This window comes from Streptomyces sp. NPDC030165, assembly GCF_055573595.1.
Map to the genome: position 1 here is coordinate 269,916 of NZ_JBVIBD010000003.1, position 56,584 is coordinate 326,499.

Below are 56,584 nucleotides of genomic sequence, written 5' to 3' on the forward strand. Positions count from 1 at the left end.
GTGAGCCACGACCTTCCCCTGCGCGGACGCACCGCCGTGGTCACCGGCGCCGCGCGCGGACTGGGCGCGCACCTGGCACGTTCACTCGTACGGCGGGGAGCCGACGTGGCCCTGCTCGGGCTGGAGGAGGACGAGCTGGAGCGGGTCGCGGCCGGCCTGCCGGGGCACGCTGCACACTGGCCGGTGGACGTCACCGACGAGGACGCGATGGACCGGGCCGCCGCGCTCGTGGAACGCCGCTTCGGCCCGCCGTCCGTCGTCGTCGCCAACGCCGGGGTGGTGGCGGGCGGCCCCTTCCTCGACACCGCCCCGGCCGTCTGGCGCCGCGTCGTCGAGGTCAACCTGATCGGCAGCGCGGTGACCGCCCGCGCCTTCCTGCCCGCCCTCCTGCGCACCCGGGGCTACTTCCTCCAGGTCGCCTCCCTCGCGGCCATCGGCCCGGCACCGATGCTGTCCGCGTACTGCGCCTCGAAGTCGGGGGCGGAGACCTTCGCGCAGGTGCTGCGCGCCGAGCTGGCCCACCGCGGGGTGGGCGTCGGCACCGCGTACCTCAGCTGGGCGGACACCGAGATGGTCCGGGCCTCCGACCGCCGTGCGGCCATGCGCGAGCTGCGGGCCCACCTGCCGTGGCCCATGTCGAAGACGTATGACGCCGGGCCGGTGGCCGACCGTATGGTCCGGGGCATCGAACGGCGGGCCGCCACGGTCTACGCGCAGCCGTGGCTGCGCGCGGGCCAGGCGGTGCGCGCCGTCCTGCCGGGCATCGTGACCGAGGGCTCCCGCCGCGCGTTCCTGCGCCTGGCGGGCCGCGCCGACCTTCCGGCGACCGGCCTGCTCGGGGCGGGCGGCCGGGCGGCCGAGACCGGCGGCGGCTTCCGGGGCTGACCGTCCGGCGCACGGGGGAGGGGACGGCCGTTCGGCGCAACCGGCGCGGCGGGTCCGCCGCACCCGGGACAAGCTCGGGGCATGGACCAAGCATCGGCTCCCCGGGCGCGGCTCGGGCTCGTGTTCCTGCTGACGGCGGCCGGCGTCGCCGCCACCCTGACTCCCGGCGCCGCGGCCCAGGACCGTACGGCCGCGGCCCGGGACCGTACGAGCGTCGCGGACCGTACGGCCTCCGCCTGGCTGCCCTACTGGGGCGACACCAAGGGTGCCTACCGCGATGCCCTCCAGCACGCGGCGCAACTGCACACCGTCAGCCCGTTCTGGTACCGGGCCACCTCCGCCACCACCATCAAGAGCCAGCACGGCGCGGGGGACAAGCGGATCATCGCGGGCCTGCACCAGGCCGGCATCAAGGTCGTGCCGACCGTCAACGAGTCCATGGACGCCACCGCGATGGCCGCGCTGCTGCACGACCGGTCCCGCCGCGCCGCGCACATCGCCGCGCTGCTGCGGCTGGTGGCCTCCCGCGCGTACGACGGCATCGACCTCGATTACGAGACGATGGCGACCACCGGGACCGCCCGCATGCGGGAGCGGGTGCGCACCGGTTACGCGCTGTTCGCCGACGAGCTGTGCGCCAAGCTGCACGCCAAGGGCAAGAGCTGCGTCATCACGGTCATGGCCCGCACCGGCGGCTCCGGCAAGGCGTACGACTACGCGCGCCTCGGCAAGGCCGCCGACCGCGTCCGGATCATGGGCTACGACCTGCACTGGGCGGAGGGCTCACCGGGCCCGCTGTCCTCGCTCGCCTGGTACGAGGAGTTCCTGCGGTACGCCACCCGCACCGTGCCGCGCGACAAGCTCGAAGTGGCCTTCCCCGGTTACGGCTGGGACTGGACCCAGGGCGTCAAGGCCCGCGCCAAGCACCTGACCTGGAAGGAGGCGGAGGCGCTGCGCCGCCGCAAGGGCGCCGCCTACCGCTTCGACGCCAAGTCCGGCACACCCCACTTCACGTACCGGCAGGGCCGGGCCGTGCACCACGTCTGGTACCAGGACGCACGCGGTGTCGCCGCGCACCTGCCGCTGCTGCAGAAGTACGGCGTACGCAACGCCGGGCTATGGGCGCTCGGGTTCGAGGACCCGGGGTTCTGGAAGGCACTGCGCGGCGAGTAGCCGCAGCGCCGCCTCGGACGGGCTGCCGGCCCGCGCGGTGAACATCAACAGGCCCTGCCCGGAGCTGTCCGGCGTGTGCAGCATCTCGAAGTCCAGCTCCATGGCGCCCACCAGCGGATGGTGGAAGCTTTTGACGCCGAAGCTGCAGTTGCTGACCCCGTGCCGCGACCACAGCGCGCTGAACTCGGCGCTCTTCATGGACAGTTCGCCGATCAGCTCGGCCAGCTGCTGGTCGTCCGGGTACTGCCCGGCCGCCATGCGCAGCGCGGCGACGGCCCGCCGGGTCTCCGCCTCGCGGTCCGGATACAGCTCGCGGGTGTGCGGGTCGAGGAAGAGCAGTCGCTGGGTGTTGGGGCGGTCCAGCGGCCGGCCGGGGCTGTCGATGTCCAGGTGCCCGGCCAGCAGTGCGTGCCCCGGCCGGTTCCAGGCCAGCACCTCGAAGCGCCGGCCGAGCGCCACGGCGGGTACCTCGCCGAGAGCGGCGAGCAGCTGGAGCGTTCCGGGCCGCGCCTTGTCGGGCCGTACGGCCGGGCGGCGCCGGGCCCGGGCGGGGCGGGCGAGGTCGCGCAGGTGGGCGCGTTCGTCGGGGGACAGCCGCAGGGCGCGGGCGAGGGCGTCGAGGACACCGTCCGAGGCGTTGTGGCTCTGGCCCTGTTCGAGCCGTGTGTAGTACGCGACGCTCACGCCGGCCAGCTGCGCCAGCTCCTCGCGGCGCAGGCCCGGTACGCGGCGCCGGGCACCGTAGGAGACCAGGCCGACGTCCTCGGGCTGGAGGCGGGCGCGGCGGGTCTTGAGGAAGTTGCCCAGCTCGGCGGGTGTGTCCATACCGGCCAGTGTCGTCCACCGGGCCGCGCCGTGCCTGACCCTGCCAGTACCAGGCTGCGGTCCCGGGAGGGGCCCGTTCCGGGCTCCGGGCGATGTCCGTGCCAGGCCGCGGACGATCGGCTGTTCCCTCCGGGATACCGACCGCTTAGTATGCCGAGGGTCGCGGGGTCCGGCACCCCGCGCTCCCCGCGTACCCGAGGTCTGTGGAGGCACCTGTGAAGGCATGGCGCGTACACGAGAACGGCGAGCCTCGTGAGGTGATGCGGCTGGAAGAAGTGCCGGATCCGCAGCCGGGAGCGGGGCAACTGCTCCTGCGCGTCCGCGCCGCGAACGTCAACTTTCCCGACGCGCTACTGTGCCGCGGCGAATACCAGGTACGCCCGCCGTTCCCCTTCACACCGGGCGTGGAGATCTGCGGCGAGGTGCTCGCCGCGGGAGAGGGAGCGTCCGCGGAGGTCGGCGCCAGGGTGCTGGCCCAGCCCCCGCTGCCGGACGGCGGTTTCGCCGAACTGGCCGTCGTGGACGCGGCGACGGTCCGTCCCGCGCCCGACGCCCTGGACGACGCGGAGGCCGCCGCCCTGCACATCGGCTACCAGACCGGCTGGTTCGGCCTGCACCGCCGGGCCCGCCTCCAGCCCGGCGAGACGCTGCTCGTGCACGCCGCGGCGGGCGGCGTCGGCAGTGCCGCCGTACAGCTCGGCAAGGCCGCGGGGGCGCGGGTCATCGGGGTGGTGGGCGGCTCCGGCAAGGCGGCCGTCGCCCGCGAACTCGGCTGCGACGTGGTGCTGGACCGGCGCACCGACGACCTGGTGGCCGCCGTCAAGGAGGCGACCGGCGGCCGGGGCGCGGACGTGGTCTACGACCCGGTGGGCGGCGACGCGTACGCCAAGTCCGTCAAGTGTGTCGCCTTCGAGGGCCGCATCGTGGTCGTCGGCTTCGCCGGCGGCACCGTACCGACCCCCGGCCTCAACCACGCCCTCGTGAAGAACTACACGATCCTGGGCCTCCATTGGGGCCTGTACAACACCAAGGACCCGGCCGCGGTCGACGCCTGCCACGAGGAACTCGCCAAGCTGGCCGCTCAGGGTGTCGTCAGGCCGCTGATCGGCGGCCGGGTGCCGCTGTCCGGCGCGGCCGAGGCGGTCCAGCGGGTCTTCGACGGCACCACCACCGGCCGCCTCGTCGTCGTGCCCGGTCCGGAGGACGCGTCATGACCGAGGTGACCACGCAGGCCGGGAGCATCGACGCCGACGAGTTGCGCCGCCGCACCGCCGGCCTGCTCGCGGCCCACCCGCCGGCCGGCACCGGCCGGCTCGAATTCCTGCGGGCCCGCTTCGACGCCGGACTGGCGTGGGTGCACTTCCCCCGGGGTCTCGGCGGGCTCGACGCGCCGCGCGCCCTCCAGGCCGTCGTGGACGCCGAGTTGGAGGCGGCGGGCGCGCCCGGCAACGACCCGCGCCGCATCGGCATCGGCCTGGGCATGGCAGCCCCCACCATCCTCCGCTTCGGCACGGACGAGCAGAAGAAGCGTTTCCTGCGTCCCCTGTGGACCGGCGAAGAGGTGTGGTGCCAGCTGTTCAGCGAGCCCGGCGCCGGGTCGGACCTGGCCGCGCTCGCCACCCGTGCCGTACGGGACGAGGACGGCACCGGCTGGGTGGTGGACGGCCAGAAGGTCTGGACGTCCGGCGCCCACCGGGCCCGCTGGGCGATCCTCATCGCCCGTACGGACCCGGAACTGCCCAAGCACCGCGGCATCACCTACTTCGTGTGCGACATGAGCGACCCCGGCGTCGAGGTGCGGCCGCTGCGGCAGATCACCGGCGAGGCCGAGTTCAACGAGGTCTTCCTGACCGGCGTACGGATTCCCGACGCGCACCGCCTCGGCGAGGTGGGGGAGGGCTGGAAGGTCGCGCAGACCACGCTGATGAACGAGCGGGTGGCGATCGGCGGGTCCCGCCTGCCGCGCGAGGGCGGCATGATCGGCGTCGCGGCCGACGCCTGGCGCGCACGCCCGCAGCAGCGCACCCACGACCTCCACCAGCGGCTGCTCGGCCTGTGGGTGGACGCCGAGGTCGCCCGTCTCACGGGCGAGCGGCTGCGCCAGCAGCTCGCCAAGGGACAGCCGGGGCCGGAAGGCAGCGGCCTGAAGCTGGCGTTCGCCCGGTTGGCCCAGCAGATCAGCGGCTGGGAGGTGGAGTTCCTGGCCGAGGACGGGCTGGCGTACGACGACTGGACGCTGCGCCGCCCCGAGGGCGTGGACTTCACCGGACGCGAAGCCGGTTACCGCTACCTGCGGGCCAAGGGCAACTCCATCGAGGGCGGCACCTCCGAGGTGCTGCTGAACATCGTCGCCGAACGCGTCCTGGGGCTGCCGCCCGAGCCGCGCACCGACAAGGACGTCGCCTGGAAGGACCTTCCCCGATGACCGCTCCGAGCGGGGCCCCGGGCCCCACCGAACCCGCCCCCGCGCAGCCCGACGAGGCCCCCGGCCTCCTCTACTCGGAGCCGGAGGACGACCTGCGGGCCGCCGTCCGCTCGCTGCTCACCGACCGCGGCGGCCCGGCCGCCGTCCTCGCGGACCTGGAGAGCGGCCGGACGCACGACGCCGGGCTGTGGCGCGCGCTGGCCGCGGACATGGGCACGGCCGGGCTGCTGGTCCCGGAGAAGCTCGGCGGGCAGGGTGCGAGCGCCCGTGAGGCCGCTGTCGTCCTGGAGGAACTGGGCCGTTCGGTGGCCCCCGTGCCGTACCTGACCAGCGCGGTGGTGGCCGTGACGGCGCTGCTCGGCTGCGAGACGGGCCGGCAGGAAGTGGCCGCGCCGCTCGCGGCGCTCGCCGAAGGACGCGGCGTCGGCGTGCTCGCCGTGTCCCTGCCGACGGCTCCGGGTGCCCTGCCGGAAGCGGCCGTACGGGCCGACGCGGACGGCACGCTGAGCGGCGAGGTGACCGGTGTCGCGGACGCCGCCGCCGCGGACGTGCTGCTCGTCCCGGCCGACGGCCCGTACGGATACGCGCTGTACGCCGTGGACGCGACGGCCGACGGCGTGCGGACCGGGCCGGGTGTCCCGCTCGACCTGACCCGGGTCCCGGCCCGGGTCACGCTCGACCGCGCCGCCGGGCGGCTGCTGGCCGGGCAGGACGCGGCCCGGGCGGCGGTGACCGGGGCGCTGCTGGCCGGCGCGGGGCTGCTCGCCTCCGAACAGCTCGGCATCGCCGAATGGTGCCTGGCCGAAACGGTCCGGCACACCGCCCAGCGCACCCAGTTCGGCCGCCCGGTCGGCTCCTTCCAGGCGCTCAAGCACCGGATGGCCGCACTCTGGCTGGATGTCGCCTCGGCCCGCGCGGCGGCCCGCAATGCCGCTGACGCGCTGGCCACCGGCAGCCCGGACGCACGGGTGGCGGTGGCCGTCGCGCAGGCGTACTGCGCGCCCGTCGCGGTGCGCGCGGCCGAGGAGTGCATCCAGCTGCACGGCGGCATCGGCATGACCTGGGAGCACCCGGCGCACCTGTTCCTCAAGCGCGCCAAGGCGGACGAGATCGCGCTGGGCACGCCGGGCCGGCACCGTGAGGCGCTCGCGGAGCTGGTGGACCTTCCGGCTCCGTAGCCGCTCCTTACGCTCGCACTCCCGCCCCGTACGGGCCGGTTCGTACCGGTCTGTACGGGGCGTTGCCGTGCGCCCGGCCGCTGAATGGCTAACCGGTCGGTCAGTTGCCTGACCGATCGGTTAGTCTGCTGCCGACACGCCGCGACACGCGGCGGACGACGCGAAGGGGGCAGGACATGGGACAGGGCTCACAGCGCACGACATGCTGTGTGGTGGGCGGCGGACCGGCGGGGATGATGCTCGGGCTGCTGCTGGCCCGTGCCGGAGTGCGGGTGACCGTCCTGGAGAAACATCCGGACTTCCTGCGCGACTTCCGCGGCGACACCGTGCACCCGTCGACCCTGCGCCTGCTCGACGAACTCGGCCTCGGTGAACGGTTCGCGCGGCTGCCCGCGGGCCGGCTCGAAGAGGTACGGATGCGCATCGGCGACCGCACCCTCGTGGCCGCCGACCTGCGCCGCCTGCCCGGCCGCCACAAGTACATCGCCATGGTCCCGCAGTGGGACTTCCTCGACCTCCTGGCGAGCGCCGCCGCCGCGGAACCCTCCTTCACCCTGCGCATGAGCACCGCCTGCACGGGGCTGCGTACGGAAGGCGGGCGGGTGACCGGGGTGCGCTACCGGGACGAACACGGCGCGGAGGGCGAGTTGGCGGCCGACCTCACCGTGGCGTGCGACGGCCGCGACTCACGGGTGCGCGACCTCGCGGGGCTCCGGCAGCGCACGTTCGACGTACCGATGGACGTGTGGAACGTCCGCGTGCCCCGCCCGGGGGACGGCCGGGTCTTCATGCGCGCGGCCGACGGGCAGTTCGCGGTCACCATGGACCGCGGCGACCACTGCCAGACCTCCTACCTGATCAAGAAGGGCACGGACGCGGCGCTGCGGGCCCGCGGCATCGCCTGGTTCCGCGACCGGCTCGGCGCGCTCTTCGGCTGGGACGCCGGGGTGACGGACACCATCGGCTCGTGGGACGACGTCAAGCTGCTCGAAGTGACGATGGGCCGGCTGCCCCGCTGGTACCGGCCCGGCCTGCTCTGCCTCGGCGACGCCGCCCACACCATGTCGCCGACCGGTGGCGTCGGCGTCAACCTCGCGGTGCAGGACGCCGTCGCGGCGGCCCGCCTCCTCGCCGGTCCGCTGCGCCGCGGCACGGCCGGCGTACGCGATCTGGCCCGCGTCCAGAGGCGGCGGCAGTTCCCCGCGGCCGTCGTGCAGAAGTCCCAACTGGCCGAGCACGAGACGCTGTTGCGTCCGGCTCTGGAGGGAACGCTCGACCCGGACCGGCTGCCGGTGCCGCTCGAACTGCTGCAACGGCTGCCGTTCCTGCGCAGCGTGACGGGATACGTCGGCGGGATCGGGATACGGCCCGAGAGGGCGCCCGGGTTCGCCCGCGCCTGAGCGTGCCGGTCCTCCTGCGGACGGGTGTCGTTCATTCCCGGGGAGGATGAGCAACGGGTGGTTGTTCACTGCCGGTCGGAAAGTTCCCGGCCCGGTGGAGGATTCGGGCGGCGGTCCGGTCCGGGCAGGATCGGCTCTGCCCGGCAACCGAACGGAAGGACCGGCACATGCCCACCACCCGCAGCCCGAGGCCGCGCGCGGCGCGCACCCGGCGCCGGCTCGCCCCGCTGACCGGGGCGAGCCTCGCCCTCCCCCTCGTTCTCGCCGCACCGGCCACCGCCGTCCCCTTACCGGCCGATCCTCCGGCCGGGTACACCTCCCGGCGCCTCGACTGGCGCGCCTGTGAGCCCGGCATTCCCGACGGCATCCCGCCCGGCCCGCGTCCGCCCGTCGAGTGCGCGACCGTCAAGGTGCCACTGGACTACCGCGCGCCCGGCGGCCGGAAGATCGACATAGCGATATCCCGGATCAAGGCGGAGGGCCCCGCGCGGCAACGCCGGGGCGCGCTGCTGTTCAACCCGGGTGGCCCCGGCGGCCGAGGGCTGAACCACCCCCTCGCGCTCACCCGGCTCGGCCTGCCCCAAGCCGTACGGGACGGTTTCGACCTCATCGGGTTCGACCCGCGCGGCGCCGGCGACAGCACCCGCGCCCACTGTCGCCTCACCCCAAAGGAACACACGTGGCCCCGCCCGGTGCGCTTCCACGAAGCCAACGTCGCCTGGGCGCGTACCGTCGCCGCGAAGTGCCGCGCGAACGCCGGTGACCTGCTGCCTCACATCACCACCCGCAACACCGCCCGCGACATGGACGTCATCCGCGCCGCCCTCGGCGAGCGCAAGATCTCATACCTCGGCGCCTCCTACGGGACCGCGCTCGGCGCGGTCTACACGCAGATGTTCCCCGGACGCGCCGACCGCGTCGTGCTCGACAGCGCGGTCGACCCCGCGCTGATGTGGCGCGAGCAGCTCCGCACCTGGGGACCCGAGGCGGAACCCGCCTTCGCGCGCTGGGCCGCGTGGACCGCCCGGCACCACGCTACGTACGGGCTCGGCGCCACCCCCGCCGCGGTCAAGAAGACGTTCCGGGACCTCGTGGCCCGGGCCGACCGCACGCCCGTCGTCCTCGGCCGGACCCCGTTCACGGGCTGGGAACTGCGCGACCTGCTCCGCCGCGCACTCTTCTCCGTCCGGGGCGGCGCCGAGGCGGTGGCCCGGGTCAGGGACGCCGCGGGCGGCAAGCCCGTACCCGCCCCGGAACTGCCCGCGTCGACCGACCAGGAGATCTCCACCTTCTGGAGCATCATGTGCAACGACGCCGCCTGGCCCCGCGATCCGGAGGTCTACCGCCGGGACTCCCTCCGCGACGCCGCCCGCAATCCGCTCTACGGCGACTTCGCCTCCGGGATCACCCCCTGCGCCTTCTGGGGCGAGCCCGCCGAACGCACCGGCCCCGTGAAGACCTCCGTACCCCTGCTCATCCTCCAGAACGAGTGGGACTCCCAGACGCCCCTCACCACGGCCCGCGGCCTCCATCGCGCCGCCGTACGCTCCCGCATGGTGACCGTCGACGAGGGCGAGGGCCACGGCGTCTACGTCTTCACCCGGAACGCCTGCGCCGAGGCCGCCGCGACCTCCTACCTCGTCACCGGCCGGCTGCCCGCCCGGGACCGCACATGTGCCGCCGATCCGGCGCGCCCCGCCGTCACCGGCCGCGGCGCGTGATCGCGTCGAGGGTGAAGGTCTCCAGCTCGTCGGCCGCGGCGTCGAGGTCGTACTCGGGGTGGGCCAGCCAGTGCGAGACGACGCCGTCGATGGCGCCGCCGATCGCCAGCGCCACCGTGCTCGGGTCGAACTCCCGCAGGCGGCCTGCCCGCTGACCTGCCGCCAGGAGGTCGGCCAGCTCCTGCCGGCGGTTGTTGGTCTCGTGCCGGCCCGGTGTCTTCAGACGGGTGCCGCCGTGGTCGTCGAGCAGCATTTCGGTGATGACGCGGACGTGCCGCCGGTTGGCCCGCTGGTAGCCGATCATCGCGCGGACGTAGGCGACGACGGCGGCCAGCGGGTCGGACTCGCGGTCCACCCGCTCCCGTACGTACGCGGTGAACTCCTCCAGCACGTGCGCCAGGGCGGCCTGGGTCAGGTTGTCCTTGGAGGAGAAGTGGTACAGCACGGCGGCCTTGGAGATGCCGGCCCGCTCGGCGATCGCGGCCAGCGAGGCCGCCGGGAAACCCCGGGTGGAGATCAGCTCGATGGTGCAGTCCACGAGCTGCCGGCGCCGCGCCTGCTCCGTGAAGGTCGGGGTGCCCGCAGCGCCGCCTGCCCGTGGAGCCATCGTGCCGCCACCCCTGTCTGTACTCGCCCGCCGGTCGGCTTCAGACCGTACACGGGCGGTGCCTATCCGATGAGGCTCAGGGGGCCGCTGACGTCGCTCTCCGCGCCGTCCTGGGTCGTCACCTCGATGGTGTAGGAGGTGCCGGGCGGCACGGTGGGCAGCGTCGCCAGGGCCTCACCGGCCTTCTTGCTGCCCGCCTTGGGCGCCACCAGCGACAGCCGGTCGTGCTCTCCGGACGGCGTACGGGCGCTCAGCCAGACGTCCACCTCCTTCCCGGTCGTGTTCGACCACTGGACCAGGAGACTGCCGTCCACCTTCGCGCTGGAGCCGGCGGCCGGCGTCGTGACCCTCACGGCCGGATCGGCGGCGGACGGGACGGCGGCCGGTCCGACCGCGAGGGCGGCCGCCATGGCGGTGGTGGCGGCCCCGGCGGCTATGCCCTTGGCCTTCGCGGTACGCATGATGACCTCCGTTTCGTCGGGGGCGGTCGGGCGGAGCTTCCCCGCGCGCCGAGATCATCACCGGTGCCGGGGCGACGGCCACCGCAACGGGGGTCTCCGGGCGGACGAGGGGCCGCGGGTGTAGGACACTGTGTCCGCGCGGGGGCGCGTGCCCGTACACGGCGGCATGGAGCACGAATCCGCCCGTTACGCAACCGTTATGTCTAAAAAGTGTGGTTCGGGTAGCGTCGTACCCATGAAGATCGCAATCCGCCGCCCCGCGGCCTCCGGGACGGCACTCCGCCGGCACCCGCAGACCGGACCGGCGCTCCTGCTGACCGCCGTCCTCCTGGCGGTGCTCACCGCCGTGGCACCCGGCGCGCGGGCCGCCGGCGGGCTCGACGAGGCGGCGGACGCCCTCAAGAAGGGCCCGGTGTACGTGGACCCGCGGGCCTCCGGCGCGCTGTCGTCCGCCGACGCGGGCGCCCTCGCCAAGAAGATCAAGGACTCCGGGAAGCCGGTCTTCGTCGCGGTACTGCCCGAGGCCGCCGAGTACCGGCCCAGCACCCTTTTCCGGGACCTGCGCACCAAGACCGGCATCAGCGGTGTCTACGCCGTCCAGCTCGGCGACCGGTTCAACGCCGCCGCCGACGCCCGTGTGATGTCGCGCAACTCCGTACGCAACCTCGTCGGCGCGGTCCAGCGCTCCGACTACGGCACCACGAAGGACCGCCTGAACAGCTTCGTGGACACCGCGACCCAGCAGGCGTCCGGCCACGAGCCCGCCTCCTGGGGCGGCGACGGCGCCGGTGTCAGCACCGGCGCGCTCGTCGGCCTCGGCGCGCTGGTGGTGGTCGGCGGCGGTGGCGCCCTGGCGCTGCACCGCCGCAGCAAGAAGCGGCGGGCCGAGGAGGAGCGGGCCGCGCTGGAACAGCTGCGCGTCGTGGTGGACGAGGACATCACCGCCTTCGGTGAGGAACTGGACCGGCTCGACTTCACCCCCGGCGAGCCCGGTGCCGACGACGCGATGCGCGCCGATTACGCCCATGCGCTGGACGCGTACGAGAATGCCAAGGCGGCGATGGCCCGCGCCGAGCGCCCCGGCGACGTCGAACCGGTCACCAGAGCCCTGGAGGACGGCCGGTTCGCGCTGGCCACCCTGGCCGCGCGGCGCGAGGGCAAGCCGCTGCCCGAACGCCGGGTGCCGTGCTTCTTCGACCCCCGGCACGGGCCGTCCGTCGCGGACGCGGAGTGGGCGCCGAACGGCGCGGCACCGCGTACGGTCCCGGTGTGCGCCGCCGACCGGGCGCGCCTGGAGGACGGCCAGGAGCCGATGGCCCGCACGGTGCAGACCGAGTATGGGCAGCGCCCCTACTGGGACGCGGGACCCGCGTACGGCCCCTGGGCGGGCGGCTACTTCGGCGGCGGCATGCTGCCGGGCCTCCTCATGGGCACCATGCTCGGCAGCGTCCTGATGGGCCCGTCCGCGTACGCCTCCGACTTCGGCGGCGGCATGCAGGGAGCCGAGGGCGGCGACGTCTCCGGTGCGGACTTCAACCCGGACGACTTCTCCGGGGGCTTCGGTGACGGCGGGGGCTTCGGCGGCGGCGACGGTGGCGGGGGCTTCGGGGGCGGGGACTGGTGACGGGGGCGGGCCGGGTCACGAGCTGACGCGGGCTCCCCGCACCCGCTTCGCGCCCAGGAGCCGCGCGTACCGCGGCCGCTCCGCGAAGTCCGCGTACGCCCACACGGTGGGCCGCCCGGCCTCCTTGCACAGGTGCAGCACCTGGCCCGGCCCCAGGTGCACGCCGACGTGCGCCCCGTACCCGGCGGGCCGCCCCGGCGCCTCCCCGGCGTCGAAGAGCACCAGGTCCAGCGGGCCCGGCGGCTCCGCCCGTACGGTCGCCGCGGTGTCCGCCCACAGTTCGGCGGACCGCAGCGGCGGTACCGCGCGCCCGAAGTGGCGCAGTACGGCGTACGCGTAGAGCTGGCAGTTCGCGCCGGCCGCCAGGTCGTACGGGTGGCGGCCCGGCAGCGGGGCGGCACCGGGGTGCCGGGAGGCGGCGTACGGGACGTCCCGCAGGGCGGCGGGCAGGCGCGACAGCGGGTCGGGCGACGCTCCGGAGGCCGTGGGCAGGGCGGGGGCGGCAGACATGGCGTCCATGATGGCGGCCCCCGCGCTCGGGGGTACCGGGGCTTCCGTTTCTCACATGCTGTTTAATTGCCTGCGCTTTGCAACAACAGTCGATCTTCAGCAGGGGAGTGGGCATGACGTCCCGGTCGATACGCTCAGCGGCCGCCGCGGCACTGGCGGGAACCATGGCGCTCGGGGTGGCGGCCTGCTCGACGCCGTCCGGCGGCGGCAAGGGCGGCGCGGCCGGTGCCCAGGACTCCGCCGTGGTCGGCATCGCCTACGAGCCGGAGACGCTGAGCCCGCTGCTGGGCTACGGCAAGGACGGCAACTCCAAGATCTTCGACGGGCTGCTCACCCACGACGCGGACATGAAACTCAAGCCCGCGCTGGCCGCGAAGCTGCCCGAGGTCTCCGACGACGGCACGACGTACACGTACACACTGCGCGACGGCGTGACCTTCAGTGACGGCAAGCCCTTCACCGCCGACGACGTGGTCTTCACCTACGAGACCATCCTCGACGAGAAGACCAACAACGCCTCCAAGGCCGAACTGGACGCCCTGGAGAAGGTCGAGAAGAAGGACGCCCGCACCGTCGTCTTCCACCTCAAGTACCCCTACGCGCCGTTCGCCGAGCGCACCGTCCTGCCGATCGCCCCGAAGCACATCGCGGGCAAGCAGGACGTGAACACCGGCTCCTTCACCACCCAGCCCATCGGCACCGGCCCGTACATCCTCACCAAGTGGTCCAAGGGCGAGAAGCTCACCTTCAAGGCCAACCCGCACTACTGGGGCGGCGCGCCCAAGGTGAAGAACTTCACCATGGCGATCATCAAGGACGACGACGTACGCGCCACCCGGCTGCGCTCCGGCGACCTCGACGGCGCGATCCTGCCGCCCAACCTCGCCGCCACCTTCAAGTCCGACCAGGACAAGAAGACCCTCGCGGCCAAGACCTTCGACTACCGCAACGTCACCCTGCCCACCGCCGACAAGGTCACCGGCGACAAGGCGGTACGCCAGGCCCTGGACGTCGCGGTGGACCGCAAGGCCATGGTCGACGGCATCCTCGACGGCGCCGGCAAGCCCGCCTACGGGCCCGTACCGACCGACAGCCCCTGGTTCACCAAGGGCACCGAGCGCGCCCACGACCTGAAGAAGGCCGAACGGATCCTCGACGACGCCGGCTGGAAGAAGAGCGGGAGCGGCATCCGCGAGAAGGACGGGCAGCCCGCCTCCTTCAAGCTCTGGTACCTGGCCGGCGACAAGCTCCGCCAGGAGCACGCGCTCGCCTTCGCCTCCGACGCCAAGAAGGCCGGCATCGAGGTCAAGGTCGAGTCCGGGCCCTGGGAGGCCATCCAGCCGAACATGAAGACCGACGCGGTCCTCGCGGGCGGCGGCAGCCCCGCCGACCCGGACTTCGACCAGTACCTGCTGCTGCACTCCTCGCTCGCCGGCGACGGCTTCAACAACATGTCGCGCTACGACAACCCCAAGGTCGACAAGGCGCTGGTGGACGCCCGCCGCACCGACGACAAGGCCGCGCGCAAGGCCGGGTACGACACCGTGCAGCGTGAACTCGTCGACGACCCCGCCTACATCTTCCTCACCCACATCGACCACGAATACGTGCTCAAGGACCGGTGGAAGGACCTCACCACCCAGGTCGAACCGCACGACCACGGCCTGGCCTCCGGCCCGTGGTGGAACGTGGAGGACTGGCAGCCCGCGACGTGAACCGCCTCGCACAGCTGCCCTGGGGCCCGATGGCGCGGATGACGGGACGGCGGGCCCTGTTCGCCGTGCCCGTCCTCCTCGCCGTCACCCTCGGGGTGTTCGCCGTCGCGGCCGCCGCGCCCTTCGACCCCGTCCGGGCGTACGCGGGCACCGCCGGGCTCACCGCCTCCCAGGAGAACCTGGACCAGATCCGGCACAACCTCGGCGTCGACCAGCCGCTGCTCGGCCGCTGGTGGCACTGGCTGACCGGCGCGCTCACCGGCGACCTCGGCGACTCCGCGACGCTGCGCGCCCCCGTCTCCCAGGTCATCGGCGAACGCATCGGCTGGTCCGTGCTGCTGTGCGCCCTGGCGTTCGTGCTCGCGATCCTGGCGGGCACGCTCCTGGGCGTACTGGCGGCCCGGCGGCCCGGCTCGATGCTCGACCGCGCCGTCACCTCCGCCGCGTACACCCTGGAGGCCGCCCCGCCGTTCTGGCTCGGACTGCTGGCCGTCTGGCTGTTCGCGCTCAAGCTCGGCGTACTGCCGGCCGGCGGACTGACCGACACCGGCAGCGAGGTCGCCACCGCCGGTCAGATCGCCCGCCACGTCGTCCTCCCGGCGCTGGTCCTCGCCGTCACGCAGCTCCCGTGGTTCGTGCTGTACGTACGGCAGGGGGTCGGCGACGCCCTGGAGGAGGACCCGGTGCGCGGCGCGCGGGCCCGCGGCCTGAGCGAGCGCACCGTCCTGTTCCAGCACGCCCTGCGCTCCGGACTGCTGCCGGTCCTCACCCTGATCGGCTCCCGCGTACCGGAACTGATCACCGGGGCGCTGCTGGTGGAGTCCGTCTTCAGCTGGCCCGGCATCGCCGCCGCCACCGTCGACGCGGCGACCAGCGTGGACTTCCCGCTGCTGGCCGCGCTGACGGTGCTCGCCACGATCGCCGTACTGATCGGCAATCTGCTTTCCGACCTGTTGTACGGACTCGCCGACCCGAGGGTGGGATTCGATGGCTGAGACGGTGAAGACGGAACGGACGACGGCCGGGGTTCGCGGAGGTTCCGCTGTGGACGGCGGGACCGTCTGGCACCAGCGCTCGGCGCAGCGCGGCGGGCACGGTGCCCGCTCCCGTAGTCGCACCCTGCGGGTCCGTACCTCGGCGGTCCTGGTGGCGGCCATCATCCTGGCCGTCGTCGTCGTGCCCCTCCTGATCCCCCTGGACCGGCAGGCCGTCGACCTCGCAGCCAAACTCCAGGCGCCCTCCCCCGCGCACCCCTTCGGCACCGACGAGGTGGGCCGCGACCTGCTGCTGCGCTGCGTGTACGGGCTGCGCGTCTCCCTGCTCGTCGGTGTGGTCGCGGCGCTCGCCGCCACCGTCATCGGCACCGCGGTCGGGGCGCTGGCCGGGGCGCTCGGCGGCTGGGCGGACCGCGGTGTCATGCGCGTCGTGGACCTGTTCTCCTCCGTGCCCCACCTCCTCCTCGGCATCTTCATCGTGGCGATGTTCCGCCCCGGCGTCTGGCCCGTGGTCATCTCGGTGGCGCTGACCCACTGGCTCTCGACGGCCCGTATCGTGCGGGCCGAAGTCCTCTCCCTCCGCTCCCGCCCGTACATCGACGCGGCCGTCTCCGGCGGCGCCTCACGCCTGCGCGTCGCCGTGCGCCACCTGCTGCCGGGAGTCCTGCCGCAGGCCGGGCTCGCCGCCGTCCTGATGGTCCCGCACGCCATCTGGCACGAGTCCGCGCTGTCCTTCCTGGGGCTCGGGCTGCCCGCCCACGAGGCGAGCCTGGGCAACATGGTCAACAGCGCGCGCAGCTCCCTGCTCGCGGGCGACTGGTGGCCGACCCTCTTCCCGGGCCTGTTCATCATCGTCCCCACGCTCGCCGTCGCGGGCCTGGCCGGTGCCTGGCGCGAACGCATCAACCCGCGCCGCCGATCGGAGCTGATGCTGTGACCAAGCCACTCGAGCCCCCCGAGCCCTTGACCTCTCCCGTACCTCTGATGCCCCCCATCCTGTCCGTACGCAACCTCTCCGTACGCTTCCGGATGCGCGGCGGGCGGCACGTCGCCGCCGTCACCGACGCGTCCTTCGACCTCGCGCCCGGCCAGTGCCTCGCGCTCGTCGGCGAGAGCGGCTGCGGCAAATCCGTCCTGGCCTCGGCCCTGCTCGGCCTCCTCCCGGGCAACGCGCAGACCGCCGGCACCGCGCACCTGGACGGCGTCGAACTGCTCACCGCCTCCGAACGCGAACTCTCCCGCTCGATACGCGGCCGCCGCATCGGCCTGGTACCGCAGAGCCCCGCCGCCCACCTCACCCCTGTACGCACCGTACGGGCACAACTCGAAGAAACCCTCCGGGAACTCACCGGCACCCCCAAACACGCGTTGCGGACCGCCGCCGAGCAGGCCGCAGCGCGCGCCGCGTTCCCCGCCGACCACCTCGACCGCCACCCGCACGAACTCTCCGGCGGCCTCGCACAGCGCGCCGCCACCGCCCTCGCGCTGGTCGGCGACGCCCCCCTGCTCCTCGCCGACGAACCGACCACCGGCCTCGACCGCGACCTCGTGGACCGTACGGTCGACGAACTGCGCCGCCACATCGACGCGCCGGACGCGACCGACGGCACCGGGCGGGCCCTGCTGATGATCACCCACGACCTGGCGGCGGCCGAACGGATCGCCGACCGGGTGGCCGTCATGTATGCGGGCCGCATCGTCGAACTCGCCGACGCCACGGACTTCTTCACCACTCCCGGCCCCCGCCACCCCTACGCCCGCGGCCTCCTCGACGCCCTGCCCGACCGCGCTTTCACCCCCATCCCCGGCATGCCGCCGGAACTGGGCGACCTCCCGCCGGGCTGCGCCTTCGCCGCCCGCTGCGACCGCGCCACGGACCGCTGCACGACCGCCGTACCCGCACTGACGGACGGCATCGCCTGCCACCACCCGTCGGCAGAGCCCGCAGCCGCTGTACGAGAGGGAGCAGCCGGTGCTTGAACTGTGCGCCATCACCGCCGGGTACGACCGCGCCCGCCCCGTCGTCCGCGACGTCTCGCTGCGCATCGCGGACGGCGAGGCCGTCGGCCTGCTCGGCCCCAGCGGCTGCGGCAAGTCGACCCTGGCCCGGGTGGCCGCGCTCCTGCACCGCCCCGACGCCGGCACCGTCGTCCTCGACGGCCACCCCGTCAGCGGCTACCGCCACCGGGCCACTCGCGCCCAGCGCACCGCGTACGGCGTCGTCTTCCAGCAGCCCCGCCTCTCCGCCGACCCCCGCCTCCGCCTCGCCGACCTGATCACCGAACCCCTGCGAGCCACCGGCCGCCGCACCGAAGCCCCCACCCGCCTCGCCGAACTGGCCCCCACCGTAGGCCTCTCCCCCGACCTCCTCTCCCGCCGCCCCCACGAAGTGAGCGACGGCCAACTCCAACGCGCCTGCCTCGCCCGCGCCCTGACCCTCCGCCCCCGCTGGCTCATCTGCGACGAAATGACCGCCATGCTCGACGCATCGACGACGGCCGCCCTGGTAACGGCGGTCGAGGAATACCGACGCACATCGGGGGCGGGGCTGCTGGCGGTGGGCCACGATCGGGTGTTGTTGGAGCGGTGGTGTGATCGGGTTGTGGGGTGGGGGGAGTTGGGGGAGGGCGGGGTGGGGGGCTGAGCGGAACCAGCGGGCCGAACCGGTGAACGCCATGCACGCGGAACTCTCCACCATCCCCGGAGCCGAGCCCTTCGACGGGATCGCGGGCGCGTGGCACTGGCCCCCGAACCTCCGCTTCAATTTCTTCACGGCACCCGTGACGTCCGACGAAAGCGGCGGCCCTCTGTTTCAGGTGCATGTGGTGGACGCCTGCGACCTGAACCTGGTCCGCGTCATGCTCACGCAGGCCATGGAGGAGAGCCGGGAGTTCTACGGGCTTCTCGGGCTTGAAGAGGTCATGAACTCGGGGTGGGTCATGACGCTTGCTGCTCCGGAGCATTCTGCCGCGCAGATGATCTTGATGACTGAGGACCGGTCCGCGTCCGACACGCCGCCGGACATGAGTGTCGAGGTGGACGACGTGGACGCGGTGTATGCGGCTGTGCTGGCCAGTGGGGCGCCTGTGGTGCGGGAGTTGCGGGATGAGGAGTGGGGGCGGCGGTTCTTCGTGCGGGATCCGAATGGGCGGGTGGTGAACGTGTTGGGGCATCGGTGAGGGGAGCGGGGGAGGGGGAGGCGGGGTTCAGGGGGCGCCGTAGCGGGTTTTGAGGTGGTGGCGGGCGGTCTTGCCGGTGCCGGAGCGGGGGAGGGCGGGGGCGATGACGGCGGTGCGGGGGATCTTGTAGCGGGCCAGGCGGCCGGTCAGGGAGGTGAGGACCTCGGCCGGGTCGAGGGTCGCGCCCGGTGCCGCCACCAGGATCGCGCGGCCGACCTCGCCCCATTCGGGGTCGGGTACCGGGATCACGGCGCACTCGGCGACGTCCGGGTGGGCCAGCAGGGCGTGTTCGACCTCGGAGGGGTAGATGTTCTCGCCGCCCGAGATGATCACCTCTTTGATGCGGTCGACGATGGTCACCCCGCCGTCGGCGTCGGTGCGGGCCGCGTCGCCCGTACGCAGCCAGCCGTCCGTGAAGGCTGCTTCGGTTTCTTGCGGGCGGTTCCAGTAACCGGTCATGACGTTGGGGCCGCGGACGAGGAGTTCGCCGGTGGGGGAGGAGGAGGGGGAGGGGGAGTCGGGGATGGGGTGGGTTACGCGGACGTCGGTGAAGAAGTGGGGGATGCCCACGTGGCTCGGGGCGGTGCCGGTGGGGCGGTCGTGGGTCAGCAGGACGCCTGGTGATGCTTCGGTCATGCCGTATCCCTGGCGCAGGGTGAGGCCGCGGCGGGCGTACGTGTCGATCAGGGGCCCGGGGGTCGGGGCTCCGCCGCATACGAGGGTGCGGAGGGAGGACAGGTCGGCCTCGTACCAGTGCGGGTGGGCGGCGATCCGGCGGAACATGGTGGGGACGCCGAACAGGGATGTGACGCGGTGCCGTTCGACGGCTTCCAGTGCCGCGCCCGCGTCGAAGGTCTCCATCAGTACGCATGTGCCGCCCTTCAGCAGCACCGGCAGGGCCTGCATGCCCAGTGCCGCGGCGTGGTAGAGCGGCGCGGCGATCAGGGCGGTCTCGTCGGCCGTGAGGTCCTCGTCGATCAGGACGTTGACGGCGTTCCACGTGAGGTTGGCGTGGGTGAGTACGGCGCCTTTGGGGCGGCCGGTCGTGCCGGAGGTGTAGAGGATCAGGAAGGGGTCGTCCGGGGCCACGGCTTCGTCGAGGGGTTCGAGGGGGGTGACGGGTTCGGTCGGTGCTGCGGGGGCGGGGTCTTCCGGCGCGTCCACTTCGATGACCCGTACGCCGGTGTCCGCCGGGACGTCGGGGAAGCGGCCGGAGCGCAGGAGCACGCGGGCGCCGCTGTCCGTCAGCTGGTAGGCCAGTTCCGGCGGGGTGAGCCGGACGTTGAGCGGGATGAAGACCGCGCCCAGCAGGCCGGCCGCGAAGAGCGACGTGAGGAATTCGGGCCGGTTGGGGCCGAGGAAAGCGACCCGGTCGCCCTTGCGTACCCCGTGGTGCCGCAGGGCGTGGGCGATGCGGGTGGCGTGGTCGTACAGCGCGGCGTAGCTCACCCGGAGTGTGTCGCCGTGGATCAGTGCCGTGCGGTGCGGGGTGCGCCGCGCCCGCCGCGCGGCCCAGGTTCCGACGCCCTCGTTGCGCATGTGCTGCCCCTGTCCGGCCGGTCGGCTTCGATGATCTTGCTGCGGTCTGCGGTCTGCGGTCTGCGGTCTGCGGTCTGCGGTCTGCGGTCTGCGGTCTGCGGTCTGCGTCACCCGTTCGAGGAGGGTGGGTAGTGACATGATATTACGGATGGTAGTTTTGTTGTGACGCTACGTGTTCGGCTTGTGGGGAGGCTGCGGTGATCGCTGGTCCTGGTACGGCGCTGCTGTTGGACGCGCGGGTCCGCCACAGTCCCGAGGCCGAGCGCATCGACACCCGTGGCGAGCCCCCGGTGTGGCGCGCCGAGTTGCCCGACGGCTCCTTTGCGTGGGTCGCGAGCGGGTACGACGCGGCGCGCCGGGTGCTGACGGACACCGTCTTCGCCAAACCGGCCGTGCGGGGCGGCGAGCGCTGGACGCGCTACCTCGGCTTCACCGGGCCGCAGGTCACCGACAGCATCGTCCGCAGCATGCTCAACGTCGACGGTGACCTGCACCGGCGGCTGCGGGAACTGGGCGCGTCGGCGTTCACGCCCGAGCGCGTACGGGCCGCCGTCGACCGCGCCGAAAGTGTGGCGGAGGAGTTGCTGGATGCCATCGCCGGGCGCGGTCGCGCCGATCTGGTGCGCGAGTTCGCCCATCCGTACGGCGTCCGGGCGATCACCGGTCTGCTCGGGTATCCGCCCGATTTCGTGAGGCGCGCGCTGGAGCTGCGGCGCTGGGGTCCGTCGCCGCTGTTCGATCCTCCCGGCTCGCCGGACCGTGAGCAGTACGCGGCCGACCGGGAAGCCATGAGCGAGCTGATGCACGACCTCGTGGCCCACCGGCGGCGCAGCCCCGGGGCCGACGCCGTCAGCGCGATGATCGCGCACGCCGACGCCGCCGGCCTCGACGAAGGTCAGCTGACCTCCACCCTCTTCCTGCTGCTGGTCTCCGCGTACGAGCCGGTCGCCGACTTCCTCACGTCGAGCCTGTACACGCTCTGGCACCACCCCGACCTCCTCGCCGAGCCCGACCGGGTCGTCGAGGGCCTCGACGAGCTGCTGCGCTACACCTCCCCTCTGGCGGCCACCATGCCGCGCTTCGCCCTCCGGCCCACCGAGCTGTACGGCGCGGAGCTGGAGCCGGGTGACGCGGTGATCGTGCACATCGCCCTCGCCAACCGCGACCCGCGGCGGTTCGCCGCCCCCAACCGCCTCGACCTGACCCGGGAACCGGGCCAGGACCTCGTCTTCGCCCACGGCCCGCACTTCTGCCTCGGCAGCGGCTTCGCCGTCGGGCTCTGCCGCACCGCCCTCGGCGCAGTGCTGCGCCGCCTGCCCCGACTCGCCGCCGCCCAGCCGCTCGACACGCTGCCCTGGCAGCGCGGCGCGACCGGCGGCATCACCCATCTGCACGTCACGGCCGGTCTGACGGCGCTGCCCGTCACCTTCCAGCCCCGGCACGCGGTGGTGTCCTGATGGCCCGCGTCACCGGCCTGTCGGTCCTGACCGCGTACGGCCACGGCCCGGACGCCCTCTGGCAGGGGCTGACCTCCGTGACACCGGCCACCTCCCCGGTCACCCGTTTCGACACCGCGCGCCACCGGGCCCGCCACGCCGCCACCCTCCCCGGCACTCCCGACCTGTACGGAGAGTTGGAGCGGCTCATCGGTGAAGCATGCGACCAGGCCGGACTGTCCTCGGCCGACCGGGCCGACACGCCGCTCGTCCTCGCCCTGCACGCAGGCCCTGACACCGCTGCCCTGGCCGTCGAACTGGCCGGCGCCTGCGGACTACGCGAGGTGCTCACCGTCCACACCGCCGCCTGCGCCGCCTCCAACACCGCCGTCGCCGAGGCGGCCCACCTCATCGGCACCACCGCCGAGCGGCGGGTCGTCGTCGCGGGCGGCAGCTTCGTCGACGCGAGCATGTTCGCCGCCTTCGACAGCGCCGGCATCCTCGCCCCGGACGGCGTCTGCCGCCCCTTCAGTGCCCGCCGCGAGGGCCCGGTGCTGGGTGACGGCGCCGGCGCCGTGGTCCTCGAACGCACCGGCACCGCACCGCCGTGGGCGCTCGTCCGCGGCTGGGGCAACGCGGGGGAGGCCCATCACGTCTGCCGGCCCCACCCCGACGGCCGGGGCCCCGCGGCGGCCGTCGCCACCGCCCTGCGCCGGGCCGAGGTCAGCGGCGACCGGATCGGTTACGTCAACGCCCACGCGACCGCCACCCCCGCCTTCGACGCGGGCGAGGCCGCCGCCATCGTGAGCGCGCTCTCCCCGCACGGCGCGCGGGTCCCCGTCAGCTCCACCAAGGCCTTGCACGGCCACTGCCTGGAAGCCTCCGGACTGGTCGAACTGGCCGTCTGCGCCCTCGCCTTCCGCCACGGGCAGCTGCCCGTCAACGCCAACCACCTAGGTCCGGACGAGGACTGCCCCCTCGACCTCGTGCTCGACCCGGGCCGCGCACCGCGGTCCCGCTACGCCCTCAGCCTCAACAGCGGCTTCGGCGGTGTCTGTACGGCGCTCCTCCTGGCGATGCCGTAGCCGATGCCGTGACCACGCCGAAGCCATGCCGTAATCCCTGACCACCCCGTACCGCACGAGGTCATGAGTGCGGAGGAGCCTCATGAGGACGCCATGGAACTGATCGTCGAGACCCGCGCCCAGTGGCCGCCGCCGGACGACCCGGCGGCCCGTCTGCCGGAGGTTCCGCGCTTCGACACCTCCGCCTTCGCGCCGCTGCTGGTGGCCGTCGGCGAACGCTGCCTCACCGACCGGTACGGCACGCCTCCGCTGCCCCCGGAGCTCGGCCCGCGTACCGGGCTGGTCCTCGCGGCCACCCGTGGCGATGTGGTGACGCAGGCCGCCATCGACGCCGCGGTGGCCGGGCAGCGGCAGGTGCCCAAGCCGCTGCTGTTCCAGAACGTGCCCTCCACGGCGCTCGGCCACCTGAGCACCGTGTGGGGCCTGACCGGACCGCTGGTCGCCACGCTCGCCATCGGAGACGTCGTGGCCGCGGCCCGCACCACTGCCGCACGCATCATCGCCACCGGCGACGCCGACCAGGTCCTGGCGATCGCCGCCGATCCCGGCGACAGCCCGCAGGCGCCCGGTACGGCGTGGGCCCACCTGTTCACGACCGGAGGGCGCTGACCGCCCGTACCGGCCGCCCACGGCCTCACCGTCACCGTGGCTGCGCGTTCCCCCGCCCGCGGCCTCACCGTCATCCCCACCCAAGGAAAGCGATGTCCTCGAAATTGCGGACCCCCACGGCCGAGTTGCGGTTCCCTTCGGTCCTGACCCCCGAGACGCTCGAAATCGCCGCCGGGCCCGTCACCGTACGGCTCGACGACGCCTCCCGTGCCGCCGTCGCCCGCTGCCACGACTACCTGCACACCTGTATGGGCAAGGGCCGCGAGATCTACGGCACCACCACCGGCTTCGGCCCCCTCGTCGTCTACGCGGGTCAGGACGAGAGTGCTGACCAGTGCGAGAACGTGCTCTGCCACCTGGAGGTCGGCCAGGGGCCCGATCTGGAACCACCGGTGGCCCGGGCCACCCTGCTCACCCGCCTGTGGAGCCTGGCCAGGGGCCGTTCCGGTGTGGCGCCCGCCGCCGTGGACGCCCTCGTGGCGATGCTCGGCACGGCCTTCGCGCCGGTGATGCCCGAGTACGGATCGGTCGGCGCCAGCGGTGACCTCGCGCCCCTGGCGCACGCCCTCCGGTCTCTCCAAGGGCGCGGTGACGCTTACGTCGGCACCACCCGTATGCCCGCCGGCAAAGCCCTCGCCGAGGCCGGGCTGCGGCCCGTGGAGCTCACCGGCAGGGACGCGCTCGGCATGGTCAACGGCACCTCCGTGACCGCGGCCGGGGCCGGCCTCGCGCTCGCCCAGCTGCACCGTTCGGTGGCCGCCGGCACCGCGCTGACCGCTCTGCTCGCCGCCGTCCTCGGCTGCCGCCCCGACTTCACCGACCCGGAGATCTTCGAGGCACTGGGCCACCAGGACACCACCGAACGCGCAGCCGACCTGCGCGAACGGCTGACCGGCCACGAACCGAGCGGCACCCGCGCCCTCCAGGAGCCCTACACCCTGCGCTGCGCGCCGCACATCCTCGGTGCTGCCGCGACCAGTCTGCGTCACGCCCGCCAGGTCGTCACCGACGACCTCAACGGCATCAGCGACAACCCGCTCTTCTTCCCCGAGCGCGACGTCGTCGCCCACGGCGGCAACTTCTTCGGCCAGCAGGTCGCCTTCGCCGCCGACCTGATGTCCATCACCGCCGCCCAGCTCGCCAACCTCGCCGAACGCCAGCTCGACCTGCTGATCGACCCGCGCCGCAACGGCGGCCTCCCCCCGATGCTCGCCGAGGACCCCGGCCGCGACCACGGCGTGCAGGGCATCCAGCTCGCCGCGACCTCCCTGGTGGTCGCGATGCGCCGCGCCACGACCCCCGCCGCCATGCAGAGCATCCCCACCAACTGGCACAACCAGGACATCGTCCCGTTCGGCACCCAGGCCGCGTTCACCGCGCTGAAGCAGGCCAGGACGCTGCGCCTGCTGCACGGTTCGCTCGCCGTCGCCCTGCGCCAGGCCGTCCGCGTGGGCGCGCGGCGCCCCGCCGCCGACGCTTGCGTGCGCCTGCTGGACGCCCTGGAGCCGACCGTGGCGCCGGACCGGCCGTGGGCGGTCTCCGTACGGGACGCGGCCGACGTGCTCGACCGCGCCTGCTGACCCGGAGGCCGGGGGCGCTGATGCACAAGCCGGGTCCGCCCGACCGCCGGCTCAGGGCCGTGGCACCACCATCACCTCGGTGCCCCGCGCCCGTACGGCCCGGATCTCGGCCGCCGGCAGCCCGTCGTCCACGATCAGCAGGAAGTCGGTCAGCGGCGCCAGCGCGTACAGCCCGCCCTTGGCGAACTTGGTGTGGTCGGCGACCAGTACCCGCCGCGCCGCGCTCTCCATCATCGCCCGCTTGACCTGCACCGTCTCCGGCGAGGTGTGGTAGCAGCGGCCGTTGGTGACGGCGGTGGTCGACAGGAACAGCACATCGGCGCGGAAGGCCCGTGCCGCGTCCGCCGTGTGCAGGCCCATGAACGCGTCGTACGCCGGGAAGTAGGCGCCGCCCAGGGTGATCAGCGAGATGCCGGGTTCCTTGGCGAGCGTGGTGACGGCCGGCAGTGAGTTGGTGATGACGGTCAGCGGCGCGTGCTCGGCGAACCGGTGGGCCAGCAGGAGGCAGGTGGTGCTGTCGTCGAGCATGACGGTCTGGCCGGGGACGAGCAGCGTCGCCGCGGCCCGTGCCAGAGCCTGCTTGACCGGGGCCATCACCGCCATCCGGTCGGCCACGCTCCCGTGGAACTGTGCCGACGGCAGCCCGGTGGCCCCGCCGCGGACCTTGCGCAGCCAGCCCTGCGCCTGGAGGGCGTCCAGGTCGCGGTGGGCGGTCATCAGGCTGATCCCGTACTCCTCGGCGAGGTCCGAGGTGCGGACGAAGCCGCGGGCGATGACGGTGTCCCGCAGGCGGCGGCGCCGCTCCTCCTGGGCTTCGAGCCGGTCCATGGTGCTCACTTCCTGTGCCGTGCGGGGCGCCGTACGGGGCCGCCGTCCGGGGGTGCGTGGCGCGCGGTGCTCACCGTACGCCGTGTGAATTCGCCGCGTTATGTTCGCACGGATTTAACGTGGCGCGCGCGGCGGACGCGGCCCTCACCGGCGACTCCGGCAGGACACAACACGGCAGGCCACCGGCCCGGTGCGAAGATTTCCGGCCACCATTGACGCTGGTTTCGGCCGGACTGTTGCATCGGCTCCGTCCGTTCCGCAGGCCTCCTGCTACCGCCTGCCGCCGTAGAAAGGGGAGATTCGATGAAGAACCCTCTCCCGCGTTCGCCGATCACACGGGCGACCACACGTCTGGGCATCCCGCCGACCCTCGCCTGGGGCTACCTGGGCCTGCTCCTGTTCATGATCGGAGACGGGGTCGAGTCCGGTTACCTCGCGCCGTACCTGATCGACCAGGGCGTCCCGGAGCCCCGGGTGGCGCTGCTGTTCACCGTCTACGGCATCGCGGCCGGCGTCGCCGCCTGGCTCTCCGGCGTGCTGTCCGAGCTGTGGGGCCCGCGCCGCGTCATGTGGACCGGCCTCGCCATCTGGGGCGCCTTCCAGGCCGTCTTCCTCGCCGCGGCCGTCCCGCTGGGGAGCTACCCCCTGATGATGCTGGGCTACGGCCTGCGCGGCCTGGGCTATCCGCTGTTCGCGTACGGGTTCCTCGTCTGGATCGCCGGGGTCGCGCCGCGGGCCCGGCTGAGCACCGCCATGGGCTGGTTCTGGTTCGCCTTCACCGGCGGCCTGCCCACCCTCGGCTCGCTGGTCGCCAGCGGCCTGATCCCGCACATCGGCGCGTACGCCACGCTGTGGGCCGCCCTCGTCCTGGTCGCCGTCGGCGGGCTGATCGCCCTGCTGCTGGTCCGCGACGACCACGGCGGCAAGCGGCCGCCTACCGAGGGCGACAGCCCGCTGGTCACCCTGCTCGGCAGCGTCACGATCCTGTGGCGCAACCCCCGAGTCGGCACCGGCGCCCTCGTACGGACCATCAACACGGCCTCGCAGTTCGGGTTCTTCGTCATCCTGCCGGTGCACTTCACCCGGACCGTCGGCTTCAGCCTCACCCAGTGGCTGCATCTGCTCAGCGCGATGTTCGCGACCAACATCGTGGCGAACCTGCTGTGCGGCATGATCGGCGACCGTTTCGGCTGGCGCCGCACCATCGCCTGGTTCGGCGGCGCGGGCTGCACCGTCAGCACCCTGCTGCTGTTCTACGTGCCGCAGGCGGCGGGCGCCGACTTCGGCCTCGCCCTGGTGGTCGCCGCGTTCTACGGCGCTACGCTGGCAGGGTACGTCCCGATATCGGCACTGATGCCCTCGCTGGAGCCGCGGCACAAGGGCCAGGCACTGGCGGCGCTCAACCTGGGCGCGGGCGCCAGCACCTTCGTCGGACCGGCCGTCGTCGCCGTCTTCGCCGGACCGCTCGGCGTCGAAGGGGTGGTCTGGATCTTCGCGGGGATGTACGCGGTCAGTACCGTGCTCACCGTCTTCCTGAAGCTGCCGGACGAGCCGGGCACGGCGCCGGCGGGAGCGGCTCCCACCGCTGCCGCCGCGCCGTCCGCCCCGTCACCGGCGTGAGAGGACGCACCTGATGTCCGTACTGACCATCGACGTCGGCACCACGATGATCAAGTCCGTCGTCTTCGACGACCGGGGCCGCGAGGTCGCGGTCTCCCGGCTCGCCACCGAAGTGCTCCGCCCCCACCCGGGCCGGGCCGAGCAGGACATGGACGCCGTCTGGAACGCCGTCGTCTTCACCGTCCGCAACGCCCTGTCCGAACTCGCCGGTCGCCCGGGCCCCGCCGACCCCGTATGGCTGGTCTCCTTCACCGCCCAGGGCGACGGCGCCTGGCTCGTGGACGACCGGGGCCGCCCCACCGGACCCGCGATCCTGTGGTCCGACGGCCGGGCGGGCGACCTCGTCGGCCAGTGGCAGCGGGACGGCGTCCTGGAGGCCGCCTTCCGCCGCAACGGCTCGCTGACCTGCGCCGGAATGCCCAACGCGATCTTCGCGTGGCTGGCCCGGCACGACCCGGACCGGCTCGCCCGCTCGCACGCCTCGCTCACCGCCGCCGGCTGGCTCTTCCTGCGGCTGACCGGCGTCACCGCCGTCGACGAGTCGGACGCCTCGGCGCCCTTCCTCGACCACGCCACCGGCGCGTACGACCCGTACCTCCTCGACCTCTTCGGCCTGACCGGGTACGAGCGGCTGCTGCCGAAGGTGCTGGGCGAGCACGAGCGGATCGCCGAGATCACCTCCGAGGCGGCCGGCCAGCTCGGGCTGCCCGCCGGCCTCCCGGTCGTGATGGCCCCGTACGACATCGCCGCCACCGCGCGCGGCGTCGGCGTGGTCAACCCCGGCCAGGCGTGCAGCATCCTCGGCACCACCCTGTGCACCGAGATCGTCCGCACCGGCGTGGACACCACCGGCGAACCGTCCGGCATCACCATCGCCTACCGCGGCCGGGAGCGCGTCCTGCGCGCCTTCCCGACCCTCAACGGCGCCGAGGTGCTCGGCTGGGCGGCCCGTACGCTGCACCTGTCCGGGCCGCCGGAGCTGTCGCGGCTGGCCTTCGAGTCCGAGCCGGGCGCGCGCGGCCTGATGTTCCTGCCGTACCTCTCCCCGGCAGGCGAGCGGGCACCGTTCCTCGACGGGCACGCCCGGGGCGGATTCTGGGGCCTGTCCCTGGAACACACCCGCGCCGACCTGGCCCGCGCGGTCTTCGACGGCCTCTCGCTCGTACTGCGCGACTCGCTGACCGCCTCCCGTACGCACGTCAGCGAACTGCGCCTGTGCGGCGGCGGCGCCAACAGCGACGCGTGGTGCGCGCTCATCGCGGACGCGACGGGCGTGCCGACCGCCCGGTCCGGCGACACCGAACTCGGCGCCAAGGGCGCGTTCCTCACCGGCCTGGTGCTGTCCGGCGCCGAGTCCAGCATGCACAGCGCGGCCACCAAGTACGTACGGATGCGCAGCAGTTGGGAGCCCGACCCGGAGCGCGCCGCCCGGTACGCGGAGCTGTACGAGGACTTCCTGCGCTGGCGCGCCCTCGCCCGCGAGGCGGGCTGGCGCCCCGGAACCGGACGGAAGGGGACGCACGGCGCCGCCGAAGTCCCCGACCGCCCGCCGGCCCTGCCGCACCCGATACCCGCACCACCCGAACACCCCGACCGAGGAGCCCCCCACCGTGTCTGACGCCCTGACCGCCGACGCCGTCTGGCTCGGCCTCGACCTCGGTACGCAGAGCGCCCGCTGCGTCGCCGTCGACGGGACCGGACAGCTGCTCGCCGCCGCCTCCCGGCCGCTGACGAGCCACCGCGACGGCAGGCGCCACGAGCAGCGGCCCGAGCAATGGTGGAGCGCGCTGTCCGCCGCCTGTCGCGAGGCTCTCGCCGGCATCGATCCGGTTCGGATACGCGGCCTGGCCCTCGACGCCACCTCCAGCACGATCCTCCTCGCCGACGCCGACGGCACCCCGCTCACCCCCGGCCTCATGTACGACGACGGGCGCGCCGCCGACCAGGCCGAGGCCGTCAACGAGGCCGGGGGAGCGGTGTGGCAGGAGCTCGGCTACCGCACCATGCAGCCCTCCTGGGCCCTGCCCAAACTGCTCTGGCTGCTCCGGCAGGACCCGAGTCTGGGTGAGCGGGCCCGGCTGCTGCACCAGCCCGACCTCATCACCTGGCGGCTGACGGGCCATCAGGTCCCCTCGGACGCCAGCCACGCCCTCAAGACCGGCTACCACCTCGCCGACGAACGCTGGCCGTCCGCCGAACTCACCCGGCTCGGCGTCCCCGAACGCGTCCTGCCGCAGGTCGTACGGCCCAAAACCGTCCTCGGCGCGGTCTGCGCGGCCGCGGCCGCGGCCACCGGCATCCCCGAAGGCACCACTGTCGTCGCCGGGATGACCGACGGCTGCGCCGCCCAGATCGGCGCCGGCGCGCTCGCGCCCGGCGCCTGGAACTCGGTGCTCGGCACCACCCTCGTCCTCAAGGGCACCAGCCCGCACCTGATCCGCGACCCGCACGGCGTCGTCTACTGCCACCGCGGGCCGGACGGGAACTGGCTGCCCGGCGGCGCGTCCAGCTCCGGCGCGGGCGTCCTCGCCCGGCACTTCACCCCGGAGAACGGCGACGACCTCGACGCGCTCACCGCACAGGCCGAACGCGAAGGACAGGACTGGGACGCCGTCACCTACCCCCTCGTCTCGGCAGGCGGCGAACGCTTCCCCTTCCGCGCACCCGACGCCGAACCCTTCACCCTCGGCGACGTGACCACCCGCGCGCAGGAGTTCCACGCCTTCCTGCTCGGCGTCGCCTGCGTCGAACGCCTCTGCTTCGACTGCCTCGACCACCTCGGCGCCCCCGTCGACGGACCGCTCACCTTCACCGGCGGCGGCGCCCGCAACCCCTACTGGTCGCAGCTCCGCGCCGACCTGCTCGGCCGCTCCGTCCACCTGCCCGAACAGGCCGAAGGCGCCCTCGGCATGGCCGTGCTCGCCGCCACCTCCGGCGGCGTCACCCTCCAGGAGGCCGCCGCCGCCATGGTCCGCACCGGCGCACCCCTCACCCCCGACCCGGCCCGTACCGCCCGCCTGCTCCCCGTCTACCTCCGCTTCCTCGACGAACTGACCCGCCGTGGCTGGCTCGACCAGACCGTGGCCGACCACGCCCGCAGGAGGGCCGCACAGTGACCGACTTCATCCTCGTACGCCACGGCGAAACGGAATGGCACGCCGAGAACCGCTACGCCGGGCTCACCGACGTGGCGCTGACCGGACGCGGTGAGGAACAGGCGGCCGCGCTCGCCGACTGGGCCCCCACCGCCCGCCTGGACGCCGTCTGGTGCTCCCCGCTGTCCCGCGCCCGGCGCACCGCCGCGCCCGCCGCCGCGGCCTGCGGTCTGACCCCGCACATCGACGAACGCCTCTACGAGGTGGACTTCGGCCGCGGTGAAGGCCTGACCAAGGCCGAGATGCGCCGGCGTTTCCCGGAGGAGCTGGAGGCGTTCCTCGCCGACCCGGTGGGCCACCACCTGCCCGGGGGAGAGGACCCCCGCGCCGCCGCCCTGCGCGCCGCCGACTGCCTCGCCGACATCGAACGCGCCCACCCGGACGGCCGGGTCCTGATCGTCGCCCACTCCACCCTCGTCCGGGTCCTCCTCTGCCACCTGCTGGGCATCCCGCTCGCCGACTACCGGCGCGTCTTCCCGCAGCTCCTCAACGGCGCGCTGACCGAACTGCGCGTCCGGGACGGCCAGGCCGCGCTGCTGCGCCTCAACGCCCCCGCCACGCACGCGCCGGTCACCGCCGCACCGCACTGACCCGCCTCCCGTACGTAGGCCGACACCGCACACCCAGGAGAAACACCCCATGAGCAGCCCCACCGTCCTCGCCGCCGGCAACCACTTCATCCTCCCGAGCCTGCTCACCGAGGCGGTCCGCGAGGCCACCGGCGGCGCGGTGACCGCCGACGCGATCCGGGAGCTGCAGCTGCCCTGGCCGCACACCCCGCTCGGCAAGGTCGCCGAGGTCGACGAGGCGTCCGGTACGGAGGACCAGCTCATCGAGGCGCTCCAGGGCGTCCGCATCTGCGTCACCGAACACGCCGCCCTCACCGAGCGCATCCTCGCCCACTGCCCCGACCTGGAACTGTTCTGCGTCGGCCGCGGCGGCCCGGTCAACGCCAATCTGGACGCCGCCACCCGGCACGGCGTCGCCGTCTGCTACGCTCCCGGCCGCAACGCCACCGCCACCGCCGAGCACACCCTCACCCTGCTCCTGGCTGCCGCCCGCGGCGTCGGCGACACCCACACCGACCTGCGGCAGGGCATCTGGCGCGGCGACTACTACGACTACGACAAGTGCGGCATCGAGATCGAGGGCACCACGGTCGGCCTGGTCGGGTACGGGGCGATCGGCAGCCGCGTCGCCAAGGTGCTGGCCGCCATGGGCGCGCACGTCCTCGTCCACGACCCGTACGCCGCCCCCGAGGCGCTGACGGGCGTCGCCGAACAGGTCGGCCTGGACGAACTGCTGCGCCGCTCCCGCATCGTGTCCCTGCACGCCCGCCTCACCGAGGAGACCCGCGGCATGATCGGCCGCGCGCAGCTCGCCGCGATGCCGCACGGCTCCGTCCTGGTCAACTGCGCGCGCGGCGCCCTCGTGGACTACGAAGCGGTCTGCGACGCGCTGGAGTCCGGGCAGCTCAGGGGCGCCGGCTTCGACGTCTTCCCCGAGGAGCCGGTCCCGGCCGGCTCCCGCCTGCTGACCGCGCCCGGCGTCGTACTGACCCCGCACATCGCGGGCGGCAGCCGCCAGGTCGCGCACAAGGCGGCCCGTATCGTCGCCGCCGAGGCCGCCCGCTTCCTGCGCGGCGAGCCGCTCGCGCACTGCGCCAACCCGGCGGTGCTGGGCGGCTGACCCGCCCGCTCCCGGCATGACGAAGGGCCGCCCCCGGACGGGAGCGGCCCTTGTCTTCGCGTGCCTACCGGCGCCGCACCAGCGGGAACGGCAGCGTCTCGCGGATCGACAGACCGGTGAGGAACATGACGAGGCGGTCCACGCCGATGCCCAGACCACCGGTCGGCGGCATCGCGTACTCCAAGGCTTGGAGGAAGTCCTCGTCCAGCTCCATGGCCTCCGGGTCGCCGCCCGCCGCCAGCAGCGACTGGGCGGTCAGCCGGCGACGCTGCTCGACCGGGTCGGTCAGCTCCGAGTAGGCGGTGCCCAGCTCGGTACCGAACGCCACCAGGTCCCAGCGCTCCGCGACGCGCGGGTCCTTGCGGTGCTGGCGGGTCAGCGGCGAGACGTCGGTGGGGAAGTCCTTGTAGAAGGTGGGCAGCGTGGTCTTCTCCTCGACCAGCCGCTCGTACATCTCCAGGACGATGTCACCGCGGCCCATCTCGGCCTTCACCGGAACCTGCGAGGCGTTGCACAGGCGGCGCAGCACATCCGGGTTCGTGTCCGCGTCGACCTCTTCGCCCAGGGCTTCCGAGATCGCGCCGTAGACCGTCTTGACCGGCCAGATGCCCGAGATGTCGTGCTCGACGAGCCGGCCGTCGGCGTCCGCCTTGCGGGCGGTGGCGCTGCCGAACGCGGCGACCGCCGCGCCCTGGATCAGCTCCCGCGTCAGGTCGAGCATCACGTCGTAATCGGCGAACGCCTGGTACGCCTCCAGCATCGTGAACTCGGGGTTGTGCTTGTAGGAGATGCCCTCGTTGCGGAACGTGCGTCCCATCTCGAAGACCTTCTCCATACCGCCCACGCACAGCCGCTTCAGGTACAGCTCCGGCGCGATGCGCAGGTACAGGTCCAGATCGTAGGCGTTGATGTGGGTCTGGAACGGACGCGCGTTGGCGCCGCCGTGGATCTGCTGGAGCATCGGCGTCTCGACCTCCAGGTAGCCGCGCTCGATCAGACCCTGGCGCAGCGCCTGCACCGCGGTGCTGCGGGCCCGCAGGTTCTCCCGCGAGTCCGGCGAGACGACCAGGTCCACGTAACGCTGGCGGACCTTGGCCTCCGGATCGGTCAGGCCGCGCCGCTTGTCGGGCAGCGGGCGCAGGCACTTGGCCGTCAGCCGCCAGTGGGTGACGAAGACCGTCAGCTCACCGCGGTCGCTCGCGCCGACCTCGCCCTCGGCCTCGATGTGGTCACCGAGGTCGATGTCGGAACCGAAGCGCGCCAGCTCCTCGGCGCCGGTGCCCTCCCGGGTCAGCGCGGCCTGGAGGTCACCCGACCAGTCGCGCAGCACCGCGAACAGCACACCGCCGTGGTCACGGGTGAGCAGCACCCGGCCGGCGATCCGTACGACCTTGCCGGTGCGTGTGCCGGGCTCCAGGTCCGGGTGCTCGTCGCGGACGGCACCGAGCGTGTGGGTGCGCTGCACGCCGACCGGGTACGGGTCGGTGCCCTCCGTACGCAGCCGCTCCAGCTTGCGGTGCCGCACGCGGACCTGCTCCGGCAGCGCCGCCAGCTCCCGCTCGCGCAGCTCCTCCTCGCTCGCGGGCTTCTCCACCAGGCCCAGCTCGTCCAGCGACGGCAGGTTGGCGGTGCTGGCCGGGGCCATCACCCGCTTCTTGCGGCCCTTGCCCCACAGCTTGCCCAGGCTCGGGACGGCCACGAAGCCCTCGGCGATGCCGGAGGCCAGGCCGATGCGGGCCAGGGCGCCGGTGTCCGCGTAGCACAGGAAGCGCGGGTACCACTCGGGGGCGTACTTCGCGTTGGAGCGGTACAGCGCCTCCAGCTGCCACCACTTGGAGAAGAACAGCAGCAGCTTGCGCCAGACCTTCAGGATCGGTCCCGCGCCGATGCGGGCGCCCTCCTCGAAGGCGGACCGGAAGACCGCGAAGTTCAGCGAGATCCGGCGCACGCCGAGCTGCCCGGCGTGCGCGCACAGCTGGGCGACCATGTACTCCATCACGCCGTTCGGCGCGCTGCGGTCGCGGCGCATCACGTCCAGCGAGATGCCGTCCTTGCCCCACGGCACGAACGACAGCAGGGCCATCATGTTGCCGTCGCCGTCGAACGCCTCGGCCAGCAGGCAGTCCCCGTCCTCGGGGTCGCCGAGCCGGTCCAGCGCCATCGAGAAGCCGCGCTCGGTCTCGGTGTCGCGCCAGGCGTCGGCCCGGTGGATGACCTCCTGCATCTCCGTATCCGACAGCTCGGAGTGCCGGCGGACCCGGAAGGCGGCGCCGGTGCGCTCGACGCGGTTGACGGCCTGGCGGGTCACCCGCATCTCGCGGCCGTCCAGGTCGAAGTCCTTGACGTGCAGGATCGCCTCGTCACCGAGCTGCAGCGCGCTCAGGCCGCTGCGCGCGAACGCCTTGGCGCCGTCCTCGCTGGCGCCCATGACGGCGGGCTGCCAGCCGTAGCGCCCGGCGACCTTCAGCCACTCCTCGATGGCCGGGCCCCAGGCCTCGCGGTCACCCACCGGGTCACCGCTGGCCAGGCAGACGCCGGCCTCCACGCGGTAGGTGACGGCGGCCTTGCCGCTGGGGGAGAAGACCACGGCCTTGTCCCGGCGGGTGGCGAAGTAGCCGAGCGAGTCCCGGCCGCCGTAGCGGGCCAGCAGTGCCCGGATGCGGGTCTCCTCGTCGCCGTGCAGCGCGGCCTCCATGCGCTGCGACCGGAAGAGCGTCAGGGCCGCGTTGAGCAGCGCCACCGCGCCGAACAGGCCGAGCAGGAAGATGATCCAGTGCGGCGGGTGGCCGTGGAACTGGTGGTTGCTGAGCAGACCGCCGCAGACCCGGTCGGCCGCCCACAGCAGGCGGCTGTCGGCGCCGCGCTCCAGGCTGCCAGGGAAGAGCGACACCAGGCCCCAGCCGACGAGGATCGACACCACCAGGCCCGCGACCAGTACGCCGGCGGCGCGCCAGAACGCGCCGCGGCGGGTGATCGCGTAGAACTCGCGGTGCGCGACGAGCAGCAGCACCAGCGCGGCCGCGCACAGCACCAGGGAGAAGTAGTACTCCCGGTATCCGTCGATCACGAGGATCGCGTCGGTCAGCGTCACCAGCACCATGTAGACGACGGCGAACCACAGGGCGACCCGTTTGCGCGCGGTCATGGCCGCGGCCAGCAGGAAGAGGAAGACCGCGTACGCGAGGTTCGGTTCGACCACGATGGTCAGGGTGTCCAGCCATTGGATGACCGGTTTCAGGGCGCGTCGCAGCGGCCCGATCAGCGCCGTGACGGCGCAGAACAGCCCCAGAAGGCTGAAGAAGATGGCGAAGCCGTTGGGCACGCGGCGGCGAAAGCGCGCCCACGCCGTTATTTGGTCCTGGTCCTGCACGGTGCTCATTCCGTCACACTAGGCTCTGTAAGGGGTCAGCTGCTCGATGGGAGGGCGCTCTTCTTCTGCCACTGGGGCCAGTCGACCATCCAGTCCCCGAATCCGTTGTTCTCGGCCGCCCTCCCCCGTTCGGAGGAACCGGTGACCTCGAACGGGTCACCGACGCGGACCTTGGAGTAGAGCCAGTCGGCGTCGGCGTCGGCCAGCCCGATGCAGCCGGAACTGTCGTTCACCCGGCCCACCTTGCCGGCGTTCCACGGCGCCGCGTGCGCGTACGTGCCGGAGCTGGTGAGCTTCATGGCGTCGCGGACCGTCTTCTCGTACGCGTCGCCCAGCCCCACGGTCTCGGAGTTCATGACGATCGTGCCCTCCTTCGCCATGAGCGGGAAGATGCCCGTCCAGGTGGCGTGCTGCGCGTCCGGCCGGCCGGCGGAGAAGGGGATGTCCTTCACCTCCTTTCCGTTCTCGGTGAACGTCAGGTGCTTGCTGTCCAGATCGACCTTGATCACATGGCTGGCGCCGATGCTGAAGTTCAGGTCGTAGTCCTTGGCGAAGTAGCGGCCGCCGCCGGAGTCCACTCCGTTCAGGTCGGCGCGGAGCCCGACCTTGGTGCCCGGTTTCCAGTACTCCCGCGGCCGCCAGTCCACCCGGTCCTTGCCGGAGTGGTCCTTGACCCAGCCCCACGCGCCGGCCGTGCCGTTGTCGGTGGTGACCTTCAGGTGCTTCTCCACGGCGGCCTTGTCGGTCACCGGGAAGTCGAAGGTGATCGAGACGGGCTGGGCCACGCCGACGGTGGCGCCCTGCGAGCCGGGGCTCAGCACCAGCTTGTTCAGCTTGTCCGCCTGGGCGGTGGTCAGCGACTCCTTGACCGTGTTCGTGCCGCCCTGCGCGTTCTCGGCCTCGGCCACGACCGAGTACCGGGTGTCCGGCACGGTCGGCTCGTGGGAGGTCCACACCCGTCCGCCGTCTCCCAGCCCGCCGGACAGCCGGCGGCCCTTCGGGTCGGTCACGACCACCTGGGTCAGGGTGCCGCCGGAGGCGCTGACCTGGAGTTTGTCGCCCGCCTGCACGGTCTTCACACCGTTCGCCGCGCTCAGCGACACCCGTACCGGAGCGCCCTTGGACGCGGACGCCGCGGGGCCTCCGCAGGCGGTCAGCGCACCGATGCCGAGCAGTGGCACCAGGGCCAGCGCGGCCCGCGCACGGCGCGGCGCGCGGTGGCGGTGGGGGGCGGAGGCAGGGTTCATTCGGGGCTTTCCGTGAGAGCGGTCCGGCGGATGTCGGCCGCTAAGACGCGAACCACCTGCATTCCGTTGCGGTGCGTGACGTGATCCACGACACGCCGCGCCACCGGCGCGCGGCGCGCCCGCGCGGTGGCGTGGTCCGTGGTCCGCATTGCGGTGTGCTGCTCGCCGGTTCCCTCCCGGCCCGTTGTTCGACTGTTGCCTCTGCACCGTTGACGACGCTCCCGCCCGCCCCTACGGTTCCCGCGTGTATCGCTTACGGGCCGCCGTGGCGGCAGCAGCAGCACTTCTCCTCACTCTCACGGCGTGCGGGAACGACGGGTCCGGCTCGGGCGGTGACGGGCGGGACAGTATCGAGATCGGCGCGCTCTCCATCGTCGACACCGCACCGGTCCACCTGGCCCGCTCGCACGGCTTCTTCGCCAAGCAGGGCATCGACGCGAAGATCACACCCGTCCAAGGGGGTGCGTACAGCTCCTCCGGCGTGGTCAGCGGCCAGTTCGACTTCGGCTTCAGCAACACCACCACCCTGCTCACCGCCCGCGAACAGGGACTGCCCCTGAAGGCGGTGGCCAACGGCGTGGCCTCCACCGGGCAGACCGGAGCCGGCAAGGACTACAGCGCCGTCCTCGTCCCCAAGGGCAGCCCCATCAAGTCGGCCAAGGACCTCCCCGGCCACCGGATCGCCGTCAACCAGCTCAAGAACATCGGCGACACCACCATCCGGGCCGCCGTGCGCCGGGCGGGCGGGGACCCCGAGAAGCTGGAGTTCACCGAGATCCCGCTCTCCGACATGCCCGCCGCGCTCGCCGCCGGGCGGGTGGACGCGATCTGGACCGTCGAGCCCTTCCAGACCCAGGCACTCGACCAGGGCGCCCACGAGGTGTGCTGGCCCTTCGCCGAGGCCACCGACGACCTCACCGTCGCCATGTACTTCACCAGCGAGAAACTGCTCCGCGAGAAGCCGGACCTGGTCAAGCGTTTCACCGCCGCCGTCAACCAGGCCCTGGCGCACGCCCGCGCCCACCCCGAGGCGGTACGCGAGGAGCTCGGCAAGTACACCAAGATCCCGCCCGCGGTGATCAAGCGGATCGTGCTGCCGAAGTGGCCCACCGAGATCAACCGCGCGTCCGTGCAGGCCATCGCCGACTTCGCCCGTAAGGATGGTGTCCTCGAACGGCCCGCCGACGTCGGCGCGCTGCTGCCGTGACCCGCCGAGGGGCGCGCGCCGGGGCGCCGATGAGTGCGCCGCGCGCCGCCGGCCTCGGCCTGGTGGGCCTGGCGTGCCTCTTCGCCGTCGCCGAAGCGGTGCCCAGGCTCGGCCTCGTCGACCCGCGCCATCTGCCGCCCGCCACCGCCATCCTGCGCCGCCTCGCCGCCGAACTGGGCGACGCGACCCTGTGGACCGCGCTCGGCGAGACCCTGCGCTCCTGGGCGCTCGGCCTCGCCATCGCCTGCTGCCTGGCCGTCGCCCTCGGCGTACTCATCGACGCCGTACCGGGGCTGCGTGCCGCCACGGCCTCGACCATCGAGTTCCTGCGCCCCATCCCGTCCGTGGCGCTGATCCCGCTGGCCACCCTCCTCTTCGGCGCCGAGACCGGTTCCACCCTCCTCCTGGTGGTCTACGCCTCCTTCTGGCAGGTGCTCATCCAGGTGCTGTACGGCGTGGCCGACGTGGACCCGGTCGCCCGCGAGACCGCCCGCAGCTACCGCCTCGGCCGCTGGGCCCACCTGCGCCACCTCGTGTGGCCGACGGCCCTGCCGTACGTGATGACCGGCGTGCGGCTGGCCGCCGCGGTGGCGTTCATCCTCGCCGTCACCGCCGAACTGGTCATCGGCAGCCCCGGGCTGGGGCTGCGCATCCAGCTCGCCCAGTCCGGCGGCGCGGTCACCGAGGTCTACGCGCTGATCGTGCTGGCCGGGCTGGTCGGGGTCGCGGTGAACGCGGCGGTGCGGGCCGTGGAGCGCCGGGTGCTGGCCTGGCATCCGTCCGTACGGGGCGAGGTGGCGCGATGAGCCCGGCGGACCGGCGCCCTGCCGGGCCGCTGCGGCGGGCGGGCCTGCGCCTGCTGCGCGTCCTGGGGCTGCCGGTCCTGCTGATCCTCGGCTGGTGGGCCTACAGCTCCGCGAACCCCACCTTCTACCTGCCGACGCCGGGACGGGTCGCCACCGCCTTCGCGAAGGTGTGGTTCTCGGTCCGGATCACCGAGGACGTGTTGCCCAGCGTGGGCCGGCTGCTCACCGGCTATGCCCTCGCGGGCCTGCTGGGCGTCGGCCTCGGCGTCGCGATCGGCTCCTCGCGCACCCTGCGGGCCGCCGCCGAGCCCGTACTGGAGTTCTTCCGCGCCGTGCCGCCGCCCGTCCTGGTTCCCCTCATCATGCTGCTCGCGGGCCTGGACACCGCGATGAAGGTGCTGGTGATCGTCTCCGGCTGCGTGTGGCCCGTCCTGCTCAACACCGTCGAGGGCGTCCGCGCCGTGGACGAGGTGCTGGACGACACCGGCCGCTGCTTCGGGCTGCGCGGGACCGCCCGGCTGCGCCACCTCGTGCTGCCCGCCGCGAGCCCGCAGATCATGGCGGGCCTGCGGCAGGCCCTGTCGATCGGCATCATCCTGATGGTCATCGGGGAGATGTTCGCCAGCACCTCCGGCCTCGGCCACACCGTCGTCCTCTTCCAGCGCGGCTTCGCCATCCCGGAGATGTGGAGCGGCATCGTCGTCCTCGGACTGCTCGGATTCGGCCTCTCGCTCGCCTTCCGGGCCGCCGAACGCCGCATACTGGCCTGGCACTTGGCGCGCGGCGAGGAGCGGGGGCGACATGCTTGAGATCACCGGCCTGGGCAAGGTGTACGAGGGGCGGGGCGGCGTCGAGGCGCTACGGAAGATCGACTTCCGGGTGGCCGGCGGCGATCTGGTGTGCGTCGTGGGGCCTTCCGGCTGCGGCAAGACGACCCTGCTCAAATGCCTCGCCGGGCTGCTGTCACCGACATCGGGCGAGGTACGGGTCGCGGGCCGCCGCGTCACCGGCCCGCCGCCGGACATGGCCGTCGTCTTCCAGGAGTACGGGCGCAGCCTCTTTCCCTGGATGACCGTGCGCAAGAACGTCGAACTCCCGCTGCGCGAGAAGAAGATCCCCGCCCCGCGCCGCCGCGCACTGGTCGAGGAGGCCCTGTCCGCCGTCGGCCTGGCCGACACGGCGGCGGCCCACCCGTGGCAGCTCTCCGGCGGCATGCAACAGCGCGTCGCCATCGCCCGCGCCATCGCGTACGAGCCGCAGGTGCTCCTGATGGACGAGCCGTTCGCCGCCGTGGACGCGCAGACCCGGGCGGAACTGGAGGACCTGCTGCTCGCCCTGTGGCAGCGGCTCAAAGTGACGACGCTGCTGGTCACCCACGACATCGACGAGGCGGTCTACCTGGGGCGGCGGGTGATCGTGCTGTCCTCGGCGCCCACCGTCGTCCAGGAGGACCTCCTCGTCGACCTGCCGTCCGCCCGCGACCAGATCATCACCCGCTCCGCCCCGCGCTTCGCCGAGCTGCGCGCCCATGTCTACGCGCAGATCAAGCACGCGAAGAGCGGCGTGACGGGTGCGGACGCCCCGGCCTGGAAGCCGGAGTAGCCCGGGCCCGGCCGCCCAGCGCAGTGGACCCTCAGCAGGGAAACAGGTGGCAGCACACGATGAAGGCCAGCAGCAGCACCGAGCACAGCACCTCCACGGCGCCGACCACCGCCACCCGCACGCCTCGTGCGGGCAGCGCCACGGCTCGCAGGAAGAACACGACGAACGGCACCGCCAGCCACGGGTCCAGTGAGACGGCGGCCACCACCGCGAGTCCGTGGTAGACCGCCGACGCCACCCGGAAGGTCTCGCTCCCGCGCTCGCGGATCATCGTCTTCACATGGAGCACGGTCCCGGTGAAATACAGGAAGCAGGCCGCAGCAGCCTGCCAGGCGCCGGAACCGACGGTGCCGCTGCCCAGCCGGTACGAAACGAGCAGCATTCCGCAGGCGGGCACCACCGCCGCGATTCCGTTGACCGTGGCGCGTTCCTCGTTGCGGTACGCGTAGACGATATTGACGGCGAAGAAGGGCACCGCGCACAATCCGGCGAGCAACAGCCAGGGACGGGCCACGGCGAGCGGTACGGCACATACGGCGAAAGCCGCACCGAATCCGGCCAGCGGCGCCAGATGGCGGCGCGGCGCGCGGGGATTGCGGGAAACGCGGCGCAGCCGCACGTATTGCTGGCCGTGGAAAGCCGTGCAATAGGCCAGCAGCCACGCGGGCAGCAGCACGGCGTGCCACGCGTCGAACCCGCCCAGCAGCGCGCCTGCCAGGAGCGGTACGACCAGCATGGCCCAGGCGCCGTGCTGGTTCGGTATCCAGCGGCGCAGTGCGCGCTGCCCCCGCGATGTGCTCATCCCATGAATATAGGCGGTGCGCAGGACGGTTCGGGCGGCCGAAGGTCCGGGACCAAGGTCCCCGAGGTCTTCCGTTGCGGACCTGCACGGAATCAGCGGCTTTTCGCGCCCGGAGCGGAACGTGAAAAGCAGTCGGTGACCCACGCGCCGGTCGGTGACCCGTAGTGATCACCTGTATGGCGCACCTGCGAAGACGCGGGGAAAGGGGCGGAATAGGCCACACTGGCGCCCGTTGTCGTCCGTTCGGGCGGCGGGGTGAGGAGGTTCTGTAGTGGCCATTTCGATTTCGGTCGTCATGCTGCTCGTCGTGCTGACCGTCGTATTCCTGCGCAGCGGACGGCTGAAATTCACGCACGCCCTTGTCTGTATGCTGCTCGGTTTCTACCTGGCGGGCAGCAGCCTCGCCCCGGACATCCAGAACGGGCTGTCCGGCGCCGCCGACGTGGTCAGCAGCGTCCGGCCCTGACCGTGCCCGAGCCGGTCCTCGGTCCGGAAGCTCACGCTCGCGCGAACACCCCGATGCCGTTCGGGACCGGCCGTTCCGCGCCCGCGGAGGGGTGGTTGCGCACGGTCGCGCCGGGGCTGCCCGGCTCGCGCGTGACGAGCGTGGAGGAACCGCCGCCGTCCAGGTTCACCGCGTCCCGGGCACCCAGCCGGTCCATCAGGCCGGCCAGTTCGCGTACCGTCATGCCCGCCCGCCCCGGCGCGCCGTCCAGCGCCAGCAGCAACAGCCGGCGCCCGCCCGCGCCGACGCCGGCGGAGGTCCGTACGGCCGCGGTGACGGTGTCCAGGCCGGCCAGCGGCTCGTCGTCGCGGACGACGGGGAAGCCGCCGACGGCGAAGCGCAGCGGTGCGGGCCGTCTCCCGGTCAGGGCGTGGCCGACCCGGACGCGGTCGCCGACGTGCAGCTTGCGCAGCTGCCGGGCGCCTTCCTCCCGGCCGACCAGCGTGGTCGTCCCGTGGGGGATGCCGCCCCGGCCGGGTACCTGCGCGGTCTGCGTCACCCGGCCCTGCCGGACCGTGACCTCGTACGTCTGCGTACTGCACGGCGCGGCCCGGTCGGTGTCCGTGCCACAGGTCGCCCGGACGCGTGAGGTGGGGCCCCATCGGGAGGTGAACGCGCCGATACCGTTCACCGGCAGCGCGTACTGGTTCAGGCCCTTCAGGGGGAGCGCCCCCTCGGAGGTCACTACGGCGCCGCGCAGGGTCAGCCGGTCCAGCCGTGCGCGGCGGTCGAAGCCGACACCGATGACGTCCTTGTTGTTCGTACCGGGCGGCAGGGCGGGGCCGAAGCGCTGCCCGTCGGGCACCGCCGCTTTCAGGTGCCGCCCGGAGGCGATGGCCGGGCCCACGGGGGCGCCGGTCGCCTCCACACCGGGGTGCTGGGTCTCGGTGATGTTGAAGAAGTCCGCGTTGACGGCGGCCACCGCGGCCCGCGCGTCGGCCAGCCGGGAGACCGGGGAGCGCGCGCCGACCACGCCGGGGTACAGCAGGTCCACCGCCACACGCCGGTCGGTCAGATCCACCGTCAGAAGGTGGCCGTGCGCGGTGCCCCGCCCCACTGCGATGTCGAAGGCGCTGTACGTCACTCCTGGCGCGACGCGGACCGCCTGCCCCAACCGGGGGGCGCCGCTGTCCGTCGTGGCCCCGGAGGCCACTCCGCTGCCGGCCAGTACGCCCCATGCCGTCAGCGCCGTCAGAACCGCCCGTGCACGAACGAATCGATTCTTCACGATTCCCCCAGACGTCGCGGTAACTGTCCCACGGGTACGAGGAGCCCACTATGGCCCGGAGGTGTCAGAAATCCGTACAACCGCCGTACGGCCGTCGTGTCGCCCCCGCCCCGCCCGCCCACCGCCCACCGCCCTCCGGTCACCGGGCCGGGCCGGCCGGCATCCCGGGCCCCGGCGGCCCGCACACGGGAACCGCCCCTCCGGCCCAGGGGCGTGGCCACGGCCCTGGACCGGAGAGACGGAAAGCTGATGGGGGGCGGAACGCGTGCGGGGGCCGCGCCGGTGCGGTGCCGGTGGGGGAAGGCGGTCATACCGTGCGGCCGCGAGAGGTGCGGCCCGGTCAGGCCTGCGCGCCCGCCGGGGGAGCGGTCGGGCAGATCACGCGGGTGGCGGGGGTGAAGAAGGTGCCGTCCTTGGCGGGCTGGCCACCGGCGAACTCGGTGTAGACGTACGAGTAGAAGGAGACGTCGGGGTATCCGCAGGAGGAGTCGGCACCGATGGTGTAGGTCATCGTGACCTTACGGGTGGCACCGGGGGCGATCGGCACGGAGTACGTGGCGCCCGCACCCGGGGTGCAGGTCACGCCGGGGTCGGCGGTACAGGTCTTCCAGCTGTACTTCAGGCCGCTCGCGGAAGAGGTCTCCCAGGTGGGCTGGAACGACTGCCACACGAACCGCACGTCGGCGGTGCCGGTGTTGGTGTACGTCATGGTGACGGTGACGTCGGAGCCCGGGGTGGCCTGCGCCTTGTCCACGGTGAAGGCGAGCGTCGAGGTGTCGGCGGCGGATGCGGGGGAGGCGCCGGCCAGGCCGAGGAGGGAGACGAAGAGGGCGAGGAGGGCAGCGAAGCCGGTCCTGCCGAATCTGCTCATTGATCTGCGCATGACCAGGGAGCGTAAGCCGTGATCAGCTTTTTGGGGCGGTTCCGGGAGAACCTGTTGTTTCGACCGAAAGGGTCTGGCCACGCCCCAAATGACGTAGGGGCGGCCGGAATCGCGCGAAGCGGCCGGAATCGGGTTCCGGGCGCCGCGCGGCCGGCGCGGGGTGGTGAGCGGCCCGGCGGGACCCGTAGGGCGTCGCGCCGAGAGGGCAGCCGGGCGGGACGCAGCGGTGACGCGGATGCGGGAGGCAGCGGCGACGGCCCGCCGGCGGGGCCCGTGGCCCCGCGTCAACGGGCACGCGGCGGCGTCAGACAGCCACCGTGTGCCGTTTCCGGCCAGGCCGTGTCCGCGTATCGGTACGCCTCCGGCGCCGCCCGGCCTGGCGTAAAGCCGCCGCCCCGTAAGGGCGCAGGACACGACTCAGCGCTCCGCAGCCCCGCGGCCACTGCCGACACACGCTCAACGGCCCGCCGCACGCCCGGGTTCCCGGCCCGGCCCTGACTCCCGCGCGTCGCCGCCGTTCCGCCCGCCGCCCCTACGTCCCGGCCGGGTACGGCGGGCGGTCACGGCTCGCCCGGAGTGCGGTCTAGTGGCCGATCTCCACGTCCTCCAGGACGCCCAGCGCGTCCGGAACCAGCACGGCCGCCGAATAGTAGGCGCTGACCAGGTAGTTGATGACCGCCTGCTCGTTGATGCCCATGAAACGGACCGACAGGCCCGGCTGGTACTCGTCGGGAATGCCCGTCTGGTGCAGCCCGACCACGCCCTGGTTCTCCTCGCCGACGCGCATGGCGATGACCGAGCTGGTCTGGTCGGGGTTGACCGGAATCTTGTTGCAGGGCAGCAGCGGGATGCCGCGCCAGGCCCGTACGGCGGTGCCGCCGATCTCCGCGCCGGTCGGGTAGATGCCGCGGGCGTTCCACTCCCGGCCGATCGCCGCGATGGTGCGCGGGTGCGCCAGCAGGTACTGGGTCTTGCGGCGCCGAGAGATCAGCTCGTCCAGGTCGTCGGGGGTGGGCGGGCCGCTGCGGGTGTGGATGCGCTGCTTGAGGTCGGCGTTGTGCAGCAGGCCGAACTCGCGGTTGTTGACCATCTCGTACTCCTGGCGCTCGCGCAGCGCCTCGATGGTCAGCCGCAGCTGCTGGTCCAGCTGGTTCATCGGGTCGTTGTACAGGTCGGCGACCCGGCTGTGGATCTTCAGCACGGTCTGCGCGACGCTCAGTTCGTACTCGCGCGGCGCCAGCTCGTAGTCGACGAAGGTGCCCGGCAGCGCGGGCTCGCCGGCATGGCCCGAGGTGACGTCGATGGCCGCCTCGCCGTGCTTGTTCTGCGGCGGGACCTGGGCCGTGCGGTAGTGCTCCAGGTGCTCGCGCAGGGCGGCGGAGCGGTCCGCGAGCTGTTCGTACTCGGCGCGGGGCAGCGACAGGACGGTCACCCGCGTCACGGCCCGTACGGAGTGCTCCCAGGTCGCCTCCGGCGACAGCAGCGCCGCCTCGCCCAGGTGGTCGCCGTCCGCGAGGACGCCGAGGACCGTTTCGTCACCGTACTTGCCGGTGCCGATCCGGTTCAGCTTGCCGTGCGCGATCAGGATGACCCGGTCGGCCGGCGCGCCCTGCTCGACCAGGACGTCACCGGGCGCGTGCTCCTCCTGCACGAACCGGCCGGCCAGCGCCTCCAGCGCCGACGGGTCGTCGAAGTCGCGCAGCGGCGGCAGTTCCCGCAGCTCCGCGGGGATGACCCGGACGTCGGAACCGGTGCTGGTGAACTCGACCCGGCCGTCCCCGAGGGTGTGGGTCAGGCGCCGGTTGACACGGTACGTACCGCCGGAGACCTGGGTCCAGGGCAGCACACGCAGCAGCCAGCGGGAGGAGATCCCCTGCATCTGCGGCACGGTCTTGGTCGTGGTGGCCAGGTTGCGTGCCGCGGCTGTCGCCAGGCTCGTGCGCGCCTGGTCGGTGTCCGGGGTGCTGCCGGGCCCGGACGTCGGGTCCGCCGATGTGGTCATGGGGGGATTCACCTGTTCCTGTCGGTCGTTCGGCGTCGTGCGTCATTTCTCGGCAAACGGTTCTTCAATCGTTCGCCATGGCGGGAATCGGGTGGTTCATTGGCCGGTCTGTACGTCTTCCAGAATTCCCAGCGCGTCCGGTACGAGGATCGCGGTGGAGTAGTAGGCGCTCACGAGGTAGTTGGCGATCGCCTGGTCGTTGACCCCCATGAAGCGGACCGAGAGGCCCGGCTCGTATTCGTCGGGAATTCCCGTCTGGTGCAGACCGACGACGCCCTGCTTCTCCTCTCCGGTGCGCATCACCAGAAAGGAGCTGGTGCCGTCGGCGGAGACCGGAATCTTGTTGCACGGGAAGATGGGCACGCCGCGCCAGGAGGGCAGCGAGTGCCCCATGAAGTCGACCGCCGTCGGGTACAGGCCGCGGGTGCTGCACTGGCGGCCGAACGCGGCGATCGCCTTCGGGTGGGCGAGCAGGAAGGACGGGTCCTTCCACACCGTCGTGAGCAGTTCGTCCAGGTCGTCGGGGGTGGGCGGGCCGCTGCGGGTACGGACGCGCTGCGTGAGGTCGGCGTTGTGCAGCAGGCCGAACTCGCGGTTGTTGACCATCTCGTGCTCCTGGCGCTCGCGCAGCGCCTGGATGGTCAGCCGCAACTGCTCCTCGACCTGGTTCATCGGGTCGCTGTACAGGTCACCGACCCGGGTGTGGGCCCGCAGCACCGTCTGCGCGACGCTCAGTTCGTACTCCCGCGGCGTCAGCTCGTAGTCGACGAAGGTGTGGGGCACGCGCGGTTCGCCGTGGTGGCCGGAGGCGACCTCGATGGCCGACTCACCGCTGGCGTTGCGCGGCGGCGCGGTGCTCGTGCCGGCTGCCGCGAGGTGGTCGCGCAGCTGCGGCGAACGGTCCGTGATCTCCTGTGCGGCCTCCCGGGGCAGCGCCATGACGGTCACCCGCGTCACCGCGCGGTAGGTGAACTCCCAGGAGGCGGCGGCGTCGGTGAGCGGCGCGTCACCGAGGTGGTCGCCCCCGGCCAGGGCCCCCAGGACCGTTTCGTCGCCGTACTTCCCGGAGCCGATCCGGTCGACCCGGCCGTGCGCGATCAGCACCAGGCGGTCGGCCGGCGTGCCCGCCGCGGCGATCACGTCGCCGGGGGCGTACTCGTGCTGCACAAACCGTTCGCCCAGCGCGCCGAGCGTCTCGCTGTCGGTGAAGTCGCGCAGCGCGGGCAGTTCGCGCAGTTCGTCGGGGATGATCGATACTTCGGTGCCGGAGACGGCGAAGTCGACGCGGCCGTCGCCGACCGTGTAGGTCAGCCGCCGGTTGACGCGGTACGTGCCGCCCGAGACCTGCACCCAGGGCAGCAGCCGGAGCAGCCAGCGCGAGGTGATGCCCTGCATCTGCGGCACGGTCTTGGTGGTCGTGGCCAGTTTGCGTGCCGCGGCCGTCGTCAGGCTGGAATTCGGCGTTTCGTCCCCGGGGCCGGGAATGGTCTCGTCGGTAACCGTCACGGCTTCGCCACCAATCTAGGGAAGTTGAATATCGGACGGCGGCCGGAGCCGCGGCCGTTCCGTGAAGCGAGGTCCGTGCCGCTCGCCGCACTGAACATAGACGTCTTGTTTTAATCCGGGCAATCACTCGAACGGGTGGCATAAAAAATTAATGAGATGGACAGGTTTAGTGGAATCCGTTGTTGGAAAGGGTGCCGGGGTGATTCCGCCGGATCGGCAGCGAAAGGCACGGTGGCGACGGAAAGCCGACGAGATGACGGAGCGGGTCATGCTCCGGAAGGCGGCCGGGAAGCGGTGGGCGCGCTGGACCGTGCCAGCGGGTCGTCGAGAACGGCACGCAGCGCGGCGTACGCCGCTCCGAGCAGCGGCCCGTCCCCGCCGGCCCGGGAGGCGGCCATCCGGACACGCGGCGCGGACGCCCCTGGCGCCCCGGCCCCGGTACGGGCCGTCAACTCCCGCTCCGCCGACGGCAGGACCCACGGCGCCAGCCGGGCCAGCGCACCGCCGAGCAGCACCGCCTCCGGGTCGAGGAGGTGCACGGCCCCGGTCAGCGCGATGCCGAGCGCCGTCCCCGCGTCCCGCAGCGCGGCCAGCGTGGCGCGGTCCCCGGCCGTGGCGCGGCGGGCGAGCAGTTCGACGCGTGCCCGCGGACCGGCCCGGCCGGTCACCGCCTGTGCCGGATCGAGGCCCGCCGCCCGGAGCACGGCCGCTTCCCCCGCGTACTGCTCCAGGCAGCCCCGCCCGCCGCAGCCGCACGGACGCCCGCCCGGGTACACCGGCACGTGCCCCAGCTCACCCGCGAACCCCCGCACTCCCCGCAGCAGTTGCCCGTCCACGACGACCGCCGCGCCGATCCCCGCCTCGGCCGATACGTGGAGGAAGTCGGGTGGCGGCGCCCCGCTGCCGTCCGCCCCGCCGCCGAGCCGCATCTCGGCCAGGGCGCCGAGGTTCGCCTCGTTCTCGACGGCCAGCGGGCAGGACGCGCCGGTCAGGGTCCGGAGAACCGGAGCCGGATCGACGCCCCGCCAGCCGAGGTTGGGGGCGTGCACCACGGTCGTTCCGCCGCGCGCGACCAGCCCCGGGACCGCGACCGTCAGCCCGGCGGGCCACAGGTCCAGCGGCGCGATCCGCTCGGTGACCTCCGTGATCATCCCGGCCAGCCGGCGCAGTACGGGCCCGGGCCCGCCGTTCCGGTCGCCCGCGTCGGCCGCCGCCCTGGCCCGTATCCGGCCGCGCAGGTCGACGGCGCACACCGCGAGGTGGCCGACACCGATCTCGGCGCCGATCCCGGCGGGCCCGGTGTCACTGACGGCCAGTCCGCTGCCCGGCCGCCCGCGGCCGCCGGTCGCGGCGGGTCCCGTCTCGACCAGCAGACCGGCCCGCAGCAGCGCGTCGACGAGGGTGGAGACGGCCGCCCTGGTCAGGCCGACCCGCGTGGCGATCCCCGCCCGCGAGACGGGCCCGTCGGCGGCGACGGCCCCGAGGACCCGCGCCAGGTTGCGGCGGCGGATGCCGTGCTGGGTGTCGGCACCGGCGGCACCGGTGAAACCGGCGGAGTTCACGTGGCGCCCGTGACGGGCGTGGCGGACGAACTGGCCATACGGGTAGCGGATCTCCGGGTCTCGTCGGTGGTACGTACGGACGGGTGTACGGGTACGGGAGCGGCGCCGCCGGTCAGGCCCTCAGCCGGCGGCGTCCGGCCGGCCGGACCCGAGCGGCCCGTACATCTCGGCGAACGCCATGTCAGCACACCGGCCCAGGCTCGTCAGCAGCCCGGCGGCGTTCTCCTGGGCCGCTGCGGGCGCCTCCGGGCCGGCGTACTCCTCCAGCACCAGATAGGCGTCGGGCTCGGGAAGGGTGAACCAGCGGTAGGTCGGGCCGACCGGCTCAGGGCCGGCCGCCTCGTGCAGAGCGGTGGCACTCCGCTCGGTGCCGTCCTGCCGGCGGTCCCGGACGTCGAACCGGGCACGAACAAAGATGCTCATGCCCGGCACCCCATCACAACATCCGCGCTCGCGGTACGGCGGCGTCCGAATCCGCTCTCCGGATGCGGTATTCCGGCGACCGCTTGCCAGTCAGGCATATGCCGTGGTCAGGCCGCCAGCAGCGGCCCGCCCGCCGCGAGGGTCTCCGCCAGCCGTTCCCGTGCCGCCGTGTCGCACGGCACCGCCGCGTACTCGGTGCCACGCGCCGTCCCCCACCGCCGCGCCACCGCCGCCGGGTCCTCGCCCAGCAGCAGCCCCGCCGCCTGCGCCGCCGCGCCCAGCGCGACCAGTTCGCGGGCCTCCGGCACCACCACCGGCCGCCCCGAGAGGCGACGCACGGTGTCCCGCCAGGCGCCCCCGCGCGCTCCGCCGCCGATCAGCAGCAGCGGCGCGTCGGCCGCCACGTCCTCGTCCACGATCCGGTCCAGCGCCTGGAGCAGCGCGAACACCGCGCCGTCGTACGCCGCCTGGAGCAGCTGGCCGCGTGTCGTGTCGTGCCGCAGGCCGTGCAGCAGCCCGGACGCCTGCGGCAGGTCGGGCGTGCGCTCACCGTCGAGGAAGGGCAGCATCACCGCCGACCCGCCGGGCTCGACGTCCTCCCGGTCCAGGCCGAGCAGGGCGGCGACCCGGTCCACGGCCAGCGTGCAGTTCAGGGTGCAGGCCAGCGGCAGCCAGTCGCCGCGCGCGTCGGCGAACCCGGCGACCGTGCCCGTCGGGTCGCCTGCCGGGCGCCGGGTGGACACCGCGTAGACCGTGCCCGAGGTCCCCAGGCTCAGTACGGGCTGCCCGGGGCGCAAGCCCAGTCCCAGCGCCGCCGCCATGTTGTCGCCGGTACCTGCGGCGACCAGCGCGCCCTGCGGAAGGGGCAGTTCTCCGGCCTGTACGGTGCCCGCCGCCTCTCCCGGCCGCGCCACCCGCGGCAGCGCCTTCGGGTCCAGACCGACGTGCCCGAGGATCTGCTCGTCGTACGCCTCGCCGGCCGGGGACCACCAGCCGGTGCCGGAGGCGTCGCCGCGGTCGGTGACCGCTTCGCCGCTGAGGCGCTCGGTGAGGTAGTCGTGCGGCAGCCGCACCGCGGCCGTCGCGTCGGCCGCCGCCGGCTCGTTCTCGCGCAGCCACGCCCACTTCGTCACGGTGAACGCCGGCAGCGGCACGCTGCCCACCCGCCGCGCCCACGCCGCCGGCCCGCCGCACTCCGCCAGCAGGCGCCGGTGCTGGGGCGCCGACCGTACGTCGTTCCACAGCAGCGCCGGACGCACCGGCCGCCCCGACGCGTCAAGGGTGACCAGGCCGTGCTGCTGGCCCCCGACGGAGACGGCCGCCGCCTGCCGCGCGGCGTCACCGCACTGGTCCAGGGCCTCGCCGAGCGCCCGCCACCACTGCTCGGGGTCGCTCTCCTTGCCCGCGCCGCCCGGATCCGTACCACCGGCCGCCGTACCGCCGGTGACCACGTGCGGAGCCTGGCCGCGTGCCACGACCTCGCCGGTCGTGGCGTCCACCACGAGAGTCTTGGTGGACTGGGTGGAGCTGTCCACGCCGACGACGAGCGGTCCCGCTGCCTGTGTGCCCATCGCGTTCTCCCTCTCCGCACCGCGGGGCGGTCCCGCCGGATTGCCGGGCACCACACCCGTCGCGGGGCTTCCCCGGCGTGCTGCCGCATATTAGTTTGGGACCGCCGCAATTTGTAAAGCGCCATGACGAATTGGTGAGTCGGCCGAGGGAGCCCTGATGAGCTACCAGCCCGTGCCCGCGGACAGATTCAGCTTCGGCCTGTGGACGGTGGGCTGGCAGGGCCGCGACCCCTTCGGGGACGCCGTCCGCCGCCCGCTCGACCCGGTCGAGTCCGTCCACCGGCTGGCGGAACTCGGCGCGTACGGCGTCACCTTCCACGACGACGACCTGATCCCCTTCGGCTCCGGTGACATCGCGCGCGAGGCCGCGGTCAAACGCTTCCGCCAGGCGCTGGACGCCACCGGCCTGACCGTGCCCATGGCCACGACCAACCTCTTCACCCACCCCGTCTTCAAGGACGGCGCGTTCACCGCCAACGACCGCGACGTCCGGCGCTACGCCCTGCGCAAGACCCTGCGCAACATCGACCTCGCGGCCGAGCTGGGCGCCCGTACGTACGTGGCGTGGGGAGGGCGCGAGGGCGCGGAGTCCGGCGCGGCCAAGGACGTGCGCGCCGCACTGGACCGGATGAAGGAAGCGTTCGACCTGCTCGGCCAGTACGTCGCCGAGCAGGGCTACGACCTGCGGTTCGCCATCGAACCCAAGCCCAACGAGCCGCGTGGTGACATCCTGCTGCCCACCGTCGGCCACGCCCTCGCGTTCATCGAACGGCTGGAGCGGCCGGAGCTGTACGGCGTCAACCCGGAAGTCGGCCACGAGCAGATGGCCGGGCTCAACGTCCCGCACGGCATCGCCCAGGCCCTGTGGGCCGGCAAACTCTTCCACATCGACCTGAACGGGCAGTCCGGCGCCAAGTACGACCAGGACCTGCGCTTCGGCGCCGGAGACCTGCGCGCCGCCTTCTGGCTGGTGGACCTGCTGGAGACAGCGGGCTACGAAGGGCCCCGGCACTTCGACTTCAAACCGCCGCGAACCGAGGACCTGGACGGGGTCTGGGAATCGGCGGCCGGCTGCATGCGCACCTACCTGATCCTCAAGGAGCGCGCCGCGGCCTTCCGCGCCGACCCTGCCGTCCAGGAGGCTCTGCGCGCTTCCCGGCTGGACGAGCTGGCCCGCCCCACCGCCGAGGACGGGCTCGCCGGCCTGCTCGCGGACCGTACGGCGTACGAGTCCTTCGACACCGAGGCGGCCGCCGCCCGCGGCATGGCGTTCGAACGTCTCGACCAGCTCGCCATGGACCACCTGCTGCGGGCGCGCTGACCGCCCCGGACGGCGGCCCGTTCACCCGAACAGCTTGCGCAGGAAACGGATCTCCTCCGTCCGCTGGTGCCCGCCGCCGCCCTCGTGCCCGTTGAACCGCCACAGCCGCAGCTCCTTGGCGCCCGCGTAGTGGTGGTACGCGGCGAAGCCGGTGGAGACGGGCGTGACCGGGTCGCGCAGCGCCGTCCCGAAGAGGGCGGGGGCGCTCGCGCGGGCCGCGAAGTTCAGGCCGTCGAAGTGGTCGAGGGTGTGCAGTGCGGCCTCCACCTCGGTCCGGGCGCCCGCGAAGTAGCGGGAGAGTTCGCCGTACGGTCCCTCGTCGGTGATCTCCACGGCGCGCCGGACGTGCGTCAGGAACGGTACGTCGATCAGCGCGCCCGCGAGCCCGGGCACCAGCCCGGCGACGGCCAGCGCGATGGCGCCGCCCTGACTGCCGCCCGCCACCACGACGCGTTCGGCGTCCACCGCCGCGTGGCCGCGCGCTGCCGCCACGGCCCGTACGCCGTCGGTGTAGACCCGGCGGTAGTAGTACTCGTCCGGGTCGAGCAGCCCCTGCGTCATCTTCCCGGGGACACCCGGGTGGGGGAAGCCGACCGGGTCGGGGGTGTCACCGGGCCGGTCGGGGCCGCTCTGCCCCCGGGTGTCCATGACCAGCGTGGCGTAGCCCGACACCGGCCACAGCAGCCAGTCCTGCGGGTGCAGCCGACCGCCACCGTACCCGATGAACTGCACGACACAGGGCAGCGGACCGCTCGCCTCACGGGGCAGCAGGAACCAGCCCCGGATGCGGTGCCCGCCGAAGCCGGAGAACTCCACGTCGTAGGTGTGCAGCAGCGACAGTCCCGCGTCGGTCTCCTCGAAGCGCGCGTCGAGGTCGTACGCACCGGCCTCGTCCAGCGTGCGCCGCCAGAACGCGTCGAAACCGTCGGGTTCGGGCAGCGGCGGGCGGTAGCTGCGCAGCTGGGCCAGGGGCAGATCGACGAACAAGCGGTGCCTCCAGGTCGGGAGCGGGCGCCGGGAGCGTGGCAGCCTCCGGCGCCCGCCGGATACCGGGCGCGCAACCTACCAGTCGCCACTCGACGCCCGCTCGGTCACGGCTCGGGCCGCTCCTCCTCCGGGACCCGCGTACCGGCCTGCGACACCTCGCTGATCCCGGCGGCCGCCGGGTCGAGCACCCGGGCCAGGAACGTTCGTGTCCGCTCGTGCTGCGGATCGGCCACCACCCGCTCCGGAGGCCCCTCCTCGACGATGACCCCGCCGTCCATGAAAACCACCCGGTCGGCGACCTCCCGCGCGAAGCTCATCTCGTGGGTGACGACGAGCATCGTCATACCGTCCTGGGCGAGCGAGCGCATCACCGCCAGTACGTCGCCCACCAGCTCCGGGTCGAGCGCCGAGGTCGGCTCGTCGAAGAGCATCAGTTCCGGCTCCATGGACAGCGCGCGGGCGATGGCCACCCGCTGCTGCTGGCCGCCCGACAGCTGCGCCGGATAGGCGGGCTCCTTGTCGCTCAGACCGACCCGCGCGAGGTTGGCGCGGGCGATCCGCCGGGCCGCCGCCCGGTCGCGGCGCAGCACCCGCCGCTGGGCGATCGTCAGATTCTCCAGGACGCTCAGGTGCGGAAAGAGGTTGAAGGACTGGAAGACCATCCCGATCCGGCGCCGGACCCGGTCGATGTCCACATCCGGATCGGTGACCTCGGTGCCCGCCACGGTGACCCGGCCCGCGGACGGCTCCTCCAGCAGGTTCACGCAGCGCAGCAGCGTCGACTTGCCCGACCCCGAGGGGCCGATGACGCACACCACCTCGCCCCGCTCCACGGTGAAGTCGATGCCCTTGAGCACCTCCAGCGTGCCGAAGGACTTGTGCAGCCCCTCGACCTCGATCGCCCGTCCTGCCGTCGCCGGCTTCCCGGTGCGCACAGCGGTCACCTCGCCTTCGCGGTACGGGCCTCCAGCCGCCGGACCAGCTGGCCCAGGGGGAGGGTGATGACGAGGTAGAGCAGGCCGGCGATGAGGATCGGCGTCAGGCTCTTGTGCTCGTTGAGGGCGTCCCGCCCGAAGTTCGCCAGCTCGAACTGGCCGAGCGACAGGCCGAGCAGATAGACCAGCGAGGAGTCCTTGGTGAGCAGGATCAGCTCGTTGGTCAGCGGCGGCAGGACGATCCGGAACGCCTGCGGGATGACGATCGAACGCATCGCGCGGCCCGGCGACATCCCCAGCGAACGGGCCGCCTCCGTCTGCCCCTTGGGTACGGCCTGGATGCCGGCCCGGATGGTCTCCGCCATGTACGCGGCGCCGACCAGGCCGAGCGAGAGCATCACGGTGATGTTCATGTCGAGCGAGACCTCGAAGGCAAGCGGCACGCCGAAGCCCAGCGCGATGAAGACCAGCAGCGCCGGTACCCCGCGGAAGAACTCGATGTAGGTGACGGCCAGCCAGCGGTACGGCGGTACCTGCGACAGCCGCATCAGCGCCAGCACCAGCCCGAGCCCCAGGCCGAACCCGAAGCCGAGCAGGGTGTACAGGACGGTGTTGACCAGCGCGGTGGTGATGATCTCCGGAAACAGCGCCTTGGCGACCGCCACGTCGAAGAACGCGTGGCGCAGCGTCCCCCAGTCGGCGACCAGGGCGAGCACGAGCACGGCGGCGGCCAGCACGGCGTACTGGACGCCGCGCAGGAGGCGGGCCCTCCGGCGTCGGGACAGGGGCATCAGCGTCGGCTCCTCATGCTGCCTGCGGAATCAGCCCTGCTGGGGCGTGGTGCCGAACCACTTCTTGTAGATGCGGTCGTAACTGCCGTCGGAGCGCGCCTTCTTCAGCACTTCGTTGATCTTCGTGCGCAGCGCGTCGTTGCCGGTGCGCACCCCGATCCCATAGTGCTCACCGGTGTCGAACTCCGCGGTCACCGCCGTGTCCGGGTTCTGCTTGACGTAGTCGAACAGCACCCCGTTGTCGTTGATGCCCGCGTCCACCTGCCCGGACTTCACGGCCGTGAGCAGCAGCCCCAGGTCCTCGAACTCGACCAGCTCCACTCCCGCGCCGTGCTTCTTGGCGTACTCGGCGCCGGTGGTGGCCTTCTGGTAGCCCAGCTTCTTGCCCTTCAGGTCCCCGATCTTCTTGTAGGACGCGCCCTTCTTGGTGATGAGCGCCTGGGTGGCGTTGAAGTACGGGTCGGAGAAGTCCATGACCTGGTCACGCTTGGCGTTGATGGTCATACCGGCCGCGGCCAGGTCGCACTTGCGGATGTTGAAGTCCTGGCCGGTCTCGATGCCTTCGAAGGGCGTGTTGACGATCTCCTGCGGCACCTTCAGTTCCTTGGCGACCAGGTCGACCAGGTCCACGTCGAACCCGACGATCCTGCCTTCCTTCTTCACCTGGAACGGCGCATACGGCAGATGGGTGCAGGTCTTGAGCGTGCCGGGGGAGACGAGCTGGACGCCGGAGGCCGACTTCCCGCCGGCCCCGCCGCCGGACTTCGTGCTGGTGCAGCCCGTGGCGAGCAGGGCGGCGGCCGCGACGAGGGCGGCCGTGGCGGACATCGAGGAACGAACGGACACGGGTCCTCCGGATCAGGATGCGGCCCAACACTCACCGGTCGGAGGTGAGTTGGCTGCATCCTGCCACCGGCCAGGGCCGATGTCGCCGCCACCGGTGTTGCGACCGGGTAACGACCCGGTCCCGTTCCGTGCCGCGTACGGCGCCGTACGCGGCACACACAAGCCCTGACGACTCCCACCCCCCCGCACACCAACACCCTCCCATCCCCCCGCTTCGCCTCCACGCCGCCCCTCCCCCCCATCCCCCCCCCCCCCCCCCCCCCCTCCCCCTCCCCCCCCCCCCCTCCCCCCCCCCCCCCCCCCGGAACCGTCCGGCCGGCTGCCGCGCCGCCGCACGCGAACGCCCTCAGCCCGCCAGTTGCCGCGCCAGCGCCGCCACCGCCTCCGGCCCCACCCGGCAGCAGCCGCCGACGAGCCGGGCCCCCGCGGCGGTCCAGGCCGCGACCCGGTCCGCGCTGAAGGCGGGTGTACCGCACCAGGCGCGCGCCTGCGCGTCCCAGCTCTCACCGCTGTTCGGGTAGACGGCCACCGGCTTGCCGGCCGCGCGGGCCGCCACGGCCACCGCCCGGTCCGCGTCCTTCGGGGTGCAGCAGTTCACGCCCACCGCGACCACCTCCGGGACGTCCGCGGCGAGCGCGAAGGCGTCCGCCAGCGGCTGCCCGGCCCGGGTACGGTCACCGGCCGCGCTGAAGGACAGCCAGGCCGGCACGCCGAGGCCGCGTACCGCCCGCAGCAGGGCCCGCGCCTCGTC

At 73.0% G+C, this 56,584-nt stretch carries 50 protein-coding genes (1 of these 50 running past the window's edge); 29 read left to right on the plus strand and 21 right to left on the minus strand.

The window, feature by feature from the left end:
* Together ACZ4Z1_RS07600 and ACZ4Z1_RS07605 are read left to right on the plus strand one after the other, a co-directional pair.
* The gene (locus ACZ4Z1_RS07600) at positions 1-885 is read left to right on the plus strand and encodes a short-chain dehydrogenase/reductase (RefSeq protein ID WP_468485644.1); all 885 of its coding nucleotides are present in this window, start codon (positions 1-3) and stop codon (positions 883-885) included.
* Positions 886-966: 81 nt separating this feature from the next.
* Positions 967-2,058 (plus strand): glycosyl hydrolase family 18 protein, encoded by a 1,092-nt coding sequence (locus tag ACZ4Z1_RS07605; protein WP_468485645.1) that lies wholly within the window; start codon positions 967-969, stop codon positions 2,056-2,058.
* Here the strand turns inward: ACZ4Z1_RS07605 and ACZ4Z1_RS07610 are convergent.
* The gene (locus ACZ4Z1_RS07610) at positions 2,002-2,883 is read right to left on the minus strand and encodes a helix-turn-helix domain-containing protein (protein WP_468485646.1); all 882 of its coding nucleotides are present in this window, start codon (positions 2,881-2,883) and stop codon (positions 2,002-2,004) included. The genes ACZ4Z1_RS07605 and ACZ4Z1_RS07610 overlap by 57 nt on opposite strands.
* 215 nt (positions 2,884-3,098) lie before the next feature.
* Here ACZ4Z1_RS07610 and ACZ4Z1_RS07615 point away from each other — a divergent pair, with 215 nt between their 5' ends.
* The 5 genes from ACZ4Z1_RS07615 (at position 3,099) to ACZ4Z1_RS07635 (ending at position 9,607) form a co-directional block, all read left to right on the plus strand.
* Positions 3,099-4,097: an NADPH:quinone oxidoreductase family protein gene (locus tag ACZ4Z1_RS07615; protein ID WP_468485878.1), complete on the plus strand. Its 999-nt coding sequence runs from the start codon at positions 3,099-3,101 to the stop codon at positions 4,095-4,097.
* Positions 4,094-5,308, plus strand: a complete 1,215-nt coding sequence (locus tag ACZ4Z1_RS07620; protein ID WP_468485647.1) for an acyl-CoA dehydrogenase family protein — start codon at positions 4,094-4,096, stop codon at positions 5,306-5,308. The genes ACZ4Z1_RS07615 and ACZ4Z1_RS07620 overlap by 4 nt, the downstream gene beginning before the upstream one ends.
* Positions 5,305-6,486: an acyl-CoA dehydrogenase family protein gene (locus ACZ4Z1_RS07625; protein ID WP_468485648.1), complete on the plus strand. Its 1,182-nt coding sequence runs from the start codon at positions 5,305-5,307 to the stop codon at positions 6,484-6,486. The genes ACZ4Z1_RS07620 and ACZ4Z1_RS07625 overlap by 4 nt, the downstream gene beginning before the upstream one ends.
* A gap of 176 nt (positions 6,487-6,662) precedes the next feature.
* Positions 6,663-7,886, plus strand: coding sequence for an FAD-dependent oxidoreductase (locus ACZ4Z1_RS07630; protein WP_468485649.1), 1,224 nt, complete (start codon positions 6,663-6,665; stop codon positions 7,884-7,886).
* A gap of 167 nt (positions 7,887-8,053) precedes the next feature.
* Complete coding sequence (locus ACZ4Z1_RS07635) at positions 8,054-9,607, plus strand: alpha/beta hydrolase (RefSeq protein WP_468485650.1); 1,554 nt, start codon at positions 8,054-8,056, stop codon at positions 9,605-9,607.
* On the opposite strand, the gene ACZ4Z1_RS07640 is transcribed toward ACZ4Z1_RS07635, so the two are convergent.
* Both ACZ4Z1_RS07640 and ACZ4Z1_RS07645 read right to left on the minus strand, forming a co-directional pair.
* Positions 9,588-10,214 carry a TetR/AcrR family transcriptional regulator gene (locus tag ACZ4Z1_RS07640; RefSeq protein WP_468485651.1) on the minus strand — a complete coding sequence of 209 codons (627 nt, stop codon included), beginning with the start codon at positions 10,212-10,214 and terminating at the stop codon, positions 9,588-9,590. The two genes, ACZ4Z1_RS07635 and ACZ4Z1_RS07640, sit on opposite strands and share 20 nt — an antisense overlap.
* A 62-nt stretch (positions 10,215-10,276) precedes the next feature.
* Complete coding sequence (locus ACZ4Z1_RS07645) at positions 10,277-10,675, minus strand: hypothetical protein (RefSeq protein WP_468485652.1); 399 nt, start codon at positions 10,673-10,675, stop codon at positions 10,277-10,279.
* A gap of 235 nt (positions 10,676-10,910) precedes the next feature.
* On the opposite strand from ACZ4Z1_RS07645, the gene ACZ4Z1_RS07650 reads away from it, so the two are divergent.
* A complete protein-coding gene (locus ACZ4Z1_RS07650; RefSeq protein WP_468485653.1) occupies positions 10,911-12,299 on the plus strand; it encodes a hypothetical protein in 1,389 nt (462 codons plus the stop codon).
* A 15-nt stretch (positions 12,300-12,314) separates the two neighbouring features.
* Here the strand turns inward: ACZ4Z1_RS07650 and ACZ4Z1_RS07655 are convergent, their stop codons facing one another.
* Positions 12,315-12,809, minus strand: coding sequence for a cell wall hydrolase (locus ACZ4Z1_RS07655; protein WP_468485654.1), 495 nt, complete (start codon positions 12,807-12,809; stop codon positions 12,315-12,317).
* A 113-nt stretch (positions 12,810-12,922) separates the two neighbouring features.
* On the opposite strand from ACZ4Z1_RS07655, the gene ACZ4Z1_RS07660 reads away from it, so the two are divergent.
* The 6 genes from ACZ4Z1_RS07660 (at position 12,923) to ACZ4Z1_RS07685 (ending at position 18,698) form a co-directional block, all read left to right on the plus strand.
* Complete coding sequence (locus ACZ4Z1_RS07660) at positions 12,923-14,524, plus strand: ABC transporter substrate-binding protein (protein WP_468485655.1); 1,602 nt, start codon at positions 12,923-12,925, stop codon at positions 14,522-14,524.
* A 38-nt stretch (positions 14,525-14,562) separates the two neighbouring features.
* Entirely contained in the window at positions 14,563-15,519 is a 957-nt protein-coding gene (locus tag ACZ4Z1_RS07665; RefSeq protein ID WP_468485879.1) for an ABC transporter permease, read from the plus strand.
* Complete coding sequence (locus ACZ4Z1_RS07670; protein ID WP_468485656.1) at positions 15,512-16,456, plus strand: ABC transporter permease; 945 nt, start codon at positions 15,512-15,514, stop codon at positions 16,454-16,456. Before ACZ4Z1_RS07665 ends, ACZ4Z1_RS07670 begins: the two co-directional genes overlap by 8 nt.
* Positions 16,457-16,503: 47 nt before the next feature.
* A complete protein-coding gene (locus tag ACZ4Z1_RS07675) occupies positions 16,504-17,499 on the plus strand; it encodes an ABC transporter ATP-binding protein (RefSeq protein WP_468485657.1) in 996 nt (331 codons plus the stop codon).
* The gene (locus tag ACZ4Z1_RS07680; RefSeq protein WP_468485658.1) at positions 17,492-18,163 is read left to right on the plus strand and encodes an ABC transporter ATP-binding protein; all 672 of its coding nucleotides are present in this window, start codon (positions 17,492-17,494) and stop codon (positions 18,161-18,163) included. Before ACZ4Z1_RS07675 ends, ACZ4Z1_RS07680 begins: the two co-directional genes overlap by 8 nt.
* 214 nt (positions 18,164-18,377) lie before the next feature.
* Positions 18,378-18,698, plus strand: a complete 321-nt coding sequence (locus ACZ4Z1_RS07685; RefSeq protein WP_468485880.1) for a VOC family protein — start codon at positions 18,378-18,380, stop codon at positions 18,696-18,698.
* A 27-nt stretch (positions 18,699-18,725) separates the two neighbouring features.
* On the opposite strand, the gene ACZ4Z1_RS07690 is transcribed toward ACZ4Z1_RS07685, so the two are convergent.
* On the minus strand, positions 18,726-20,237 hold the full coding sequence (locus ACZ4Z1_RS07690) for an acyl-CoA synthetase (protein ID WP_468485659.1): 1,512 nt from the start codon (positions 20,235-20,237) through the stop codon (positions 18,726-18,728).
* Between the two features lie 197 nt (positions 20,238-20,434).
* Between ACZ4Z1_RS07690 and ACZ4Z1_RS07695 the strand changes: the two genes are divergently transcribed.
* From ACZ4Z1_RS07695 to ACZ4Z1_RS07710, 4 genes are all read left to right on the plus strand, one after another.
* Positions 20,435-21,694 carry a cytochrome P450 gene (locus ACZ4Z1_RS07695; protein ID WP_468485660.1) on the plus strand — a complete coding sequence of 420 codons (1,260 nt, stop codon included), beginning with the start codon at positions 20,435-20,437 and terminating at the stop codon, positions 21,692-21,694.
* Entirely contained in the window at positions 21,694-22,758 is a 1,065-nt protein-coding gene (locus tag ACZ4Z1_RS07700; protein ID WP_468485661.1) for a beta-ketoacyl-[acyl-carrier-protein] synthase family protein, read from the plus strand. The genes ACZ4Z1_RS07695 and ACZ4Z1_RS07700 overlap by 1 nt, the downstream gene beginning before the upstream one ends.
* A gap of 63 nt (positions 22,759-22,821) precedes the next feature.
* Entirely contained in the window at positions 22,822-23,367 is a 546-nt protein-coding gene (locus ACZ4Z1_RS07705) for a hypothetical protein (RefSeq protein ID WP_468485662.1), read from the plus strand.
* Positions 23,368-23,459: 92 nt separating this feature from the next.
* Positions 23,460-24,947, plus strand: coding sequence for an aromatic amino acid ammonia-lyase (locus ACZ4Z1_RS07710; RefSeq protein WP_468485663.1), 1,488 nt, complete (start codon positions 23,460-23,462; stop codon positions 24,945-24,947).
* A 51-nt stretch (positions 24,948-24,998) separates the two neighbouring features.
* On the opposite strand, the gene ACZ4Z1_RS07715 is transcribed toward ACZ4Z1_RS07710, so the two are convergent.
* Positions 24,999-25,775, minus strand: coding sequence for a DeoR/GlpR family DNA-binding transcription regulator (locus tag ACZ4Z1_RS07715; protein ID WP_468485664.1), 777 nt, complete (start codon positions 25,773-25,775; stop codon positions 24,999-25,001).
* A 303-nt stretch (positions 25,776-26,078) separates the two neighbouring features.
* Between ACZ4Z1_RS07715 and ACZ4Z1_RS07720 the strand changes: the two genes are divergently transcribed.
* Genes ACZ4Z1_RS07720 through ACZ4Z1_RS07740 form a run of 5 tightly spaced genes read left to right on the plus strand, consistent with a single transcriptional unit; the run spans position 26,079 to position 32,239 of the window.
* Positions 26,079-27,395: an MFS transporter gene (locus ACZ4Z1_RS07720; protein ID WP_468485665.1), complete on the plus strand. Its 1,317-nt coding sequence runs from the start codon at positions 26,079-26,081 to the stop codon at positions 27,393-27,395.
* A gap of 13 nt (positions 27,396-27,408) precedes the next feature.
* Positions 27,409-29,013, plus strand: coding sequence for an FGGY family carbohydrate kinase (locus ACZ4Z1_RS07725; protein WP_468485666.1), 1,605 nt, complete (start codon positions 27,409-27,411; stop codon positions 29,011-29,013).
* Positions 29,006-30,511: an FGGY-family carbohydrate kinase gene (locus ACZ4Z1_RS07730; protein WP_468485667.1), complete on the plus strand. Its 1,506-nt coding sequence runs from the start codon at positions 29,006-29,008 to the stop codon at positions 30,509-30,511. The genes ACZ4Z1_RS07725 and ACZ4Z1_RS07730 overlap by 8 nt, the downstream gene beginning before the upstream one ends.
* Entirely contained in the window at positions 30,508-31,140 is a 633-nt protein-coding gene (locus tag ACZ4Z1_RS07735; RefSeq protein ID WP_468485668.1) for a histidine phosphatase family protein, read from the plus strand. Before ACZ4Z1_RS07730 ends, ACZ4Z1_RS07735 begins: the two co-directional genes overlap by 4 nt.
* A 49-nt stretch (positions 31,141-31,189) precedes the next feature.
* Positions 31,190-32,239, plus strand: a complete 1,050-nt coding sequence (locus tag ACZ4Z1_RS07740) for a 2-hydroxyacid dehydrogenase (RefSeq protein ID WP_468485669.1) — start codon at positions 31,190-31,192, stop codon at positions 32,237-32,239.
* A gap of 64 nt (positions 32,240-32,303) precedes the next feature.
* Here the strand turns inward: ACZ4Z1_RS07740 and lysX are convergent, their stop codons facing one another.
* Positions 32,304-35,618: a bifunctional lysylphosphatidylglycerol synthetase/lysine--tRNA ligase LysX gene (lysX, locus tag ACZ4Z1_RS07745; protein ID WP_468485670.1), complete on the minus strand. Its 3,315-nt coding sequence runs from the start codon at positions 35,616-35,618 to the stop codon at positions 32,304-32,306.
* A gap of 26 nt (positions 35,619-35,644) precedes the next feature.
* Entirely contained in the window at positions 35,645-36,856 is a 1,212-nt protein-coding gene (locus ACZ4Z1_RS07750) for a L,D-transpeptidase (RefSeq protein WP_468485671.1), read from the minus strand.
* Positions 36,857-37,100: 244 nt separating this feature from the next.
* On the opposite strand from ACZ4Z1_RS07750, the gene ACZ4Z1_RS07755 reads away from it, so the two are divergent.
* From ACZ4Z1_RS07755 to ACZ4Z1_RS07770, 4 genes are read left to right on the plus strand one after another with little or no spacing between them, the layout of a single operon-like run.
* A complete protein-coding gene (locus ACZ4Z1_RS07755) occupies positions 37,101-38,063 on the plus strand; it encodes an ABC transporter substrate-binding protein (RefSeq protein WP_468485672.1) in 963 nt (320 codons plus the stop codon).
* A 29-nt stretch (positions 38,064-38,092) separates the two neighbouring features.
* Positions 38,093-38,869: an ABC transporter permease gene (locus ACZ4Z1_RS07760; protein ID WP_468485673.1), complete on the plus strand. Its 777-nt coding sequence runs from the start codon at positions 38,093-38,095 to the stop codon at positions 38,867-38,869.
* Positions 38,866-39,678 carry an ABC transporter permease gene (locus tag ACZ4Z1_RS07765; RefSeq protein WP_468485674.1) on the plus strand — a complete coding sequence of 271 codons (813 nt, stop codon included), beginning with the start codon at positions 38,866-38,868 and terminating at the stop codon, positions 39,676-39,678. The genes ACZ4Z1_RS07760 and ACZ4Z1_RS07765 overlap by 4 nt, the downstream gene beginning before the upstream one ends.
* On the plus strand, positions 39,671-40,471 hold the full coding sequence (locus ACZ4Z1_RS07770) for an ABC transporter ATP-binding protein (protein WP_468485675.1): 801 nt from the start codon (positions 39,671-39,673) through the stop codon (positions 40,469-40,471). Before ACZ4Z1_RS07765 ends, ACZ4Z1_RS07770 begins: the two co-directional genes overlap by 8 nt.
* A 31-nt stretch (positions 40,472-40,502) precedes the next feature.
* Here the strand turns inward: ACZ4Z1_RS07770 and ACZ4Z1_RS07775 are convergent, their stop codons facing one another.
* Positions 40,503-41,273 carry a YwiC-like family protein gene (locus ACZ4Z1_RS07775; RefSeq protein WP_468485676.1) on the minus strand — a complete coding sequence of 257 codons (771 nt, stop codon included), beginning with the start codon at positions 41,271-41,273 and terminating at the stop codon, positions 40,503-40,505.
* A 271-nt stretch (positions 41,274-41,544) separates the two neighbouring features.
* Between ACZ4Z1_RS07775 and ACZ4Z1_RS07780 the strand changes: the two genes are divergently transcribed.
* On the plus strand, positions 41,545-41,739 hold the full coding sequence (locus ACZ4Z1_RS07780) for a hypothetical protein (RefSeq protein ID WP_468485677.1): 195 nt from the start codon (positions 41,545-41,547) through the stop codon (positions 41,737-41,739).
* A gap of 31 nt (positions 41,740-41,770) precedes the next feature.
* On the opposite strand, the gene ACZ4Z1_RS07785 is transcribed toward ACZ4Z1_RS07780, so the two are convergent.
* From ACZ4Z1_RS07785 to xylB, 7 genes are all read right to left on the minus strand, one after another.
* Entirely contained in the window at positions 41,771-43,006 is a 1,236-nt protein-coding gene (locus ACZ4Z1_RS07785; RefSeq protein ID WP_468485678.1) for a phosphodiester glycosidase family protein, read from the minus strand.
* 340 nt (positions 43,007-43,346) lie between these two features.
* A complete protein-coding gene (locus ACZ4Z1_RS07790; RefSeq protein ID WP_468485679.1) occupies positions 43,347-43,889 on the minus strand; it encodes a hypothetical protein in 543 nt (180 codons plus the stop codon).
* A gap of 583 nt (positions 43,890-44,472) precedes the next feature.
* Positions 44,473-45,891 (minus strand): family 2B encapsulin nanocompartment shell protein, encoded by a 1,419-nt coding sequence (locus tag ACZ4Z1_RS07795; RefSeq protein ID WP_468485680.1) that lies wholly within the window; start codon positions 45,889-45,891, stop codon positions 44,473-44,475.
* A gap of 96 nt (positions 45,892-45,987) precedes the next feature.
* On the minus strand, positions 45,988-47,397 hold the full coding sequence (locus ACZ4Z1_RS07800; RefSeq protein WP_468485681.1) for a family 2B encapsulin nanocompartment shell protein: 1,410 nt from the start codon (positions 47,395-47,397) through the stop codon (positions 45,988-45,990).
* A gap of 266 nt (positions 47,398-47,663) precedes the next feature.
* Entirely contained in the window at positions 47,664-48,959 is a 1,296-nt protein-coding gene (locus tag ACZ4Z1_RS07805; RefSeq protein WP_468485682.1) for an ROK family transcriptional regulator, read from the minus strand.
* Between the two features lie 120 nt (positions 48,960-49,079).
* Positions 49,080-49,382, minus strand: a complete 303-nt coding sequence (locus tag ACZ4Z1_RS07810; protein ID WP_468485683.1) for a putative quinol monooxygenase — start codon at positions 49,380-49,382, stop codon at positions 49,080-49,082.
* 107 nt (positions 49,383-49,489) lie between these two features.
* On the minus strand, positions 49,490-50,953 hold the full coding sequence (gene xylB / locus ACZ4Z1_RS07815; protein WP_468485684.1) for a xylulokinase: 1,464 nt from the start codon (positions 50,951-50,953) through the stop codon (positions 49,490-49,492).
* 157 nt (positions 50,954-51,110) lie between these two features.
* Here xylB and xylA point away from each other — a divergent pair, with 157 nt between their 5' ends.
* Entirely contained in the window at positions 51,111-52,274 is a 1,164-nt protein-coding gene (gene xylA, locus ACZ4Z1_RS07820; protein ID WP_468485685.1) for a xylose isomerase, read from the plus strand.
* Between the two features lie 21 nt (positions 52,275-52,295).
* On the opposite strand, the gene ACZ4Z1_RS07825 is transcribed toward xylA, so the two are convergent.
* The 5 genes from ACZ4Z1_RS07825 to mmuM all read right to left on the minus strand — a co-directional run.
* A complete protein-coding gene (locus ACZ4Z1_RS07825) occupies positions 52,296-53,261 on the minus strand; it encodes an acetylxylan esterase (RefSeq protein ID WP_468485686.1) in 966 nt (321 codons plus the stop codon).
* Between the two features lie 104 nt (positions 53,262-53,365).
* Positions 53,366-54,196 (minus strand): amino acid ABC transporter ATP-binding protein, encoded by an 831-nt coding sequence (locus ACZ4Z1_RS07830; RefSeq protein ID WP_468485687.1) that lies wholly within the window; start codon positions 54,194-54,196, stop codon positions 53,366-53,368.
* Positions 54,197-54,201: 5 nt separating this feature from the next.
* Positions 54,202-54,987, minus strand: a complete 786-nt coding sequence (locus ACZ4Z1_RS07835; protein WP_468485688.1) for an amino acid ABC transporter permease — start codon at positions 54,985-54,987, stop codon at positions 54,202-54,204.
* Positions 54,988-55,017: 30 nt separating this feature from the next.
* Positions 55,018-55,815: an ABC transporter substrate-binding protein gene (locus ACZ4Z1_RS07840; RefSeq protein ID WP_468485881.1), complete on the minus strand. Its 798-nt coding sequence runs from the start codon at positions 55,813-55,815 to the stop codon at positions 55,018-55,020.
* Between the two features lie 364 nt (positions 55,816-56,179).
* Positions 56,180-56,584, minus strand: partial view of a homocysteine S-methyltransferase gene (gene mmuM, locus ACZ4Z1_RS07845; protein WP_468485689.1) — the 3' portion only. 519 nt of this gene lie beyond the right edge of the window; the window shows 405 of its 924 coding nt (coding positions 520-924); the start codon falls outside the window, past its right edge; its stop codon occupies positions 56,180-56,182.

Coding starts and splice junctions, on each gene's coding strand:
- ACZ4Z1_RS07605 (WP_468485645.1), top strand. CDS start 967: ATGGACCAAGCATCGGCTCCCCGGGCGCGGCTCGGGCTCGTGTTCCTG.
- ACZ4Z1_RS07610 (WP_468485646.1), bottom strand. CDS start 2,883: ATGGACACACCCGCCGAGCTGGGCAACTTCCTCAAGACCCGCCGCGCC.
- ACZ4Z1_RS07620 (WP_468485647.1), top strand. CDS start 4,094: ATGACCGAGGTGACCACGCAGGCCGGGAGCATCGACGCCGACGAGTTG.
- ACZ4Z1_RS07625 (WP_468485648.1), top strand. CDS start 5,305: ATGACCGCTCCGAGCGGGGCCCCGGGCCCCACCGAACCCGCCCCCGCG.
- ACZ4Z1_RS07630 (WP_468485649.1), top strand. CDS start 6,663: ATGGGACAGGGCTCACAGCGCACGACATGCTGTGTGGTGGGCGGCGGA.
- ACZ4Z1_RS07635 (WP_468485650.1), top strand. CDS start 8,054: ATGCCCACCACCCGCAGCCCGAGGCCGCGCGCGGCGCGCACCCGGCGC.
- ACZ4Z1_RS07640 (WP_468485651.1), bottom strand. CDS start 10,214: ATGGCTCCACGGGCAGGCGGCGCTGCGGGCACCCCGACCTTCACGGAG.
- ACZ4Z1_RS07645 (WP_468485652.1), bottom strand. CDS start 10,675: ATGCGTACCGCGAAGGCCAAGGGCATAGCCGCCGGGGCCGCCACCACC.
- ACZ4Z1_RS07650 (WP_468485653.1), top strand. CDS start 10,911: ATGAAGATCGCAATCCGCCGCCCCGCGGCCTCCGGGACGGCACTCCGC.
- ACZ4Z1_RS07655 (WP_468485654.1), bottom strand. CDS start 12,809: ATGTCTGCCGCCCCCGCCCTGCCCACGGCCTCCGGAGCGTCGCCCGAC.
- ACZ4Z1_RS07660 (WP_468485655.1), top strand. CDS start 12,923: ATGACGTCCCGGTCGATACGCTCAGCGGCCGCCGCGGCACTGGCGGGA.
- ACZ4Z1_RS07665 (WP_468485879.1), top strand. CDS start 14,563: ATGACGGGACGGCGGGCCCTGTTCGCCGTGCCCGTCCTCCTCGCCGTC.
- ACZ4Z1_RS07670 (WP_468485656.1), top strand. CDS start 15,512: ATGGCTGAGACGGTGAAGACGGAACGGACGACGGCCGGGGTTCGCGGA.
- ACZ4Z1_RS07675 (WP_468485657.1), top strand. CDS start 16,504: ATGCCCCCCATCCTGTCCGTACGCAACCTCTCCGTACGCTTCCGGATG.
- ACZ4Z1_RS07685 (WP_468485880.1), top strand. CDS start 18,378: ATGCTCACGCAGGCCATGGAGGAGAGCCGGGAGTTCTACGGGCTTCTC.
- ACZ4Z1_RS07690 (WP_468485659.1), bottom strand. CDS start 20,237: ATGCGCAACGAGGGCGTCGGAACCTGGGCCGCGCGGCGGGCGCGGCGC.
- ACZ4Z1_RS07700 (WP_468485661.1), top strand. CDS start 21,694: ATGGCCCGCGTCACCGGCCTGTCGGTCCTGACCGCGTACGGCCACGGC.
- ACZ4Z1_RS07705 (WP_468485662.1), top strand. CDS start 22,822: ATGAGTGCGGAGGAGCCTCATGAGGACGCCATGGAACTGATCGTCGAG.
- ACZ4Z1_RS07710 (WP_468485663.1), top strand. CDS start 23,460: ATGTCCTCGAAATTGCGGACCCCCACGGCCGAGTTGCGGTTCCCTTCG.
- ACZ4Z1_RS07715 (WP_468485664.1), bottom strand. CDS start 25,775: ATGGACCGGCTCGAAGCCCAGGAGGAGCGGCGCCGCCGCCTGCGGGAC.
- ACZ4Z1_RS07720 (WP_468485665.1), top strand. CDS start 26,079: ATGAAGAACCCTCTCCCGCGTTCGCCGATCACACGGGCGACCACACGT.
- ACZ4Z1_RS07725 (WP_468485666.1), top strand. CDS start 27,409: ATGTCCGTACTGACCATCGACGTCGGCACCACGATGATCAAGTCCGTC.
- ACZ4Z1_RS07740 (WP_468485669.1), top strand. CDS start 31,190: ATGAGCAGCCCCACCGTCCTCGCCGCCGGCAACCACTTCATCCTCCCG.
- lysX (WP_468485670.1), bottom strand. CDS start 35,618: ATGAGCACCGTGCAGGACCAGGACCAAATAACGGCGTGGGCGCGCTTT.
- ACZ4Z1_RS07750 (WP_468485671.1), bottom strand. CDS start 36,856: ATGAACCCTGCCTCCGCCCCCCACCGCCACCGCGCGCCGCGCCGTGCG.
- ACZ4Z1_RS07760 (WP_468485673.1), top strand. CDS start 38,093: ATGAGTGCGCCGCGCGCCGCCGGCCTCGGCCTGGTGGGCCTGGCGTGC.
- ACZ4Z1_RS07765 (WP_468485674.1), top strand. CDS start 38,866: ATGAGCCCGGCGGACCGGCGCCCTGCCGGGCCGCTGCGGCGGGCGGGC.
- ACZ4Z1_RS07770 (WP_468485675.1), top strand. CDS start 39,671: ATGCTTGAGATCACCGGCCTGGGCAAGGTGTACGAGGGGCGGGGCGGC.
- ACZ4Z1_RS07775 (WP_468485676.1), bottom strand. CDS start 41,273: ATGAGCACATCGCGGGGGCAGCGCGCACTGCGCCGCTGGATACCGAAC.
- ACZ4Z1_RS07790 (WP_468485679.1), bottom strand. CDS start 43,889: ATGCGCAGATCAATGAGCAGATTCGGCAGGACCGGCTTCGCTGCCCTC.
- ACZ4Z1_RS07795 (WP_468485680.1), bottom strand. CDS start 45,891: ATGACCACATCGGCGGACCCGACGTCCGGGCCCGGCAGCACCCCGGAC.
- ACZ4Z1_RS07810 (WP_468485683.1), bottom strand. CDS start 49,382: ATGAGCATCTTTGTTCGTGCCCGGTTCGACGTCCGGGACCGCCGGCAG.
- xylB (WP_468485684.1), bottom strand. CDS start 50,953: ATGGGCACACAGGCAGCGGGACCGCTCGTCGTCGGCGTGGACAGCTCC.
- xylA (WP_468485685.1), top strand. CDS start 51,111: ATGAGCTACCAGCCCGTGCCCGCGGACAGATTCAGCTTCGGCCTGTGG.
- ACZ4Z1_RS07835 (WP_468485688.1), bottom strand. CDS start 54,987: ATGCCCCTGTCCCGACGCCGGAGGGCCCGCCTCCTGCGCGGCGTCCAG.
- ACZ4Z1_RS07840 (WP_468485881.1), bottom strand. CDS start 55,815: ATGTCCGCCACGGCCGCCCTCGTCGCGGCCGCCGCCCTGCTCGCCACG.